General features: G+C 70.2%; 57 protein-coding genes and 1 tRNA gene (2 of these 58 only partly in view). 24 read left to right on the top strand and 34 right to left on the bottom strand.

Annotation, left to right across the window (positions count from 1 at the left end):
• On the top strand, window positions 1-8 hold the 3' portion of the coding sequence (locus tag ACFYWJ_RS09900; RefSeq protein WP_355273406.1) for a GntR family transcriptional regulator. The gene continues 352 nt to the left of window position 1, outside the view; only the last 8 of its 360 coding nucleotides appear in the window; the start codon falls outside the window, past its left edge; it ends in the stop codon at window positions 6-8.
• Between the two features lie 6 nt (window positions 9-14).
• Here ACFYWJ_RS09900 and ACFYWJ_RS09895 read toward each other — a convergent pair whose 3' ends face one another.
• Complete coding sequence (locus ACFYWJ_RS09895; RefSeq protein ID WP_355274613.1) at window positions 15-1,592, bottom strand: phospholipid carrier-dependent glycosyltransferase; 1,578 nt, start codon at window positions 1,590-1,592, stop codon at window positions 15-17.
• Between the two features lie 156 nt (window positions 1,593-1,748).
• Here ACFYWJ_RS09895 and rsmI point away from each other — a divergent pair, with 156 nt between their 5' ends.
• Entirely contained in the window at window positions 1,749-2,576 is an 828-nt protein-coding gene (gene rsmI / locus ACFYWJ_RS09890) for a 16S rRNA (cytidine(1402)-2'-O)-methyltransferase (RefSeq protein WP_355273409.1), read from the top strand.
• Between the two features lie 43 nt (window positions 2,577-2,619).
• On the opposite strand, the gene ACFYWJ_RS09885 is transcribed toward rsmI, so the two are convergent.
• From ACFYWJ_RS09885 to ACFYWJ_RS09860, 6 genes are all read right to left on the bottom strand, one after another.
• Window positions 2,620-3,747, bottom strand: coding sequence for a glycosyltransferase (locus tag ACFYWJ_RS09885; RefSeq protein WP_355273411.1), 1,128 nt, complete (start codon window positions 3,745-3,747; stop codon window positions 2,620-2,622).
• Between the two features lie 78 nt (window positions 3,748-3,825).
• On the bottom strand, window positions 3,826-4,815 hold the full coding sequence (locus ACFYWJ_RS09880) for a GAF domain-containing protein (RefSeq protein WP_355273414.1): 990 nt from the start codon (window positions 4,813-4,815) through the stop codon (window positions 3,826-3,828).
• A gap of 8 nt (window positions 4,816-4,823) precedes the next feature.
• Window positions 4,824-6,692 (bottom strand): EAL domain-containing protein, encoded by a 1,869-nt coding sequence (locus ACFYWJ_RS09875; protein WP_355273416.1) that lies wholly within the window; start codon window positions 6,690-6,692, stop codon window positions 4,824-4,826.
• 17 nt (window positions 6,693-6,709) lie between these two features.
• The gene (locus ACFYWJ_RS09870) at window positions 6,710-8,860 is read right to left on the bottom strand and encodes an Rv1355c family protein (protein WP_355273419.1); all 2,151 of its coding nucleotides are present in this window, start codon (window positions 8,858-8,860) and stop codon (window positions 6,710-6,712) included.
• 309 nt (window positions 8,861-9,169) lie between these two features.
• Entirely contained in the window at window positions 9,170-9,610 is a 441-nt protein-coding gene (locus ACFYWJ_RS09865; RefSeq protein ID WP_355273421.1) for an AraC family transcriptional regulator, read from the bottom strand.
• On the bottom strand, window positions 9,607-10,050 hold the full coding sequence (locus ACFYWJ_RS09860; RefSeq protein WP_019049207.1) for a GyrI-like domain-containing protein: 444 nt from the start codon (window positions 10,048-10,050) through the stop codon (window positions 9,607-9,609). The genes ACFYWJ_RS09865 and ACFYWJ_RS09860 overlap by 4 nt, the downstream gene beginning before the upstream one ends.
• Window positions 10,051-10,214: 164 nt before the next feature.
• Here ACFYWJ_RS09860 and ACFYWJ_RS09855 point away from each other — a divergent pair, with 164 nt between their 5' ends.
• Window positions 10,215-12,476 (top strand): hypothetical protein, encoded by a 2,262-nt coding sequence (locus tag ACFYWJ_RS09855; protein ID WP_355273424.1) that lies wholly within the window; start codon window positions 10,215-10,217, stop codon window positions 12,474-12,476.
• Between the two features lie 2 nt (window positions 12,477-12,478).
• Here the strand turns inward: ACFYWJ_RS09855 and ACFYWJ_RS09850 are convergent, their stop codons facing one another.
• Window positions 12,479-13,408, bottom strand: a complete 930-nt coding sequence (locus ACFYWJ_RS09850) for an alpha/beta hydrolase family protein (protein WP_355273427.1) — start codon at window positions 13,406-13,408, stop codon at window positions 12,479-12,481.
• 319 nt (window positions 13,409-13,727) lie between these two features.
• Here ACFYWJ_RS09850 and ACFYWJ_RS09845 point away from each other — a divergent pair, with 319 nt between their 5' ends.
• The 4 genes from ACFYWJ_RS09845 to ACFYWJ_RS09830 all read left to right on the top strand — a co-directional run bounded on the left by ACFYWJ_RS09845 (window position 13,728) and on the right by ACFYWJ_RS09830 (window position 16,915).
• Complete coding sequence (locus ACFYWJ_RS09845) at window positions 13,728-15,221, top strand: MDR family MFS transporter (RefSeq protein ID WP_355273430.1); 1,494 nt, start codon at window positions 13,728-13,730, stop codon at window positions 15,219-15,221.
• 111 nt (window positions 15,222-15,332) lie between these two features.
• On the top strand, window positions 15,333-16,322 hold the full coding sequence (locus ACFYWJ_RS09840) for an amidinotransferase (RefSeq protein ID WP_355273433.1): 990 nt from the start codon (window positions 15,333-15,335) through the stop codon (window positions 16,320-16,322).
• 75 nt (window positions 16,323-16,397) lie between these two features.
• Window positions 16,398-16,664, top strand: a complete 267-nt coding sequence (locus tag ACFYWJ_RS09835) for a type II toxin-antitoxin system Phd/YefM family antitoxin (protein ID WP_355273435.1) — start codon at window positions 16,398-16,400, stop codon at window positions 16,662-16,664.
• Complete coding sequence (locus ACFYWJ_RS09830) at window positions 16,661-16,915, top strand: Txe/YoeB family addiction module toxin (protein ID WP_355273438.1); 255 nt, start codon at window positions 16,661-16,663, stop codon at window positions 16,913-16,915. Before ACFYWJ_RS09835 ends, ACFYWJ_RS09830 begins: the two co-directional genes overlap by 4 nt.
• A gap of 70 nt (window positions 16,916-16,985) precedes the next feature.
• Here ACFYWJ_RS09830 and ACFYWJ_RS09825 read toward each other — a convergent pair whose 3' ends face one another.
• Entirely contained in the window at window positions 16,986-17,621 is a 636-nt protein-coding gene (locus tag ACFYWJ_RS09825) for a DUF4097 family beta strand repeat-containing protein (protein WP_355273440.1), read from the bottom strand.
• Between the two features lie 149 nt (window positions 17,622-17,770).
• Between ACFYWJ_RS09825 and ACFYWJ_RS09820 the strand changes: the two genes are divergently transcribed.
• Entirely contained in the window at window positions 17,771-20,911 is a 3,141-nt protein-coding gene (locus tag ACFYWJ_RS09820) for a BTAD domain-containing putative transcriptional regulator (RefSeq protein ID WP_355274615.1), read from the top strand.
• A gap of 76 nt (window positions 20,912-20,987) precedes the next feature.
• Here the strand turns inward: ACFYWJ_RS09820 and ACFYWJ_RS09815 are convergent, their stop codons facing one another.
• A complete protein-coding gene (locus ACFYWJ_RS09815) occupies window positions 20,988-21,767 on the bottom strand; it encodes an ABC transporter permease (RefSeq protein ID WP_355273443.1) in 780 nt (259 codons plus the stop codon).
• Window positions 21,764-22,708 carry an ATP-binding cassette domain-containing protein gene (locus ACFYWJ_RS09810; RefSeq protein ID WP_355273446.1) on the bottom strand — a complete coding sequence of 315 codons (945 nt, stop codon included), beginning with the start codon at window positions 22,706-22,708 and terminating at the stop codon, window positions 21,764-21,766. The genes ACFYWJ_RS09815 and ACFYWJ_RS09810 overlap by 4 nt, the downstream gene beginning before the upstream one ends.
• 141 nt (window positions 22,709-22,849) lie before the next feature.
• Between ACFYWJ_RS09810 and ACFYWJ_RS09805 the strand changes: the two genes are divergently transcribed.
• On the top strand, window positions 22,850-23,326 hold the full coding sequence (locus ACFYWJ_RS09805; RefSeq protein WP_387161308.1) for a GtrA family protein: 477 nt from the start codon (window positions 22,850-22,852) through the stop codon (window positions 23,324-23,326).
• Between the two features lie 10 nt (window positions 23,327-23,336).
• On the opposite strand, the gene ACFYWJ_RS09800 is transcribed toward ACFYWJ_RS09805, so the two are convergent.
• From ACFYWJ_RS09800 to ACFYWJ_RS09775, 6 genes are all read right to left on the bottom strand, one after another.
• A complete protein-coding gene (locus ACFYWJ_RS09800; RefSeq protein WP_355273449.1) occupies window positions 23,337-24,923 on the bottom strand; it encodes a glycosyltransferase family 39 protein in 1,587 nt (528 codons plus the stop codon).
• Window positions 24,924-25,436: 513 nt separating this feature from the next.
• Window positions 25,437-25,509, bottom strand: a tRNA-Ala gene (locus ACFYWJ_RS09795).
• A 97-nt stretch (window positions 25,510-25,606) separates the two neighbouring features.
• Window positions 25,607-26,665, bottom strand: coding sequence for a gephyrin-like molybdotransferase receptor GlpR (gene glpR / locus ACFYWJ_RS09790; RefSeq protein WP_355273452.1), 1,059 nt, complete (start codon window positions 26,663-26,665; stop codon window positions 25,607-25,609).
• A 137-nt stretch (window positions 26,666-26,802) separates the two neighbouring features.
• Window positions 26,803-27,453: a GNAT family protein gene (locus ACFYWJ_RS09785; protein WP_355273455.1), complete on the bottom strand. Its 651-nt coding sequence runs from the start codon at window positions 27,451-27,453 to the stop codon at window positions 26,803-26,805.
• A gap of 12 nt (window positions 27,454-27,465) precedes the next feature.
• On the bottom strand, window positions 27,466-28,725 hold the full coding sequence (gene glp, locus ACFYWJ_RS09780; RefSeq protein WP_355273458.1) for a gephyrin-like molybdotransferase Glp: 1,260 nt from the start codon (window positions 28,723-28,725) through the stop codon (window positions 27,466-27,468).
• Window positions 28,726-28,762: 37 nt separating this feature from the next.
• A complete protein-coding gene (locus ACFYWJ_RS09775; RefSeq protein ID WP_355273461.1) occupies window positions 28,763-29,689 on the bottom strand; it encodes a UTP--glucose-1-phosphate uridylyltransferase in 927 nt (308 codons plus the stop codon).
• 87 nt (window positions 29,690-29,776) lie between these two features.
• On the opposite strand from ACFYWJ_RS09775, the gene ACFYWJ_RS09770 reads away from it, so the two are divergent.
• The 4 genes from ACFYWJ_RS09770 (at window position 29,777) to mscL (ending at window position 32,094) form a co-directional block, all read left to right on the top strand.
• On the top strand, window positions 29,777-30,376 hold the full coding sequence (locus ACFYWJ_RS09770; protein ID WP_355274621.1) for a 5-formyltetrahydrofolate cyclo-ligase: 600 nt from the start codon (window positions 29,777-29,779) through the stop codon (window positions 30,374-30,376).
• 69 nt (window positions 30,377-30,445) lie between these two features.
• On the top strand, window positions 30,446-30,736 hold the full coding sequence (locus ACFYWJ_RS09765) for an FmdB family zinc ribbon protein (RefSeq protein WP_355273463.1): 291 nt from the start codon (window positions 30,446-30,448) through the stop codon (window positions 30,734-30,736).
• A gap of 89 nt (window positions 30,737-30,825) precedes the next feature.
• Window positions 30,826-31,497, top strand: a complete 672-nt coding sequence (locus ACFYWJ_RS09760) for an SAF domain-containing protein (protein ID WP_355273465.1) — start codon at window positions 30,826-30,828, stop codon at window positions 31,495-31,497.
• 156 nt (window positions 31,498-31,653) lie between these two features.
• Window positions 31,654-32,094 (top strand): large conductance mechanosensitive channel protein MscL, encoded by a 441-nt coding sequence (gene mscL / locus ACFYWJ_RS09755; RefSeq protein ID WP_355273467.1) that lies wholly within the window; start codon window positions 31,654-31,656, stop codon window positions 32,092-32,094.
• A gap of 70 nt (window positions 32,095-32,164) precedes the next feature.
• On the opposite strand, the gene ACFYWJ_RS09750 is transcribed toward mscL, so the two are convergent.
• The 9 genes from ACFYWJ_RS09750 to ACFYWJ_RS09710 all read right to left on the bottom strand — a co-directional run bounded on the left by ACFYWJ_RS09750 (window position 32,165) and on the right by ACFYWJ_RS09710 (window position 40,250).
• Window positions 32,165-32,809, bottom strand: a complete 645-nt coding sequence (locus ACFYWJ_RS09750; RefSeq protein WP_355273470.1) for an MspA family porin — start codon at window positions 32,807-32,809, stop codon at window positions 32,165-32,167.
• Between the two features lie 64 nt (window positions 32,810-32,873).
• On the bottom strand, window positions 32,874-33,542 hold the full coding sequence (locus ACFYWJ_RS09745) for an MspA family porin (RefSeq protein WP_355273473.1): 669 nt from the start codon (window positions 33,540-33,542) through the stop codon (window positions 32,874-32,876).
• A 273-nt stretch (window positions 33,543-33,815) separates the two neighbouring features.
• On the bottom strand, window positions 33,816-34,475 hold the full coding sequence (locus ACFYWJ_RS09740) for an MspA family porin (protein WP_355273474.1): 660 nt from the start codon (window positions 34,473-34,475) through the stop codon (window positions 33,816-33,818).
• A gap of 65 nt (window positions 34,476-34,540) precedes the next feature.
• Entirely contained in the window at window positions 34,541-35,221 is a 681-nt protein-coding gene (locus ACFYWJ_RS09735) for an MspA family porin (RefSeq protein ID WP_218721722.1), read from the bottom strand.
• Between the two features lie 520 nt (window positions 35,222-35,741).
• Window positions 35,742-35,924 (bottom strand): hypothetical protein, encoded by a 183-nt coding sequence (locus ACFYWJ_RS09730; RefSeq protein ID WP_355273476.1) that lies wholly within the window; start codon window positions 35,922-35,924, stop codon window positions 35,742-35,744.
• Window positions 35,925-35,929: 5 nt separating this feature from the next.
• The gene (locus tag ACFYWJ_RS09725) at window positions 35,930-36,472 is read right to left on the bottom strand and encodes a MogA/MoaB family molybdenum cofactor biosynthesis protein (RefSeq protein WP_355274623.1); all 543 of its coding nucleotides are present in this window, start codon (window positions 36,470-36,472) and stop codon (window positions 35,930-35,932) included.
• Window positions 36,472-37,998, bottom strand: a complete 1,527-nt coding sequence (locus ACFYWJ_RS09720; protein ID WP_355273478.1) for a trypsin-like peptidase domain-containing protein — start codon at window positions 37,996-37,998, stop codon at window positions 36,472-36,474. The genes ACFYWJ_RS09725 and ACFYWJ_RS09720 overlap by 1 nt, the downstream gene beginning before the upstream one ends.
• Before the next feature lie 95 nt (window positions 37,999-38,093).
• Window positions 38,094-39,554 (bottom strand): HAMP domain-containing sensor histidine kinase, encoded by a 1,461-nt coding sequence (locus tag ACFYWJ_RS09715; RefSeq protein WP_355273481.1) that lies wholly within the window; start codon window positions 39,552-39,554, stop codon window positions 38,094-38,096.
• A 9-nt stretch (window positions 39,555-39,563) separates the two neighbouring features.
• On the bottom strand, window positions 39,564-40,250 hold the full coding sequence (locus tag ACFYWJ_RS09710; RefSeq protein WP_355273484.1) for a response regulator transcription factor: 687 nt from the start codon (window positions 40,248-40,250) through the stop codon (window positions 39,564-39,566).
• A gap of 243 nt (window positions 40,251-40,493) precedes the next feature.
• Here ACFYWJ_RS09710 and ACFYWJ_RS09705 point away from each other — a divergent pair, with 243 nt between their 5' ends.
• From ACFYWJ_RS09705 to ACFYWJ_RS09680, 6 genes are all read left to right on the top strand, one after another.
• On the top strand, window positions 40,494-43,313 hold the full coding sequence (locus tag ACFYWJ_RS09705; protein ID WP_355273487.1) for an ATP-binding protein: 2,820 nt from the start codon (window positions 40,494-40,496) through the stop codon (window positions 43,311-43,313).
• Entirely contained in the window at window positions 43,310-43,714 is a 405-nt protein-coding gene (locus ACFYWJ_RS09700; RefSeq protein WP_019049250.1) for a roadblock/LC7 domain-containing protein, read from the top strand. Before ACFYWJ_RS09705 ends, ACFYWJ_RS09700 begins: the two co-directional genes overlap by 4 nt.
• 6 nt (window positions 43,715-43,720) lie before the next feature.
• Complete coding sequence (locus tag ACFYWJ_RS09695) at window positions 43,721-44,092, top strand: DUF742 domain-containing protein (protein ID WP_355273490.1); 372 nt, start codon at window positions 43,721-43,723, stop codon at window positions 44,090-44,092.
• Window positions 44,093-44,096: 4 nt separating this feature from the next.
• Window positions 44,097-44,696 (top strand): ATP/GTP-binding protein, encoded by a 600-nt coding sequence (locus ACFYWJ_RS09690; protein ID WP_218717093.1) that lies wholly within the window; start codon window positions 44,097-44,099, stop codon window positions 44,694-44,696.
• On the top strand, window positions 44,689-45,471 hold the full coding sequence (locus ACFYWJ_RS09685; RefSeq protein ID WP_355273492.1) for a hypothetical protein: 783 nt from the start codon (window positions 44,689-44,691) through the stop codon (window positions 45,469-45,471). Before ACFYWJ_RS09690 ends, ACFYWJ_RS09685 begins: the two co-directional genes overlap by 8 nt.
• A 495-nt stretch (window positions 45,472-45,966) precedes the next feature.
• Entirely contained in the window at window positions 45,967-46,191 is a 225-nt protein-coding gene (locus ACFYWJ_RS09680) for a hypothetical protein (protein WP_355273495.1), read from the top strand.
• A gap of 121 nt (window positions 46,192-46,312) precedes the next feature.
• Here ACFYWJ_RS09680 and rpmF read toward each other — a convergent pair whose 3' ends face one another.
• From rpmF to mrf, 3 genes are read right to left on the bottom strand one after another with little or no spacing between them, the layout of a single operon-like run.
• Window positions 46,313-46,486, bottom strand: a complete 174-nt coding sequence (rpmF, locus tag ACFYWJ_RS09675) for a 50S ribosomal protein L32 (RefSeq protein ID WP_355273498.1) — start codon at window positions 46,484-46,486, stop codon at window positions 46,313-46,315.
• Between the two features lie 3 nt (window positions 46,487-46,489).
• A complete protein-coding gene (locus ACFYWJ_RS09670; RefSeq protein WP_355273501.1) occupies window positions 46,490-46,756 on the bottom strand; it encodes a type B 50S ribosomal protein L31 in 267 nt (88 codons plus the stop codon).
• Window positions 46,753-48,054 carry a ribosome hibernation factor-recruiting GTPase MRF gene (mrf, locus tag ACFYWJ_RS09665; protein ID WP_355273504.1) on the bottom strand — a complete coding sequence of 434 codons (1,302 nt, stop codon included), beginning with the start codon at window positions 48,052-48,054 and terminating at the stop codon, window positions 46,753-46,755. The genes ACFYWJ_RS09670 and mrf overlap by 4 nt, the downstream gene beginning before the upstream one ends.
• A 103-nt stretch (window positions 48,055-48,157) precedes the next feature.
• On the opposite strand from mrf, the gene rpmB reads away from it, so the two are divergent.
• From rpmB to rpsR, 4 genes are read left to right on the top strand one after another with little or no spacing between them, the layout of a single operon-like run.
• Window positions 48,158-48,394: a 50S ribosomal protein L28 gene (rpmB, locus tag ACFYWJ_RS09660; protein WP_019049258.1), complete on the top strand. Its 237-nt coding sequence runs from the start codon at window positions 48,158-48,160 to the stop codon at window positions 48,392-48,394.
• 11 nt (window positions 48,395-48,405) lie between these two features.
• On the top strand, window positions 48,406-48,576 hold the full coding sequence (gene rpmG, locus ACFYWJ_RS09655; RefSeq protein WP_068914580.1) for a 50S ribosomal protein L33: 171 nt from the start codon (window positions 48,406-48,408) through the stop codon (window positions 48,574-48,576).
• A complete protein-coding gene (rpsN, locus tag ACFYWJ_RS09650) occupies window positions 48,576-48,881 on the top strand; it encodes a 30S ribosomal protein S14 (RefSeq protein WP_355273507.1) in 306 nt (101 codons plus the stop codon). Before rpmG ends, rpsN begins: the two co-directional genes overlap by 1 nt.
• Window positions 48,882-48,913: 32 nt before the next feature.
• Complete coding sequence (gene rpsR / locus ACFYWJ_RS09645) at window positions 48,914-49,168, top strand: 30S ribosomal protein S18 (protein ID WP_022566236.1); 255 nt, start codon at window positions 48,914-48,916, stop codon at window positions 49,166-49,168.
• Between the two features lie 84 nt (window positions 49,169-49,252).
• On the opposite strand, the gene ACFYWJ_RS09640 is transcribed toward rpsR, so the two are convergent.
• Window positions 49,253-49,822 carry a LysM peptidoglycan-binding domain-containing protein gene (locus ACFYWJ_RS09640; protein WP_355273511.1) on the bottom strand — a complete coding sequence of 190 codons (570 nt, stop codon included), beginning with the start codon at window positions 49,820-49,822 and terminating at the stop codon, window positions 49,253-49,255.
• A 215-nt stretch (window positions 49,823-50,037) separates the two neighbouring features.
• Here ACFYWJ_RS09640 and ACFYWJ_RS09635 point away from each other — a divergent pair, with 215 nt between their 5' ends.
• Window positions 50,038-50,481 carry a hypothetical protein gene (locus tag ACFYWJ_RS09635; protein ID WP_355273514.1) on the top strand — a complete coding sequence of 148 codons (444 nt, stop codon included), beginning with the start codon at window positions 50,038-50,040 and terminating at the stop codon, window positions 50,479-50,481.
• A gap of 57 nt (window positions 50,482-50,538) precedes the next feature.
• On the opposite strand, the gene purH is transcribed toward ACFYWJ_RS09635, so the two are convergent.
• The 4 genes from purH to ACFYWJ_RS09615 form a co-directional block, all read right to left on the bottom strand.
• Window positions 50,539-52,104 (bottom strand): bifunctional phosphoribosylaminoimidazolecarboxamide formyltransferase/IMP cyclohydrolase, encoded by a 1,566-nt coding sequence (purH, locus tag ACFYWJ_RS09630; RefSeq protein ID WP_355273516.1) that lies wholly within the window; start codon window positions 52,102-52,104, stop codon window positions 50,539-50,541.
• Window positions 52,101-52,757 carry a phosphoribosylglycinamide formyltransferase gene (gene purN, locus ACFYWJ_RS09625; RefSeq protein ID WP_355274625.1) on the bottom strand — a complete coding sequence of 219 codons (657 nt, stop codon included), beginning with the start codon at window positions 52,755-52,757 and terminating at the stop codon, window positions 52,101-52,103. The genes purH and purN overlap by 4 nt, the downstream gene beginning before the upstream one ends.
• A 56-nt stretch (window positions 52,758-52,813) precedes the next feature.
• Window positions 52,814-54,334 (bottom strand): DUF6350 family protein, encoded by a 1,521-nt coding sequence (locus ACFYWJ_RS09620; protein WP_355273518.1) that lies wholly within the window; start codon window positions 54,332-54,334, stop codon window positions 52,814-52,816.
• A gap of 112 nt (window positions 54,335-54,446) precedes the next feature.
• Window positions 54,447-54,822, bottom strand: the 3' end of a protein-coding gene (locus ACFYWJ_RS09615) for a DUF5336 domain-containing protein (protein WP_355273520.1). It continues 689 nt past the right edge of the window; only the last 376 of its 1,065 coding nucleotides appear in the window; the start codon falls outside the window, past its right edge; its stop codon occupies window positions 54,447-54,449.

Below are 54,822 nucleotides of genomic sequence, written 5' to 3'. Positions count from 1 at the left end.
ACAGCTGACCCCGGCTAGCGCCAGCTCGGGAGCCAGAGGTGGTCCTGCCAGCTGGCCGGACTGATCGGCTGGGCGGTGAGAATCGGCCACAGCCAGACGAAATTCGCGATCACCAGGCCCAGATAGATGCTGACGATCAGCAGGCCCAGGGCGTAGCGCTCGTTCACCGGGGCCGGGAGATACGTGCCGGTGGGACTGCGCGGTATCCCCGCCGGCCGGGCCGAACCGAGGATGTCACCGAGGATCAGCGCGACGCCCATCGCCAGGAACGGCGCGAGCACCACCGCGTAGAAGAAGTACATCTGCCGGTCCAGGGTCAGGAACCAGGGCAGCAGGCCCGCGCCGTAGCCGACGAGCACCGCCGCGTAGCGCCAGTCCTTGCGCACCACCGAGCGCCACAGCATCCAGCCGAGCGCGGGCAGCGCCAGCCACCACAGCGCGGGGGTGCCGACGGCCATTACGGCCTTGACGCACTGCGACTCGCCACAACCGGTGACGGTGCCGTCGGCGTAGTAGTAGAGCATCGGGCGCAGGCCCATCGGCCAGGTCCACGGCTTGGATTCCCACGGGTGATGGTTGCCCGCGGAATTGGTCAGGCTGGAATGGAAGTCGAGGGTCTCGCCCTGGTAGTACCAGAGCGAGCGCAGCGCGTCGGGCAGGAACGCGAACGGTCCGCCGGTGCCGACCTGATTGCCGACCGCGTACCGGTACACCCCGGACTCGCTGGCGAACCAGGCCCAGTACGAGGACAGATACACCACCAGCGGAATCACGACGAGCGCGTACAGCGCCGGACCGACATCGCGAACCAGCGTGCCGACCCACGGCCTGCGCACCCCGTACGCGCGCCGCGCGCTGACGTCGAAGGCCACGCTGAGCAGGCCGAAGAACATGATGAAGTAGATGCCCGACCACTTGGTGCCGCAGGCCAGCCCGAGCAGCACGCCCGCGCCGAACCGCCACCAGCGCACGCCGAGTCGCGGTCCCCAGTCGGTGATCCCGACCCGGCCCGCCAGATCCGCGCGGGCCAGCCGTGCGCGCACGTCGTCGCGGTCGACGATGAGACAGCCGAACGCGGCGGTCACCAGCAGCGCCATGAAGATGTCGAGCATGCCGATGCGGGAGGAGACGAAGGTCAGCCCGTCGGCGATGAGCAGGATGCCGGCGAACGCGCCGATCAGCGTCGAGCGCGACATGCGCCGCACGATCCGGATCACCAGCAGGACCAGGACGGTGCCCGCCAGCGCCGCCGTGCCGCGCCAGCCCCAGGCGTTGTAACCGAACAGCGCCTCGCTGATCGCGATGAACTGCTTGCCGACCGGCGGATGCACCACCAGGCCGTAGGCGGGGTTGTCCTCCACGCCACCGCCGGTGACCATCTGCCAGGCCTGCGGCGCGTAGTGCTTCTCGTCGAAGACGGGGGTGCGCGCGTCGGTCGGATAGTTCAGGTTCGCGAACCGGGTGATGGCCGCGATCGCGGTGAGTACCAAGGTGACCGCCCAGCCGCGGGCGGTGTCGAGCGGGCCGAAATCCGGCGTCGGTCGCAGCGGAGCCGGACCGACCAGCACGGAGGCGGGCCGTGACGGTGGCATCGCACGCGTTTCGGTCACCGGGATCACGCCCCGATCGTAGGCGGTGCGCCCAGTGAAGTCCGACCCGACACTTGTCCCCCTCCTCCGATGCGCGAACCGGCGGGGCGCGCGCGCCTGACAGAATGACCCAAACTACCGGAGAGGCTGGACGACACTGTGTTGGTCTTAGCGGCTACGCCGATGGGCGACATCGGGGACGCGTCCCAGCGACTGCGCGACGCGCTCGGCTCGGCCGATGTGGTCGCCGCGGAGGACACCCGCCGGACCAAATCGCTGGCCAAGGCGCTGGGCGTGGAGATCACCGGCCGGGTGGTCAGCTTCTACGACCACGTCGAAACCGCCCGCATCCCCGCCCTGCTCGACGACCTCGCCAGTGGCCTGACCGTGCTGCTGGTGACCGACGCGGGCATGCCGTCGGTCAGCGACCCCGGCTATCGCCTGGTCGCCGCCGCCGTCGAACGCGATCTCCCGGTCACCTGCCTGCCCGGCCCGTCCGCGGTCACCACCGCGCTCGCGCTGTCCGGGCTGCCGGTCGAGCGGTTCTGCTTCGACGGTTTCGCGCCGCGCAAGGGTGGTCAGCGCCGGGAGTGGTTGCGCACCTTGGCCGCCGAACAGCGCGCGTGCGTCTTCTTCGAGGCGCCGCACCGGCTGGCCGACTGCCTGGCCGATGCGGTCACCGTCCTCGGGCCCGACCGGCGCGCGGCCGTCTGCCGGGAACTCACCAAGACCTACGAGGAGGTCGTGCGCGGCACGCTCGGCGAGCTCGCCGCCTGGGCCGTCGAGGGCGCGCGCGGGGAGATCACCGTGGTACTCGCCGGGGCCCAGCCGGTCTCGGCCGATCCCGCCGATCTGGTGGCCGAGGTGGAGGCCCTGGTCGAGTCCGGTCTGCGGCTCAAGGACGCGTGCGCCGAGGTCTCGGCGGGGCGTGGCGCTTCCCGGAAAGACCTGTACGAGGCGGTCCTGGCCGCCCGCAGCGAGAGCTGAGCCGCCGCGCGGCTCCGCCCGGGCCGGCGAGTTCCGCACCGGCTCAGCGATCGAGGACGGCGAGCATGCCCGCGACGGCCCGCGGCCAGGTGAACTGTTCGGCGCGGGTGCGGGCCGCTTTGCGGCGGCCCGAGGTGGGCATGGCCAGGACGTCGGTGACGGCCTGGGCGAAGGCGCGCGGACGGTCGGCGGCGATGGCGCCGCATTCGGCGGTGACGATGTCGGCCAGTGCCGAGGAGCGGCTGGCGACGACCGGGGTGCCCGCGGCGAGTGCTTCCAGGGCGGCGAGGCCGAAGGTCTCGTGTGGGCCGGGGGCGAGTGAGACATCCGCGGTGGCAAGCAGTTTCGCGACCATGGACCGGTCGCTGATGAAGCCGGTGAAGTGGACCGACGGCGCGCCGCCGGGCAGCGCGGGCAGAGTGCGGGCGCGGCGTTCGAGCGATTCGCGGCGCGGTCCGTCACCGGCGACGACCAGCCGGGCGGGCAGCCCGGCGCGATGCAGCGCGCCCACCGCCTCGATGCTGCGGTCGACCCGCTTCTCCACTGACAACCGGCCGCAGTGCACCAGCAGCGGATGCCCCTCGACCCCGAGGTCGGCACGCAACCTGTGGTCGCGCCGGCGCGGACTGAACAGGTCGAGGTCGACGCCGAGCGGCACCAGTTCCACATTGGGGGCGCCGATGCGCTGGAACTCCTCGCGCGCGAAGTCGGTCGTGCACACCACCATGTCGTAGTCGTCGGCGGTGCGGCGGTTGGCCACGTCGGCGCACCGCCGCGCGGCGGGCCCCGGCAGGAACTGCCCGAGCAGCCGATCGAGCCGCTCGTGCGAGATCATCACGCTCGCCACCCCGCGCCGCCCGGCCCACCGCCCGAACCCGCGCAGCGTGAGCCGATCCGACACCTCGAGCACATCGGGCCGCAGCCCACCGAGCACATCGGCGACCCGCCGCGGATCGGCCGCCCGATACCCACCGGTGAACGGAATGGCCACCGCGGGCAGGGTGATCCGCAACGCCCCGGTCGGCAGCACTTCCTCACCGCGCCGCGCCCCCGGCACGATCAGCACCACCTCGTGCCCCGCCGCGACATACCCCTCCCCCAGGTGATGCAGGGCGGTGCGCAACCCACCCGATCGCGGGCCGTAGAAATTGGCGAGCTGCACGATGCGCACTCGCCGATCGTCCAGCCGCGCGGGTTACCCACGGAACCGGGCCGTGGAACAGCGCGTGAACAGCGGCGAAAGAAGCGGCTAACCGGATTCGGGTGGGTCGTCGGACCAGACGCGGAGGAGGCCGTGGCCGGTGGCGGCCGTGGTGATGGTGACCAGTTCGGCGTTGGCGCGGATCCAGGGGGTCTCGGCGAAGCGGACGCGGAGGGCGAGGCGGCGCGACGTGCCGGGGTGGTGGGCGACGTCGGCGCAGGCGGCGCGGAGGGCGGCGAGGTCGATCGGGTCGACGGTGGGGCGTTCCACCGCCCAGCGGTCCAGTGGGGGTGGCGGGTCGCCCGCCCACTCGTAGATGAGGCCGCTGGACAGCAGGATCAGGCCGACGCCGACGCCGCTGTGCTGGGAGACCGCGCGCAGCATCGTGATGTCGGGGTCGACCGCCGCGGCGTCGTCGAGTTCGGGGATGGCGTGCATCAGGGCGCTCACCCGGCGCGGGCCGGGGCGGGCCCTGGTGATCATCTGGAACCGGCGCGGGCACTCGTCGTCGCCGAGCATGTCGACCTGGCCCTGCCAGCGTCCGCCCGGTGCCAGCTCGGTGGCCATGGCGAAGTACTCGACCCGGCCGTCGAAGCGGACCATCCGGCCGAACGCGTCGGGCGGGGTGCGGATCACCCGCACGTGCTCGGGTTCCCTGGCAAAGACGAGTTCCTCCAGGCCGGGGCCGTGGTGGGCCAGTTCGGTCACCGAGTCCCAGTCCCAGGCCGCGACCCGGCGGCGGGGCCGCACCGGCGCGTCGACCGGGCCGGTCCAGACCTGCACGCCGTGGATACCGCCGAACGCGCACCGCACGGGCTCGGTGAGCACCAGGGTGTCACCGACGACATCGCGGGTCGATTCGCCGCGCTCCTGGCACCGCCGCACCGCCTCGCGCAGCAGCCGCGCCCTGGCCGTCCCGATCGCGCGCGGCCACCGCGACGGTGGGAGCCAGTCGCGCGGGTGCGCGTCCACCGCGACCAGCGTCGGCGCGAGATCCTCGGCGAGGGTCTCCACCAGCAGCCATCCGCCTGCCGACATCACCGCGATCAGCTCGGCGCCACGCCGCGTCCCGCGCGGGGCAGATCGAGGTCGAGGGGGATGCGCCCTTCCCGCAGTTGCGCTTCGACTTCCTCGGCGGGCATCGGCCGGGCGATGAGGAAGCCCTGCGCGCGGTAGCAGCCGAGGCCGACCAGGGTCCTGGCCGCCATCGGCGTCTCGACGCCCTCCCCGACCACGCCGAGCCCGAAGGAGCCGGCCAGGCCGATGATCGACTTCACGATCGCCAGGTCGTCGTTGCTGTCACCGAGGCGCTGCACGAAACCGCGGTCGATCTTGACCGCATCGACCGGCAGGGCCTTGAGGTGCGAGAGCGAGCTGTAGCCGGTGCCGAAGTCGTCGATGGCGATCTGCACGCCCATCCGCTTGAGCCCGCGCAGGGTGAGCCGGGTACGCACGAGATCCTGCACGACGACGTGCTCGGTGATCTCCAGGCAGACGGAGCTGCCGTCGATCCCGAACAGCCGCAGGATGTCTTCGATCCGCTCGACGAAATCGGCGCTGACCAGCTGCACCGGCGACACATTGATCCGGATCACCACATTGGCGGCCAGCCCGCGGCGGCGCCAGTCGGCGAATTGCGAACAGGCCGACCGGATGACCCAGCGCCCCAGCTCACCGGCCAGATTGGTGGCCTCGGCCACCGAGACGAACGCGCCGGGCGGCAGCAGGCCGCGGGTGGGATGCTGCCAGCGGACCAGCGCCTCCAGCGCCACGATCCGGCCGGTGCGCAGGTCGACCTCGGGCTGGTAGTGCAGCACCAGCGAGCCGTCGGACACCGCGCTGCGCAGGTTGAGTTCCACGTCGTCCTGGAGTTCGAACTGCGCGCGCATGGCGTCGGTGAACACCGCGACCCCGTTGCCGCCGCCCGACTTCGCCGACAGCAGGGCGTGATCGGCGCGGCGCAGCACGTCCGAGACCGAGGTCTCGCCCGGAAGGCCGAGCGCCACACCGACGCTCACCCCGCGGCTGACCGATTCCTGCCCGACCGACACCCGGCGGCCGATCAGCTGCTGGATCCGGGTGGCCTCGAGTTCGGCGGCCACCGCGTCCATCGGCGCGGCGGGCACGATGACGAACTCGTCGCCACCGAGCCGGGCGATCATGTCGCCGGGTTCCAGGTTCTGTTTGAGCCTGCGCGCCAGCGTGCGGATGAAGTTGTCGCCCGCGCTGTGGCCGAGGAAGTCGTTGAGTGCCTTGAGCCGGTCCAGGTCGAGGAAGAAGGTGGCGATCGGGCCGGGTTCACCCGCGCGCAGCCGCTCCTCCATGTACTCGAGCAGGGCACGGCGGTTGGCCAGGCCGGTCAGGTCGTCGTGCAGCGCGATGTAGCGCAGCTTCTCCTCGGCGACCACGCGCGCCTGCAACTGGGCGAACAGCGCGGCGATGGCCTTGAGCACGTTGAGTTCCCGCTTGGACCAGGCCCGGTCGCCCATCTTCACGAATCCGAGCACGCCGGTCGACTCGCCGCGCGAGACCAGCGGCACGCAGGCCATGGCCACCTCGGGAATGCCCGAGGACTTGCGGATCGTCTCCTGGTAGTCGGCGCTCTCGCCACCCGGCCGCACGATCAGCGGCTCGGTGGCGAACTCGAGTGCGCGGAACACCGAATCCGCGTGTTCGAACTCGACCGTGTGCAGCGGGTCGGGGTCGGGGATCTCGGGGCGCCGCGGCCATTCCGCGACCAGCACGGTCGCGCGCTTGGCGCGATCGGTGTGGCGCAGATAGCTGACGTCGACGTCGAAATGATCGACGAGGGAGGCGAGCACCCGCTCGCTCGCCGCCACCATGGTCGTGGCGTCGACACCCATCAACTCGGAGGCGACCTGCGTCACCAGTGAGTCGAGCGTTTGCCGAGGCACGTTGTCTCCGATCCGCGCTATCCGTCGTTCCTACTGCCGGGCACCGGCAACCGTCGACTGCGAACGCTCGCAGCCGCGGCGTAGCTCAGACGAAGAACCAATGCCACGTTCTCATCCTCAGGGATCCCCAGCAGGTCCTGGAAAAGCCTCTGAATGTTGGCAAGTGTATCTGTGAACTCGGAAGAAACGATGCGCAAATCCTCGCGCCGGTCGGCATAGAGGAACACGGGGGACACCGGCTGCACCGCCAGCCCCAGCAGTTGCGCCCGTAGCCACACCCTTTCCACTGCGGCACCGGCCATCGCGTAGTCGGCAAGATCAGGTGTACCCCCTGCTCGCGCGCGGAAACCGATCGCGACCAGAGCCGAGCTCGAGCGCACCCGATCGACGGTGAATTCACCCAGCGCGGTGCCCGCCGACCACTCGCGCAGCCGGTCCATCACATCGGTGCGCCTGCCGACCTGGAGCTTGGCCAGTTCGTCGGGCGCCGGGTCGAGCGTGCGCACGTCGATGCCGGTGCGGACATCCTCACCGGGCCAGCGCAATTCACCGTAGAGCTGCTGGTGCAGCTGCGGCGTGAGGTAGCGGACCCGGTCGCTGGCGCCGAGCAGCGCCGCGGCCTCGGCCAGCGCCTCGACCCCGGTGATCGCGTGCACGGTGGCGCCCTCGGCCGCGGCGGCGGTGCCCAGGGCGGGCACCACGGTGCCGGGCAGCGGCGCGACGTCACCGAGCCTGCGATTGGTGTGCCTGGCCAGCGCGAGCGGGTAATCCGCGGCCAGATCGGCGTCGGTCCCCTCGCGCAGCCGCAGCCGGGCCAGCAGGGGGCCCGCCGGATCGTCGACGCGCAGCTCCGGCTCGCCGAGCAGGCCGTGCGCGGCCGCGGCGGCGCGGGCGTTGTGCAGCGCGGCACCCACCGCGACGGCGCTGCCGCGCAGGCCGATGTCCATCGCGGTCGAACCGGCCGGGTCGAGGGCGATCTCGATCAGGTCCGCGGTACCGCGCAGCCGCCACGGCTGCACATTGCCGCCCGAGGGCGCGCGCTGGGCGCAGGCCAGGATCGCCGCGACCGGGTCGGCGGGCGCCGGTTCGTCGACGGGCGGCTCGGGGGCCTGGTCGACGCCGTCGTCGAGGTAGCCGGGTTCGGCGAGGGAGTCCAGCGCCGCCTCCAGGTCGACGCGGGTCCGGCCGGAGGACAGCTTGGCGCCGAGCCCGATCCGGCGCACCGCCGCGGTCACGATGGCCGCGCCCAGCTGCACGTCACTGCCCAATTGCGGCCAGGTGGTGATCGTTTCGCCGATCTCGGCCAGGCTGGCCGCCATCCGCGAGGACAGCTGGCCCGGGTCGAGGATGCGCAGCACGTGTGGCGCCTTCCCCTTGGTGTCGAGGTCGGCCAGCTGGGCGCCGGTGGTCGTGCCGAGCAGCCCGTGGAAGGGTTCGCGGCCCGGTTCCAGGTCGTAGCGCTCGACGTCGAAGAGCCCGCGGTCGCTGGTGTCCATCAGCAGCGGGATCCGGCGCCGGCGGGCGGCCTCGCGGACCGCGAACTTGATGTCGAGCGAATCGCATTCCTCGACGACCACCGAGAGCCCGTCGAGGAATTCGTCGGCGGTGTCGGTCAGTACGCCCGCGGACCAGATCTCCACCGGCAGGAAGGGGTCGAGTTCGGCGATCCGGCGCGCGGTGACCACAGCCTTGTTGACGCCGACGTCGAACAGCCCGCCCGGCACCCGGTTCAGGTTCGACAGCTCGATGGTGTCGAAGTCGGCCAGCCGCAGCAGCCCGCACGCGCCCTCCAGCGCCAGCGTGTACGCGACGGAGTGGCCGACGCTCTGCCCGACCACGCCGACCGTCAGCCCGGCGAGGCGCTGCTGTTCGGCCCTGGTGAGCTTGTTGCGGTTGCGGTCGGAGCGGATCACCTGGAAAGCCGCGGGGCCGAGGATCGCGACGAGCGCGTGCCGCCACGGGTAGTAGACCCACCGTTCCTCGTCGGGATCGAGCCCCGGCGGGAGTCCGGTGAGCTGAGCCAGCTCGGCGCGCAGGCCGGCGCGCAGGTCGTAGGTGCTGATGCCGGGCGCCGCGGCGAGCTGCCGCAGGGTTGCCGCATCGGTGGGGTCGGTCGGATCGAGCACGAGGGGGCGGTGGTCCGCGGCAGGCGGGTCCGGTTCGGTCATCTACGGATCCGACCCACGAACCGCGCCACCGCGTCCCGACCGGCGCGACGGTGAACGCGCCGCAACCTCTTCTCGTTGCGCGCTGCTTCGACAGCCATCGTGTTCCTAGCTCCGTGCTACGCGCCCGCGCGCGGTCGGCGTCCTACCGATGCCGACTGGTGCAGTATCCGTCATCCGCAACGTTTCCACCAGACGAGTGGCTATTTTTCCGATAACCGTCCGAGACGGTTGAAATAACCGCAGCTCAGAAGGGGTAGGAACGCGGAAGCCCCCGAGATCCAGACCGATCGGTTCGAATCCGGCTAACCATCAGCTATCGACCGTGATCGAAACGAACAATTCTACGGTGTCCGGGCCGTGCCAGACCTCGATCTCCTCGCGATAGGCCCGCGAGATCTCCGCCGACGCCGTCGCGTCGTCGACCTGGGCCCAGACATCCTCGACCGGATCGTGGTAATCGCCGTTGGGGGCGAAGCGGGCGTAGATGCCCTTGGGCACCCGCACCATCAGGTCACCGACCGGCACGTCGTCGGGCGTCGCGTACTCGCGCGCCACCAACGCGTTCCAGTTGCCGGCCGGATCGGGGACGTAGACGGTGTGCAGCGGCTCGCGCCCGCCGGGCCGGTCGCGCAGGCGGTCCTTGAGGAACTCGATCAGGTCGCTGTTGCTCACCTTGAAGCTCGGATGGACCCGCGGCACAGCGAGGCCGCCGTACAGTGCGCCACCGCGCACCACGATCGTGTAGCTCATCGCGGATCGACCGCCAGGTACAGGTCGATCTTGTACGCGTGCGGGTAGCACTCGAAATCGCCGGTGAAGGTGCGCTTGATCTGGTTGTGCTCCTCGGCGTAGGCGATCTGGGTCCACAGATCCGTCATCACCTGGGGAAAGTTACCGACCGAGGAGAAGCGCGCGTAGGTGCCGCGCGGCAGCCGCGCCGCCAGATGTCCGCGGGTGACCTGATCCAGCGACGCGCACTGGTAGCCGACGATCTGGGTGTTGTAGGTGCTCAGCTCACCGGTGTAGTCGGTGTAGGCACTGGCCAGCGGGCCGCCCAGATCCTGGTGCAGGACGGCCGACCACGCGGCTTCGAGATCCCGGTCGCGCAGCTCTCCGAGCGCGCGCTTGGGACTGCGGACCGGCAGACCGGCCACCCATGTCTCGTCCCGCTCGACGATTTCGAACTGCATTGATGACTCTCTCGAAGGGTCGGCTCGGTGGGGCCATGCTATCAACTTCGCGCTCGACAGCGCGGCCACACCGAGTTGGGCTTACCCCAACCTAACCACACCTGAGCTGGTCAAACGTCCACCACCACGCCGCGACACCCCGGCTTATTGTCGGATTCATCTGAATGCCCTATGCTCCCGCGCTCGTGTGGGTACGCGCGGCGCTCGAACCGCGAAAACAAGTGGCGCAGTGGGCGATCGTCGTCGTGATCGCGGTACTGGCCGGGTATATCGCGGTCTTGCTCGGCGACTCGCGGCACTTCTACACCGACGACACCGAGGCGCAGTACGTGCCCATGTGGCAGCTGCTCGGCGCCGAACTCAGGGCGGGCCGGTTCCCGGCGATGGTGCCGTGGGAGTGGATGGCGGGCAACTACAGCCTCGAGGAAGCCGGGCTCTACAACCCGCCGCAGCTGCTGGTCTATCTGCTCGCGCCGTCGTTCGACGATCTCGCGCTGTACGCGACCGCGGTGAAGCTGGTGTTCTCCACGATCGCGGCGCTCGGCGTGTTCCGGATCTGCCTGGCCTACGGCGCCCGCGCGCCCTGGGCCGCCGTGGCCGGGGTGGCGTTCCCGTTCAGCGGCTGGTTCCTGTTCTTCGACGAGGCCAGCTGGTTCACCTCGCACACCGGCACCGCCTGGCTCGTGCACGCGTGGGCCTCGGCCGTGCTCTACGCCAGGGGCCGCTCGGGACCGATCCCGCTGTTCGTGTTCCTGTACCTGGCGCTGACCATCCAATACGCCTTCCCCGCCGTCGAATCCGGCCTGATGATCGCCGCCGTCGCCGCCGGTGAGTTCCTGTACCGGCGCCGCTGGGCGCCGGTACTGCGGCTGCTCACCGCGTCCGGGCTCGCGGTGGCCGCCTCGATGGTCGCCAACCTGCCGATCCTGCTGTCCTCGCAGGCGACCTGGCGCGGCGACGTCTCCACCATCCACAACGACCCCTTCCTGACCGTGCCGTGGTCGGAATCGCTCAATGCCAGCCTGCCCAGCACGGTGCCCGCGTTCACCGCGTGGTGGGGCCACGTGCAGCCGCTGCCGATGGTCTACATCGCCTGGTTCGTGATCCCGGCGCTGGCGTTCATCGACTGGAAGGCCGCCGCGCGCACCGCCGCCGAGTGGAGCGGGATCGCGCTGTTCGCCGTCGCCACGCTGATGTGGACCGCCGGACCCGGCGCGATCGGCCCGCTGCGCTGGCCCGCCCGGGTGCTGCCGATGCTGGCGATCGCCCTGCTGGTGCTGGTGTGCGTGCTGCTGAGCCGCCACGGGGTGTTCGCCTCGTCCCGGCGCCGGTACGCGGCCGCGGGCGCGCTGATCGGCCTGCTGTTCATCCGGTCGTTCTCGGCCGCGCCGAAACTGCTCGAACGGCATCTGATCGCGGTGGTCTTCGTGGTCGCGCTCGGCGCGGGCGTGCTGTGGCTGGCCAGGAACCGCGGGATCGGCGCCGCCGCCGCGCTGACCATCGTCGCGACCTTCCCGATCGCCTTCGTCCAGGTGGCCACCGCCCCCGCGACGCCGCTGTCGTACGGATTCCCCGAGCGGCGCTCGGAGATGACCGCCGCGTTCCCCGACTTCGGCGGTCGCACACTGCAACTGGCCGACCGGATCATGGTCCGCGACGAGGACCGCACGCTCGCGGCGACCTACGGCTCGATCGCGCTCGGCAGCTACGCCAAGAACCTCGGCCTGCAGTACGTGAACGGCTACACCCCGGTCGGGCACGCGGCCTTCGCCGGGCTGCTGTGCATGGCCTGGGACGGCGGCACCTGCCCCGACGCGTATCGCCGGGTGTTCGCGGTCGAGCCGTCGACCGATACCCCGGTCGTCGACCTGATGCGGATGGATCGCGTCGTCCTGCAGCGGGCCCAGTACCCCGACGCGGGCGAGAAGCCCGCGCCGCCCGGCTGGAAGTTCGTCCACTACCCCGGGCACGAGCAGCAGATCTGGGTGCTGGAGCGGGTCAATCCGCTGCCCTCGCCCGGCGACCTCATCGCGCACGAGTCGGGCGTGCACGCCACCGTGATGCCGGAGGCGGGCCTGACCAACCGGGCCACCGTCTCCTCGGGCACCGGCGGGCGGATCGTGCTGGCCCGCCTGGCCTGGCCCGGCTACACCGCGAGCCTGGGTGACCGGGAGATCCCCGTGCGCGCCGTCGCGGGCACCTTCGTCGCCGTCGACATCCCGCCCGGCACGCACAACGCGCAGCTCACCGTCACCTGGCGGCCGCCGGGCCTGTCGATCAGCCTGACCAGCGCGCTGCTGGCGGTGCTCGGGATCGGGCTGCTGCAGTGGTGGTTCCGGCGCGGCGGGCGCGAGCCCGAGCTCGGCCCGGTGGTCGACGACACCACCACGCCGCAGGCGCAGCGCCCGGTCGCCGTCGAGGCCTGAGCTCAGGCACCGATGGCGGCGGCCAGGTGCGGCCACGCCTCGTGCAGGTCGGTCTGGAACTGTCCCCAGGTGTGCGCGCCGGTCGGCCGGTGGACGTAGGTGGCCGGGATGCCGAGCTGCCCGAGGCGACCCGCGAAGGCCGCCGTGCACGCCCCCGCGATCGTCTCCAGCGGCGGCATGGGGAGCCCGCGGTCGGCGGCGCCGGGCAGGCCGGTGGCGGCCGACAGGAAAATCGTCTTGCCCGCCAGCGCGCCTGCGTTTGCGAAGACATCGTGCTCGCGCCAGACCGCGCCGCCCGGCACGCCCCACATGTTGCCGGGATTGCCGCCGCCGCGCGCCGCCTGCGCGCTGACCATCGTGATACCGAGCGGGTCGGCCGCCCAGGGGCAGCCGCTCAGCGCGGCCACCGCGGCGAAGCGGGAGCCGCCGCGGATGGTCAGGTCCAGCGCCGACGACGCGCTCATCGACACGCCCGCGATGGCATTGCGCCCGCTGGCGCCGAGCGCGCCGTCGATCACGCCGGGTAGCTCCTCGGTCAGGTAGGTCTCCCAGCGGGCCCGGCCGACGCCGGGATCGTCGGCGATCCAGTCGGTGTAGAGCGTGAACGCGCCGCCGACCGGCATCACCACGTTGATGTGCTTGTCGGCGAAGAAATCCCGCACATCGGTGTTGTCCCACCAGGAGATCCCGTCGGCGCCGCCGCCCGCGCCGGTCAGCAGGTACAGCGTCGGCGCACCCGCCCCCGCCGCCGCGAGCACCCTGTTCTGGATCACCCGGCCCATCGCGGGCGAGTACACATCGAGCTGAGCGGCCCGCCCACCCAGCGGCGCCTCCCCCGCCACGTACGCCCCCGGATCGGCCTTCGCCTGTACACCCCCCAGCGAAGCGACGATCGCGCACACCACAGCTAGCCACAGTCTCGATGCAGTCACTCTTCCGGTATACCCCTCGGAATCACGGCGCACACGTGGTCACACCCGCCCCATCTGTCACAGGTTCCAGACAGTGACGAGGGTCACGCAGGAGCTGATCGATGGTCCAGATCCGGCCCCCAGCTGCGGTTTCGCGCGCCACCATAGAGCCCTGAACGGCGAAAACAAGGTGATTTGTGTCGGAGGTGAACGGAATACTGGCCCGCGCCCGATGAGTTGGACCGACGGAATCCGTCTTCACTCACGTGGTGCCGGGACACAGCCGACCCGGCATCGGGCCACCGCACGCCCAGCCGATCCCGCTCCTGGAGGTACCCCGATGCCCGCCGAACTAACCCCGCCGACGACGAAAGGCGGGACGCCGACCGTCATCCGGGTGCTGGTGCTCGCGACCTTCGTGGTGATCCTCAACGAGACCATCATGATCAACGCCATCCCGCGGCTGATGAGCGATCTGCACGTCACCGAGGTGGCCGCGCAGTGGGTCTCCACCGCCTTCATGCTGACGATGGCCGCGATCATCCCCACCACCGGCTGGTTCCTGCAGCGGGTCACCACCCGCCAGGCCTACGCGATCGCGATGGGCGTCTTCATCGCGGGCACCGTGCTCTCGGCGCTCGCGCCCACCTTCGCGGTCCTGCTGGTCGGCCGGATCATCCAGGCCGGCGGCACCGCGGTGATGATGCCGCTGCTGATGACCACCCTGATGACCGTGGTGGCCGAGCAGGATCGCGGCCGGGTGATGGGCAACGTCACCCTCGCCATCTCGGTCGCGCCCGCCATGGGCCCGGTCATCTCCGGCCTGATCCTGCAGATCGACGTCCCCGCGATCGACTCGTGGCGGCTGCTGTTCGTGGTGATGCTGCCGATCGCCGGTGTGGTCACCTGGCTGGGTCTACGGCAGCTCGAGAACGTCGGCGAACCGCAGCCCGGTGTGCTCGACATCCCCAGCGTGCTGCTGGCCGCGCTCGGCTTCGGCGGTCTGGTGTTCGGCCTGAGCAAGTTCCACAGCGGCAACTACGCCACCCCGGCGCTGATCGTCGCCGGCGGCGCGCTGCTGATCGCCACGTTCGCCTGGCGGCAGATCCGGTTGCAGCGCACCGGCACCCCGCTGCTGGACCTGCGGGTGCTGCTGTCGGGCACCTACGCCAAGGCGCTGGTGCTGATGGCCATCGCGTTCCTGGCGATGATGGGCTCGATGATCCTGCTGCCGCTGTACCTGCAGAACCTGCGGCACCTGAGCCCGCTGGAGACCGGCCTGCTGGTGATGCCGGGTGGTCTGGCCATGGGTCTGCTCGGCCCGACGGTCGGCCGCCTGTTCGACAAGTTCGGCGGGCGCCTGCTGGTGATCCCCGGCTCGATCGGCATCGCCGTCTCGCTGGCCGGCTTCACCCAGATCTCGCTGACCATGCCGTACTGGCAGCTGCTCGCCCTGCACATCCTGCTGATGATCTCGCTGGCCGCCGCCTTCACCCCGGTGTTCACGCTGGGTCTGGGCGCGCTGCCGATGCACCTGTACTCGCACGGCAGCTCCATGCTGGGCACCCTGCAGCAGGTGGCCGCGGCCTTCGGTACCGCGCTGGTAGTGACGATCATGTCGGCCCGCAGCACCTCGCTCATCGCCGAGGGCACCGACCCGATCACCGCGAGCCTGGACGGCATGCGCCTGGCCTTCGCGGTCTCGGCGGGCCTGGCGCTGATCGTGATCGCCATGGCGGTCCTGCTGCCGAACCGCTCGGCGGGTGACCCGCACGGCGCCCACACGCCCGAGGTCGCCGACGAGCCGGAGACGCCGCAGCTGGTCAAGAACTGAGTCATCGCTGGTAGGAAGCCCCCGGTCGCCACGCGCGGCCGGGGGCTTTCTTCGGTCGGCCCGGCGTTGCGTGCCACGATCCGGCGCCGCGGGCGGGTTAGGTTCGCTCTCATGGTCGCCGACGCATCGCGGGTCCGCGTGGACAGTGAGTTCGCTCCGCTGCGCACGGTGGTGGTGTCCCGCAGCGAGTTCCGGGCACCGGCCGACGCCGCGGTCTTCGGGCACGCGCTGCCGGTGGAACCCGGTGCGGTGGAGATCCTGGACGCGGTGTGGGGTAAGGACTTCGGCGAGGTCTACCCGGACAGGCAGCGGGCCTGGGAGGCCGAGCGCGCCGAGCTGACCGCGGTGCTGCGCAGATACGGCGTCGAAGTGCTGCGCCCGCGCCTGTTCACCGACGCCGAGAAGGCGGCGACCGGACCGGCCGGCTACGCCAACTTCTTCGTCCGCGACCCGTGGTTCACCGTCGGCGACCACGTCATCGAGGGTGTGCTGCGGTTCCCGCACCGCAGGGCGGAGGTGCTCCCGAGCCGGGAGCTGCTGCTTGACCGGGTGCTGCCGTCCACCGCGCGCTATGTCTCGCTGCCGCAGCCGGAGATCGTCGCGCCGGGGCAGGCCGGGCCTGGGCCGTTCCTCGAGGGCGGCGATGTGCTGGTCCTCGGCGATCAGGTCTTCGTCGGCTGCTCGGGGATGGCCACCAACGAACTGGGCTACCGCTGGCTCGCGAAGTACCTGGAGCCCTTCGGTTTCACCGTCACCCTGGTCCGGCTGCCCGCGCACGTCCTGCACCTGGACTGCGCGCTCGGCCTGGTCCGGCAGGGCCTGCTGATCGCCTGCCCCGGCCGGCTGCCCGACGGCCTGCCCGCCCCGCTGCGCGGCTGGGACATGATCGAGGTCGACGAGGACGAGGCCGCCGCCATGGCCACCAACGGCCTGCCCATCGACGCCGACACCTACATCACCGACCCGGAGTTCGCCCGGGTCGGTGACGCGCTGAAGGAGCGCGGCGTCATCGTCGAGTACATCGATTTCTCCGTCTCGCGCCTGTTCGGCGGCGCCTTCCGCTGCTCCACCCAGCCCCTGCTGCGCGCGTTTCCTCGGTGACCGGCGCACTCGACACAGTCGACACTCGTACCACAATCCAGTACCATTAATTGGATCGCGGGAGAGGAACGACCGATGACCAGCATGTCTGCCAGCGAGGCGCGCGCCAGCCTGTATCCACTGATCGAACAGGTCAATGACGACGCTGTCGCTATCCATATCACCAGCCGCAAAGGCAACGCCGTACTGATCTCCGAAGACGAGTACAACTCGCTTCGTGAAACGCTGTACCTGATGCGCTCCCCGGCCAACGCCGCAAGGCTCGCCCAGGGAATCGCTCAACTCGAAGCTGGTGACGTGGTGGGGGTCGACATGGAGCGCCTCGCGAAAGAGCTCGGGTGAAGGTCACTTTCGCGAAACTCGGGTTCGAAGACCTCGGCCACTGGATTGCCACGGATCGGAAGATGGCGATGCGGATCATGCGCCTCATCGATGACATCGACCGCGACCCGTTTTCCGGACTCGGCAAGCCTCAGCCGCTGAAGGGCGACAAGTCCGGGTACTGGTCCCGCCGCATCAACGACGAACACCGCTTGGTCTATGCCGTCGCCGGCGACAGTATCCTCATCGCCCAGGCTCGCTACCACTACTGACCGGCGGGCCCGTCGCCTCCCGAACCGCCTGTGCACATTCGGCGGCGAGGGCGGTGACCAGTCCCGGTCCTCAGACGGCGGCGGTGTGCCGGATGACGATGTTGCCCAGCGCGTTCCGCGCGGACACCGTGACGGTGTCGCCCGACGGCGCGACCGGCGCCAGCAGGTTCCGCACGCTGCCGACCGTTGCCGCGGTCTCCAGCCGCACCGCGCTGCCGGGAGCCACACCCACCTCGAGTTCGCCCACCGAGGTCTCCAGCCGGAACTCGCCGCGGGTGGCTTCGCCGATGCGGATGTCGCCCTTGGCGGTCTTCGCGGTGACCGAGCCCAGCGGACGCTCGACGACGATGTCACCGAGGGACACCGTCAGGTCGCACTCGCCGAGTTCGCCCGCGCCGAGCAGGCGGCCCACCCCGGCGGTGCCGGTGAACCGGGAGCCGGTGGGGACCTCGATGGTCACCTCGATCGAGGGGTTGCCGCCGAAGGGGGTGTAGGTGCGCCAGTTCTTCGGCGTCGTCACCGTGAGCACGCCGTCGGCGCACTCGACCCGGGTCTGCTCGGCGGCGCGCACGTCGGCCTTCTTGGCCGCGTCGGCGGGCCGGATCGCGACGACGACGTCGCCGCGATCGGCGGCGACGACGGTGACGCTCGCGGACAGGACGTCGACGGTGACGGCGATCGGCTGCGGGGTCTGGAAGGTGTACATGCGAATCTCCTGGAGATCGGGGGCTCCCGGTGGGGGCCGCGTCGTTGATGGGACTACTGTCGCGAGCTCGCCTGACACCGACCTGACACCGACCTGACGCCCCCGCTGACGCGTATCCGGACCGGCGACCAGTTGACGTGCGAGGCACAATGGGCCGGGTGCAGATCGGGATATTGGGACCGCTGGAGATCCGGACGAAGGACGGTGGATCGATAGCGGTACCGGGCGCTCGGCTGCGGGCGCTGCTCGTCGCGCTGGCCCTGGAACCCGGTCGCGCGGTGTCGAAAGAGCGCCTGGTCGACTGGATCTGGGGCGAGCAGCCGCCCGCCGACGCGGCGAACGCCCTGCAAGCGCTGGTCTCCCGCCTGCGCCGGGTGCTGCCCGACGGCGCCATCGACGTGCAGGCCGGCGGCTACCGGCTGACGGTGACGCCCGACGCCGTCGACGCGATCCGGTTCGAGCAGCTCGTCGACCGCGCGCGCGGCGGCGACGACGCGCACCGGGCCCGGCTACTGAGCGAGGCCACCGGCCTCTGGCGCGGCGACCCGATGCGCGACCTGGGCGACAGCGCGGCCGTCGACGCGGTGATCACCCGCTTCGACGGGCTGTACCTGGCCGCCATGGAGGACCGCTACGAGGCGCAGATCCAGCTGGGCGATGGGGCCGACCTGGTCGCCGAGCTGACCGAACTCGTGGCCAGGCATCCGGTGCGGGAGCGACTGGTCGCCGCGCTGATGCGCGCCCTCGGCACGGCGGGCCGGGCGCCCGAGGCGCTGATCGTGTACCAGCGCGCCAGGGCGGCCCTGGCCGACGAACTGGGCGTCGACCCGTCACCGGAGCTGTCGGCGCTGCACGTCGCGCTGCTGCGCGGCGAGGTCGGCGCGCGGCCGCAGGAACGCACGACCAATCTGCGCGCGGAACTGACCACCTTCGTCGGCAAGGACGCCGATATCGCCGTGGTCCGCGAACTCATCGCCGACCATCGGCTCACCACCCTCACCGGCCCTGGCGGCTCGGGCAAGACCCGGCTGGCCGTGGAGACCGCGCGGACGATGCTCGGCGACCTGCCCGACGGCGCCTGGCTGGTGGAACTGGCCGCCGCCGACGGCAACGGCGACCTGGCGCAATCGGCCCTGGCCGCGCTCGGCCTCCGCGACGCGCTGCTCGGCAGCTCGCCGAACGCCGAACCGATGGACCGGCTCGTCGCCGCGATCCGCGACCGCGAGACCCTGCTGATCCTGGACAACTGCGAGCACGTGATCGAAGCGGCCGCGACCTTCGCCCATCGGATCCTCGGCGAGTGCACCCGGCTGCGCATCCTCGCGACGAGCCGGGAACCGCTCGGCATCACCGGCGAGGCGCTATGGCAGGTGCGGCCGCTGAATCTGCCCGCCGCGGTGGCCGATCCGCGCGAGATCGAGTCCTCCCCCGCCGTCGCCCTGCTGCGCGACCGGGCGAGCGCGGTGCGCACCGACCTCGGCACCGATCCGGACACCTGGGCCACCATGGCGCGGGTCTGCCGGGCGCTCGACGGCATCCCGCTGGCGATCGAGCTGGCCGCGGCCCGCCTGCGCACCATGTCCCTCGACCAGCTCGCCCACCGCCTCGACGACCGGTTCCGCCTGCTGACCGGCGGCAGCCGGACCGCGATCGCGCAGCACCGGACCCTGCGCGCGGTGGTCGACTGGAGCTGGGAACTGCTCAGCGACGCCGAACGCCGGGTGCTGTCCCGGCTCGCGGTGTTCGCCGGTGGCGCGAGTCTGGAAGCGGCCGAACAGGTCTGCGCAGGCGACACCGTCGAGCAGTGGGAGGTGCTCGACCTGCTCACCGCGCTGACCGAGAAGTCGCTGCTGGTCGTCACCGAGGACCCGGCCCCGCGCTACCGCATGCTGGAGACGATCAAGCAGTACGCCGCCGACCGGCTGATCGAGGCCGGCGACGCGGAGCAGGCCCGGCGAGCGCACCTGGACTACTTCACCGGGCTGGCCGCCATCGCCGAGCCGCACCTGCGCCGCGCCGAGCAGCTGACCTGGCTGGCCGTCCTCGAGGCCGAGCACGACAACCTCGCCCTGGCCATGCGCGGCGCGCTCGCGAGCGCGGACGCCGCGGCGGCGATGCGGCTGGCCGGGGCCGCGGGCTGGTACTGGTGGCTGGGCGGGCACAAGGGCGAGGGCACCGAACTGGTCATCGCGGCCGCCGAACTGCCCGGCGAGGTCGACGACGAGACCAGGGCGCTGGTGTACGGGCTGGTCGTGCATTTCGTCACCTCGGGCCGCAACGACGAACAGCAGGTCGCGGAATGGATCCGCAAGGCGCACCGATTCGGCCGCGATGCGACCGGCAGCCATCCGGCGCTGCGGTTCACCGCCGCGCTGGAGCGCATGCTGGGCGGCCCGGACGAATACCTGCCCGCCTTCGAATCGGTGCTCGGCGACGACGATCCGTGGGCGCGCGCACTCGCCCGGCTCCAGCTGGGCAAACTGCGCACCGTGCTCGGGCACAGCGGACCGGAGCCGGACGAGTATCTCGCGCAGGCGCTCACCGAATTCCGCGCGCTCGGCGAACGCTGGGGCATGTCGTTCGCCCTCACCGAGCTGGCCAACCGGACCGCGATGCGCGGCGAATTCGCCGACGCTGTCGCCCTTCTCGACGAGGCCGTCGCGGTGGTGACCGAGGTCGGCGCGATCGAGGACGTGGTCGCGATGCGCGCGCGCCAAGCGCAGCTGCACTGGCTGCTCGGCGATCCGGACGCCGGCGCGGGCGCGCTCGCCGAGGCGCAACGCTGCGCCGATCTCAACGGCTGGCCCACCGCGCTGGCCGAAGTCGCCCTGGCGCGTGCGGAACTGGCCCGCTGGAGTGGCGACCCCGCCTTGGCGCACGGGCAGATCATCCACGCGCGGACTCTCCTCGGCACCGACGCCGAACAACCGAATGTCGGTGCGATGCTGGAGATCTCGCTCGGCTACCTCGCCGACGACCTCACCGAGGCCGCGAATCACTGCGACGCCGCGTTCCGTTCGGCGACGGCGGCGGGCCACGCGCCCCTGCTGGCCTACGTCCTCGTCGGAATCGCCGACCTGGCGGTACGCACCGACCAGTACGAACAGGCCACGCGGCTGCTCGCGGCCGGCACCGCGGCGCGCGGACTGCCCGATCACTCCCATCCCGACGTGGCCAGGATCGAGCGGATCGCCCGAGATCGCCTCGGCGACAAGGCCTTCACCGAGGCGGCGCGCGAGGGCGCGGAAGCCGACCGACCGGCCCTGGTCGCGCTCACCCTCGCCCGGTGACCACAGCCGACATCGCCCCGGTGACCACATGGTCACCGAGGCGATGGGGAGCTGAGCCGGGCCGCGCCGAGAACGATCACGCCCGCTTGGTGAAGGTCGCCCGCGACCACAGGTAGCCGACGACCGCGAAGCCCGCGCACCAGGCCAGCGCCGCCCAGGTGTGGCCCGCCGAGGGATGGCCGGTCAGGAAGCCGCGCACCGACTCGATGATCGGCGTGAACGGCTGGTACTGGGCGAACTGCCGGACGCCCTGGCCCATCTTGTCGGCGGGCACGATCGCGCTGCTCACGAAGGGCAGCATGATCAGCGGCACCACCGACATGCCCGCGGCCTCCGGGGTTTTGGCGGCCATGCCGAGGGCGACGGTGAGCCAGGCCGCGGCGAAGGCGGTGGCCAGCAGCACCCCGAGCGCGCCGAGCCACTGCGCCGCGGTCGCCGGCGACCGGAAGCCCAGCGCGAACCCGACACCGAGCACGGAGGCGATGGCGACCACATTGGTCAGCATGCTCGCCGCGACGTGCCCGGTCAGTACGGCGCCCCGGGAGACGTCCATGACCTTGAACCGGTTGATGACACCGGTTGTCATATCGGAGCTCACCGACACCGCGGTGCCGGACAGGCCGTAGCTGATGGCCAGCATGAGCATGCCGGGCACGGCGTAGTCGATGTAGTTCTCGCCGACATCGAAGGCGTCACCGAAGACGTAGACGAAGATCAGCATCATCACCACCGGCATCAGCGCCGCGTTGAAGATGGTGACGGGCGAGCGGGTGATGTGGGTGAAGTTGCGGCGCAACATGACCGACGAGTCGAACAGCGCGGCGGACAGGGTGCTGGGTGCGGTGGTGGTGCTCATCGGGCTTCGGCCTCCGTGGTGGGGTGCCCGGTCAGGGCGAGAAAGACGTCGTCGAGGTCAGGGGTGTGCAGGGAGACCTGATCGGCCTCCAGGGCGTGGGCGGCGAGCCGGTCCAGCAGGGCCCGCAGGGATTTCGAGTCACCGTCGCCAGGGACGTTCAGGGTCAGCGCGTCCGCGTCGGGGGTGGCGCCGGGCAGAATCCGCGCCGCCGTGGCCAATTCCGTGGCGTCGGCGAAGCGCAGCCGGACGTGGCTGCCGGGGATGCGGCGCTTGAGCTCCTCGGCGGTGCCCTCGGCCACGATGCGGCCCTGGTCCAGCACGGCGATCCGGTCGGCCAGCTGATCGGCTTCCTCGAGGTACTGGGTGGTGAGGAAGATCGTCACGCCGTCGGCGGTCAGCTCGCGCACGATCTCCCACATGGTGCGCCTGCTGCGCGGGTCGAGTCCGGTGGTCGGCTCGTCGAGGAAGACGATCTCGGGCTTGGTCACCAGGGTCATCGCCAGGTCCAGCTTCCGGCGCATGCCACCGGAGTAGCTCGCGGCCGGCTTGGCCGCCGATTCGACCAGGTCGAAGCGTTCCAGCAGCCCGGCGATCACCCGCTTGCCCGCCGGACCGCGCAGGCGGTGCAGGTCGGCCATCAGCTTCAGGTTCTCCGCGCCGGTCAGCAGGTCGTCCACGGCCGCGAACTGGCCGGTGACGCCGATCGCCTTGCGGACGGCCTTGGTCTCGGTCGCGAGGTCGTGGCCTGCCACCCTGGCGGTGCCGCCGTCGGCGGTCAGCAGGGTGGTCAGCACGTTGACCGTGGTGGTCTTGCCCGCGCCGTTGGGGCCGAGCAGGGCGAAGATCGTGCCCGCGTCGACCCGGAGGTCGATGCCGTCGAGGACGGTCTTGTCCCCGTATGCCTTGCGCAGCCCGGAGGCCGCGATCGCTGTGTTGTTCATGCCGATTACCGTCGCCGGTGCCCCTGATACCGGGCTGACACCGCCCTGACATCCCCGCTGACGCCATCGGAAGCGGCCGTGCCAGTGGCATGTCAGTCCGGCGTCAGGTCGGCGTCAGCGCAGGCGGCGACGGTAGTTCTCGTGAACAGCACCGCCTTCGCCGCCCCGCCTCTGCGTCCCGCCCTCGTCGTGCTGCCGCGCGTGGACCTGTCCGGCCGCGTGCGGCGGTTCCTGCGCGCCGATCACCCGCTCGCGCAGCTGATCCGCTTCGCGCTGGTCGGCGGTGCCAGCAATATCGCCTACGTCGCGCTGTTCGTGGCCTGCGCCGGGCTCGGCCCGCTGGCCGCCAATGTCACGGGGTCGCTGGTGAGCACGGTGATCGCGAACGAGCTACACCGTCAGCTCACCTTCCGGGCGGCGGGCCGGGTCGGCTGGTTCACCGCGCAGTGGGAGGGCGGCGGCCTGGCCCTGATCGGCCTGCTGACCAGCACCGCCGCCCTGGCCGGGCTGGACGCGCTGGCGCCCGGCCTCGGCCGGTTCGCCCAGGCGGGCGCCGTACTCGCCGTCATGGCGACGGCGGGTGGCCTGCGCTTCCTGGCCCTGCGCGGCCTGTTCTGAGCCGGGTGGCTCAGCGCGTCGGGCGGGTGGTGGCCCTGGGGTCGCGCCAGAGCCCGAGATCGAAGTACAGGGTGGTCATGTCGTCCCACATGACCGACCACGGCTGCTTCGGTCCCGTGCAGCGCCAGACCGCGACCATGCGGTCGATGCCGGGGATGCCCATCGGATCGTCGAGCTGCGTGACCCGCTCCACCTCGGTGAACCGGGCGCGCAGGTCGGCCTCGGCGGTGTCGAGCCCGAGGTAGATCACCGAGGTCGCCGAGTCCGGCGGCGGCCCGAAGAAGCCGAAACCCCGACTCGGGCTGTAGGTGGCGGGCAGACCGTGTTGCCCGCCGAACTGCTCGACGGCGCCCGCCTGCCAGTACCCCTGCACGACGACGGCGGAGTTCGCCTTTTCCTCGGGCGTCAGCGTCTGGTAACCGGTACCGACCGCGGCCACCATTTCCGACCAATTGGTGGTGCCCCAGAATGCCGATCGGAAGCCGAGATCGATGGCGTCCTCGGCCTGCATGCGCCAACTCGCCGGCAACGGGGTGACGGTGATCATGGCAATGAATGTCAGCACCGAGATTCCGGCGATCGGAATCAATGCCAGGTTCATCCATCGTTTACGGTCGAACTGCCAGAGGCCGACGGCGCCGAGGGCGAACATCGCGGGAAAGAATCCCGTCGGGTAATACGGCCGGCCGTGTGTGACGACCACGAATGTGGTCATGATCACCAAGGCGACCGCGATGAATCGATACGGGCGCAGCGATTCCTGTTTGTACACCGCCCAAAAGCCGAACGCGAGCAACAACGCGCCGAGCGCGCCCGCCAGGCCGACCCACTGCGGAAAGAAACCGGGCGGACCGTAGCCGGTCGCGTCCTGCTCCGCGCCGATGATCGAGCCCATGGCCAGCTGCGGCCAATTGTGCTGGGACTGCCAGATCAGGATCGGGATCAGCGAGGCGGCGAGAATGCCGGTCGCCACCCACAGCGCGGGGCGGCGCAGGATCTCCCGCGGACCACACAGCACCACGGCCAGCCCGAGACATGCCCAGACCAGCGGAATCATCCACTTCACCTGCATGTCCAGCGCGGCGACCATCCCCGCGATAACGAGCAGCCGGTCCTGACGGGTGCGCACCCAGCGGATGAACAGCCAGGTGATCACGGCGGTGAAGGTGGCGTCGAAGGAGAAGGTGCTCAGGATGACCTGGGTCGCCACCAGGTACGACGTCGCGTAGGTGCCCGCGGCGAGCAGCTGCGCGCGGTGACTGCCGCGCAGCTCGTAGGCGATCAGCGCCGACACGACGACCGCGCCGACGCCCATCACCACCGCGGGAAAGCGCAGCGCCGTCGTCGATCCCGGCGCGAGCACGTCCGCGATCCAGGCGAACAGCGGCACCACCACGCCCTGGTCGGCGTAGGTGTAGTCGAGCCGCCTGCCCGCCGACAGGAAGTAGAGCTCGTCACCGAAGAACTCGTAGCGTCCCGCCGTCACAGTCAGCGCTATCGCGGTGATCGTCGCGATCAGCGCGACACCGCGAAAAGCGAACGACGGGTCGGTATTCGGAATTTCCGGCTCGGCGCGAACCGCGACGACCGCTGTCATGAATTACCCCTGGTACTCCCACAGACGCATTCGGCGCCCCCTCCCGACTGGTGGCGCCACATCTGTTCGCTGATGAACCGATTCCTCCCCGGCAGCGAACTTGATGAGCGCGAGCGCTCGCGGTCCTGCTCGGATTATCCAGTTTCGGAGAACGTTAATGCCTGCTACCAGGGTCCGCAAATACACAGCACAGCCATAGCGGATGGCTGTAAATGAGCAGAGCGAGGCTACCGCGAAATTGTGACCTGGGTAATAAATTCCAGGTGAACAAATATGTAACGCGAGTCATTCGAATCGACAGAACGCACAACGAGTCATTCGAATACGCGTCGGTAGCTATTCAGCGGCCGACAAAAACGAAGTACCCCACGAACATCGGTGCAAACCATATTTTTATGGGCATGTTCGCGCGGGACCCGCCGCGTAGGATCCGGGCACCGCGAGCCCGGCCGAGAGACGTCGATGACGCCGGAAAAGCAGAAGGGCCCGGTCTGCCGACCGGGCCCTTCGTTGTGGAGCTAAGGGGAATCGAACCCCTGACCTTCTCGATGCGAACGAGACGCGCTACCAACTGCGCTATAGCCCCGTGCGGCTCTGGCGAACCGCGCTGTGACACTGTATCAGGCGTTGCGCCCAGATACCGAATCGGTACTCTGACCTGCTGTTCTGCGTGGTTCGACCAGTTATTCGCCGACGGCGCGCCCGAGGTCTTCGACCCGGGTGCGGAGGGCGCGTGCGGTGGCCGGATCGAAGGTTTCCAGGTGCTCGAACATCGGGTCCTCGTCGTCGGTGTCGAGCAGGGTGGAACGGCGGCGCAGGGCCCGCGCGGTGTCGCGGTCCATGGTGCGCCGGGTCGTCGCCGCCTCGGGGGTGGCGGCGTCCTCGTGGCGCTTGCCCCGGGTGAGGCGGGCCGCGCGCCTGCGGCGGATCTCCTCCTCCACGTGGACCTGCTTGCGCAGGTAGGCCAGATAGCCCACCAGCACGGCCGTGGACAGCCCGCACGCCCACCAGAACATCGAGTTCAGCAGCAGGCCGAACGCGGCGAACAGGATGGTCGCGATGATCAGCCCGAGCACGGCGCGCTGCCGGAAGCTGTAGCGGGCGGCGCGGGCGATGGCGTCGGCCTCGGGGTCGTAACCGCCGCGGCCGCGCCGGTTCGGGACGAAGTCCTCGTCGTCGTCGGCCGGCTCGGCGGTGTCCTCGGCGATGTCATCGAGCCGGGCGGGCGGCGCGGGTGGGATACGCGCGGCGACCGGCGGGTCGGCGGCGGCATCGTCGTCGTCCGCGGCGGCCTCGTCCTCCGGATCCGATTCCGCCGCAGCGTCATCGATCGCGGGAGGTGCGGAATCGGCTGCCTCGGTGGCGGCTCCGGGCTCGTCGCCGGTCGCGGCGTCGCCGGGCTCGGCCTCGGCGTCGGCCGCGGCCTCGAGTTCCGGTGTGGGGGTGAGCAACTCGTCGTCAGCTTCGGTGACGGGCTCGTCGGCCGGTGTCGTCATCCGATCCTCCGAATCAGTACGGTGGGGGCGCTTGGTCAGCACACGGGGGCGGTAGTCGGGGTCGGTCTCGTGACCGCCCGCAGCCCCGATGCGAATCCGTCGTTCGGCCCCGCCACGGTGCAGCACACGCGTGGCGAGTGCGGCATCGGTGGTGCGGCGGATCCGGGGATGCCGGTCCGCCAGGATCGGGAACAGGACGAAGACCCACAGCACCACAAGTCCGATCCACAGGATCGAATTCGGCATCGCGGTCATCACCTCCCGTCCCCGCCTGCGCGTTTATCCATAGTTGGACGCACTACCGACGTCCGTAGGTTAATTCGGACACGCCTGCCCTCGCGGCAGGCGCGCCGTGCACACCTGCCACATGAGTAACAGAAATTTCACGGCAGCGCCGCTCGACCCTCTCTGACCAGGCGATCGACGACGGTGCCCATAACTTCTTCGACCGTCAAGCCCACCAGCAGATGATCCCGCCATTCGCCGTCCACATCGAGATAGCGGCGCAGCAAACCCTCTTCGCGGAACCCGACATTGCGCAGGACCGCCTGGCTGGGCAGGTTCTCCGGCCGCACCGTGGCCTCCACCCGGTGCAGGCCGACCGGCCCGAAGCAGTGGTCCAGCCCTAGCGCGAGCGCGGCCGTGGCGACACCCTGGCCGCCGAGATCCTTGGCCACCCAGTAGCCGATCCAGGCCGAGCGCAGCGCGCCGCGCACGATATTGCCGATCGTCAGCTGTCCGCTGAACTGCCCGTTGACCTCGATGACCAGCGGGATCATCGCGCCCCGCCTGGCCTCGGCCTTGAGGCTCGTCCACAGCGACGGCCAGTTGGACGCGTGATTGCGCGCCTCCCAGCTGCCGCGCCCGGTCGGCTCCCAGCGCTCGAGATGGTCGCGATCGCGCAACCGGATCCGGCTCCACGCCGCGGCGTCACGGAAACGCACCGGGCGCAATGTCACCTGGCCACCCGCGACGATCACCGGACCGAGCCGGGCGGGCCATCCGGGATGCTGACCTGCCCGGAATACGTTCATCGAGTCCACTGATCAGCCGCGCTGCGCCAGGAAAGCCACCCGCACTTCGTCACCGGTGCGGAAATCGGTGTCGTCGGGCTCCACCACGATGAGGCTGTTGGCCTCGGCCAGCGTCGCCAGCAGATGCGACGACCCGCCGTTGCCGTTGCCCAGCGGCTGCACCAGATAGTCACCGGTGGCCTCGTCACGCAGCAGCTGCGCGCGCAGATAGCCCTTGCGACCGGGCATCGAGGTGATCGGAGTGATGGTGCGGGCGTTGACGATCCGGCGCATCGGCTGCCTGCGGCCCAGCGCGATCCGGATCAGCGGACGCACCATCACCTCGAAGACCACCAGCGCGCTCACCGGATTCGACGGCAGCAGGAAGGTCGGCACCTCGTCGCGACCGAGCCTGCCGAAACCCTGCACCGAGCCCGGATGCATGGCCACCCGGTCCACCTCGAGCTCACCGAGCCCGTCCAGCGCCTCGCGCACCTGCTCGGACGCCCAGCCGCCGACCGCGCCGGCGATCACCACGACCTCCGAGCGCACCAGCTGACCCTCGACCACATCGCGCAGCCTGCGCGGATCGGCGCTGACGATGCCGACCCGGTTGACGTCGGCGCCCGCGTCGCGCGCGGCCGCGGCCAGCGCGTAGGAGTTCACGTCGTAGACCTGACCGGGGCCGGGCGTGCGATCGATATCGATCAGCTCGCCGCCGATGGAGATCACCGACAGGCGCGGACGCGGATGCACCAGCACCTTGTCCTGCCCGACCGCGGCCAGCAGGCCCACCTGGGCGGCGCCGATGATGGTGCCCGCGCGCACGGCCACGTCGCCGGGCTGCACGTCGTCGCCGATGCGGCGGACGTAGTCGCCCGAGCGGACCGGCTCGAAGACCTTGATCCTGGCCCGGCCGCCGTCGGTGAAGTCCAGCGGCAGCACCGCGTCGGCCAGCGTCGGCAGCGGAGCGCCGGTGTCGACACGCACGGTCTGGCGCGGCTGCAGCCGGATGGGCTGGCGCGAACCGGCGACCACCTCGCCGACCACCGGCAGGGTGAGGTCGATCAGTTCGCCCTCTTCGTCGCGCACGTCGGTGCCGGCGGCGGAGACGTCGACGCTGCGCACCGCGTATCCGTCGATGGCGGCCTGATCGAAGCCGGGCAGCGGCCGTTCGGTGACGACGTCCTCCGCGCACAGCAGACCCTGGGCCTCGGATATCGCGACCCGGACCGGCCTGGGTGCGACCGCGGCCGCGGTGACCTTGATCAGCTGATCCTCAACCGAGCGCATCGAGCTCCTGTGTCTATGTGTCCATCGCTTGCCGCGCTTACGCGTTCGGGGAGTTGGGATCCCACTCCGGGCTGAGCCGGAACTTCAGCCACTCACGCAATTGCGGGCCGTATTCCTCCCGCTCGAGGGCGAAATCGACGGCAGCTCGAAGATAGCCGCCCGGGTTACCCAAATCGTGGCGCGACCCACGGTGGACGACCACATGGACCGGGTGTCCCTCCGCGATCAGCAGGGCGATCGCGTCGGTGATCTGCAGTTCCCCGCCCGCGCCCGGCTCGATCCGGCGCAGTGCGTCGAAGATCACCCGGTCGAGCAGGTAGCGGCCGGCCGCGGCCAGGGTCGAGGGCGCGTCGGCCAGCTCGGGCTTCTCGACCATGCCCTTGACCCGCAGCACGTCGGCCTCGGCGCCCTCGGTCAGCTCCTCGACGTCGAAGACGCCGTACGCGCTGACCTGCGACTTCGGCACGTCGATGGCGCACAGCACCGAGCCGCCGCGCTCCCGGCGCACCCGGCTCATGGTCTCGAGCACGCCGCACGGCAGCACCAGGTCGTCGGGCAGCAGCACGGCGATGGCGTCCTCGTCGTCGTCGAGCGCCGCCTCGGCCTGGGCCACCGCGTGGCCGAGACCCAGCGGCTCCTCCTGCACGACCGAGGTCACGTCGAGCAGGCCGGGCGCCTTGCGGACCTTCTCCAGCAGCGCGAACTTGCCGCGCTCGGCCAGGGTGCTCTCCAGCACCAGATCCTCGACGAAATGGGCGACGACGCCGTCCTTGCCCGGCGAGGTCACGATCACCAGCCGCTCGGCGCCGGAATCGGCGGCCTCGGCGGCGACGAGCTCGATGCCGGGGGTGTCGACCACCGGCAGCAATTCCTTGGGCACCGTCTTGGTGGCAGGCAGAAACCGCGTTCCGAGTCCGGCCGCGGGTACCACCGCAGTGCGGAAACCGGAAGTCTTGTCTGTCATGCGCATACCCTATCCATTCAGCGTGCCGTCCGATCGCCCGTCGCGACGATCCGGCGTCGGCAAGAGCTTAGGGTGGTCGCTGTGGAGATGCCCGGTGAGCGCACCAAATATGCGTGGCGCAGCCACATCCTCGCCGAACGCGCGCAGGTCGGGGCCGCCGAGCACGCGCGCGAGGCCGCGGCGCTCGCCGCCGCGATCGGCCCGCTGGCCGGGGCCGATGACGTCGTCTGCGCGTATGTCCCGATCCGCGGCGAGCCCGGCGATCTGCGCATGCTCGACGCGCTGCGTGTGCGCGACGCCACGGTGTTGCTGCCGGTGACCGGGGAGCGGGGGCCCCTGAGCTGGGCGCGCTACGAGGGCCCCGATTCGCTGCGCAAGGCCCGCTTCGGCCTGCTCGAACCGACCACGGCGACGCTGCCGCCGGCCACCGTGGCTACCGCGGCGACGATCCTGGTGCCCGCGCTCGCGGTGGACCGCCGTGGCGTCCGGCTGGGGCGCGGGGCCGGGTACTACGACCGCACGCTGGGCGCCGCCGGGATCAGCACTCGCCTGATCGCCGTCGTCCGGGATAATGAACTCGTCGACCGGCTGCCGGAGGAACCGCACGACCGGCGAATGGGGTGGGCACTGACGCCCGGCGGTGGCCTGCGTGAACTCGGCGGTGACCGGCCCGTTCGGCCGGAATGAAACGGCGATTTCCGACGTTGGCAGTGTCGGCGGTAGAGTGCTAGATCGACGAGACTTGCGGAGGATCCTGTGCCAACTTATTCATACGCGTGCACCGAGTGTGACAACCGCTTCGACATCGTTCAGTCCTTCTCCGACGACACACTGACGGAGTGCCCGCAGTGTTCCGGGAAGCTGCGGAAGCTGTTCAACTCGGTGGGCATCGTGTTCAAGGGCAGCGGTTTCTACCGCACCGACAGCCGGGGCGGCGCGTCCACCGCGAGCGAGCCCGCGAAGTCCTCCTCCTCGGACAGCGGCAGCAACGGCAGCAGCTCCACCTCGACGTCGACCACGAGCTCGACGCCCGCCGCCGCGAGCTGATCCCCGCCGGTTTGTCCACAGCCCCCGAGTTGTCCACAACCAGGACTTTCACCGGCTGATCCCCGCTGCCACGCTCCTAGGCTTCGGGCATGACTCGCAGTCTTGCCGATCTGGGACGTGGCAGTTCCTGGCGCTTCGCCCTCGGTAACCGCCCGGCCTGGGCCGACACACTGCTCGCCCGCCGTATCGCGGCCGCCGTGCTCGCACTGGTCGCGCTGGCGCTGTTCGTCCGTGGCGATCCAGGCACCACCCGCGACGACGTCGTCGTCGCCGCCCGCGAGCTGGCCCCCGGCAGGCTGCTCACCGCCGACGACCTGCGCGTCGATCGGCACGAATCCCGTTCGCTGCCTTCGGGTTCCGTCACCGACCCCGCCGTCCTGCTCGGCGCGACGCTCACCGGCGCGATGCGCGCCGGGGAAGCCTTCACCGATCTGCGCGTGGTCGGCCCCCGGCTGGCGGCGGCCGCCGCGGGCAGTCCCGAGGCCCGGATCGTGCCGATCCGGCTGGCCGATCCCGCGGTGGCCGAGGTGTTGCGCGCGGGTGACCGGGTCGATGTCGTCGGGGTCGAGGACGCGGGCGGCCCCGGCGCGAGCAAGCCGGCGCGCACCCTCGCCACCGACGCCGCCGTCGTTCTGGTCACCGCGACCGGTGAGCGGCGCTCCGGGGCGGAACGGGTGGTCCTGGTCGCGCTGGACGCCGAATACGCCACGGCCGTCGCGGGCGCCTCGTTGCGCACGGCGCTGACAGTGGTCTTCCATTGACGGCGCGGCGGTGGCGCCGGACGCACCCGGACGCAGTTCGCGAGAAATTTGCCGCAACTCTCGTTAGCATCACACAGGAACCAGCACGACCGTTCGCAGCATTCGACACGGAGCGCAGCGCCTGGGGCCGGCTCCTGCACGAAGGAGACATCGGCAATGCTCAAAGGTTTCAAGGATTTCCTGCTCCGCGGCAACGTAGTCGACCTGGCGGTCGCCGTCGTGATCGGCACGGCCTTCGTCGCGATCGTCACCGCGTTCACCGACGGAATCATCAATCCCTTGCTGGCGGTCTTCGGCGGCAGCAACGAGCTGGGTCTCGGTTTCCAGCTCGTCGCCGGCAAACCGGCCACTTTCGTCGAAGTGGGACCGATCATCACGGCGGGCATCAACTTCCTGCTCATCGCGGCGATCCTGTACTTCGTCCTGGTGCTGCCGTCCACCCTGGCCAAGAAGCGGATGGGCATCGAGGACGACCTCACCGACAACGAGGTGCTGGTCCAGATCCGCGACCTGCTCGCCGAGCAGGGCAACACCTCCAACGGCAAGCACGGCATCCTGCCGGAGCCGTCGCGGGGCAACGGCGACCACACCCGCTGAGTTCGAAAATCGGGGCTGGTCCAGGGAACTCGCGTTCCGGGACCAGCCCCGATCGCTGCGTACCGAACCGTCAGCCGAGGCTGAAGGGCTGGCCCCAGAGCGTGACCCAGCTGATCACATTGTCGGTCTCCACCTCGACGCTCACGAACGAGCGCGCCTGGGCGTAGCCACCACAGCCGGACAGGCCGATGGTTTCGTCGGCCCAGGTCACCGAGCCGCTGCCGTTCTTGAAGGCATTGCGGGTCTTGTGGGACTCGTCGCCGTAGTCGTCGGGCATCTCCAGGTCGAGAACGTAGAACGACTTGGACTGGCCGGGGCCGAGCGAGAGCGCTCCGCCACCGAGGCCCACCGCGCCCTCGGAGTCGAACCCGCCTTCGGCCCGCGGGCCGCCGCCCTCGATATTGACCTGGCAGCCGACGGTGTAGCCGGGGAAGATCTTGCCGCCGCCACCGCCGGACACCGACACCTGTGCGCTGCCCGACACCCAGGCATTCCGGTGCGCCGGCGTCGATCCCATCGAGGGATTGATGTTCGCGGACTCCCCGACCATGCTGATGTCGACGACGGTGCCGTCGGACAGGGTCTTGCTGATATGCCCGCCCGGCAGTGGAACGAAGGTGTCGGCGTGTGCCGCACCGGTGGAGAACAAGCCCAATGCCACGGTCGCCGCGGCGGTGATACCGGCCGCGCGCGCCATGCTTCCAACATTGATCATCACTGTTGACCCCTCGAGGGTGAATTCGTGTGAGCTAGCGAGAATTTCGTCGACTCGGCCGCGATCAGCCGATGCTGAAGGGCATGCCGTACAGGGTGGTCTTCGAGTAGTGGTCACCGATGATCTCGACCACCGTGTACGACCGGGCCTGGGCATAGCCCGCGCACCCCTGGACCTGGATCTCGGCGTCCTGGTATTCCACCGAGTAGACGCCCGGCTTCAGAATGTCCTTGGAACTGATCTGGGCGAAGGCCACCTCACCGGGACCGAGATCCAGGCCGATGGAGCCCTCACCGATCGGGCCGTTGGTGTCCAGACCGACACCGACCTGGCCCCCGATCGCGTCGTCGCCGATGCTCACCTGGCAGCCGACGATGTAGCCCGTACTCAGTTGCGACGCACCGTGGGTCGACGAATTGTTGGAACCGGGACGGTTGGACGGGCCGTTCCACGGACCCACCTCGCCCTCCGGGGTGACCTGCACATCGGCGCGCGCGTTGCCCGAAACCCAGACGACGCGACCCGCACCGTTGGCGGCCAGCGACGGCGACACGATCGCGCTCTCGCCGGTGCGGCTGACGGTGACGCCGGGACCGTTCTTCTGACCGTCCGGCAACGGAACGAAGGTATCCGCGTTGGCAGCACCGGCCGACAACAGGCCGATCGTCACGGCCACTGCGGCACCGGCGCCGAAGGCGCCGCGACGCACGCGGTTGGTGCGGTTCTCGCTCATACTTCCCCTCGAGGTGTACGCAAAATCGACCTCGACCGTCGAGGTCGATATCTGTGCTGCGCCCGGACCCAGCCCAGACGGGTCCGCGGACCGCGTCGCTGGCAACAGGGCGGACTCGCCCAGCCGGGAGGTGTATCGAGAAGCTGAAAAGCAAATTTCGCCACAAACATAATGAGGCGACCGGCCAATGTCCAGCGCCACAAACTTATCGGCACAACAAAACGGGCCGGTCGCAATTGCGACCGGCCCGTTGAGCGTTCGGGATCGAACAGATCAGCCCAGGCTGAACGGCTGGCCCCACAGGGTCACCCAGCTGATGACGTTGTCGGTCTCGACCTCGACGCTCACGAAGGCACGAGCCTGCGCGTAGCCGCCGCAGCCGGACAGACCGATGGTCGAATCCGACCAGGTCACCGAGCCGGCGCCGTTCTTGAACTTGTTCGACTTGCCGTGCGACTCCGAGCCGTAGTCGTCGGCCTTCTCGATGTCGAGAATGTAGAACGACTTCGACTGGCCGGGGCCGAGCGAGAGCTCGCCGCCGGTGCCGACGCCACCGGAAGCGTTGCCCTCCCAGTCGCTTTCGACCGTCGCGTCACCGGAGACACCGCCGCCGGCGATGTTGACCTGGCAACCCACGGTGTAACCCGGGAAGATCTTGCCCGAGCCGCCGTCGGAGACGGTGACCTGCGCGCTACCGGAGACCCACGCGTTGCGGTGCACCGGGGTGGAGCCCATCGACGGGCTGATGTTGGCCGACTCGCCCACCAGGCTGATCTCGACGACGGTGCCGTCGGACAGGGTCTTGGTGATGTGGCCACCCGGCAGGGGAACGAAGGTGTCGGCGTTGGCCGCGCCCGTCGAGAACAGGCCGACGGCCACGGTGGCCGCGGCGCTGACGCCCGCCATCCGCGCCATGAACTTACGGTTGATCATAGGAATTGTCCCTCGAGATTGAGTTCGCCGCAGCGAGAAGAAGATTCGGGCCGGTTCGAAAGACGTCAGCCGATGCTGAACGGCATGCCGTACAGGGTGGTCTTCGAGTAGTTGTCACCGATGATCTCGACCACGGTGTACGCCCGGGCCTGCGCGTAGCCGGCGCAGCCCTGGATCTCGATCTCCGCGTCCTGGTAATCGATCGCGTAGGTGCCGGCCTTCTGGATGTCCTTCGAGCTGATCTGCACGAACTTGACCTCGCCCGGGCCCAGGTTGACGCCGATCGAGCCGCCGGCGCTCACGCCACCGGTGCTCAGACCGCCGGAGACGCCGGCGCCGATCGCGTCGTCGGCGATGCTCACCTGGCAACCGACGATGTAGCCGGTGTTCAGCTGGGAGGTGCCGTGGGTGGAGGAGTTGTTGGAACCGGGGCGGCCGGACGGGCCGTTCCAGGGGCCGACCTCGCCCTCGGGGGTGTCGGCGACCTCGGCCAGCGCGGTGCCGGAGACCCAGACGACGCGACCCGCGCCGTTGGCGGCCAGCGACGGCGAGATCAAAGCGTGCTCACCCGTGCGGGTGATGGTCACGCCGGCAGGGCTCACCTTCTGGCCGTCCGGCAACGGCACGAAGGTGTCGGCGTTGGCGGCACCGGTCGACAGCAGGCCGAAAGCCACGGCGGCCGCGGCAGCGCCGACGCCCGCGGCACGGGCGCCGCGGCGCACACCGGTGGTGCGGTTCTCGCTCATACTTCCCCTCATCAGTGTCTAACAGCCGGTCTCGACTTTCGAGACCGGACGGGTGGACCTCACAGGCCCAGCTCAGTGTGTCGCCCCTTTGTTGCCGTTACGTAACCAACTGTTATTTCGACGATACGGACGGGGCCGGTGTGGCGAACCCGAGCCAGGGTTCCACCGGGTGGTTCAACACACAGAAGCGGGGTACTGCGGGGGCCAATAGTTGATGGCTCGATGGCGAACATTAAACGCTGTGCAGCCGTTCCGGCAACGAAAGAGTTCGTAAATTTCAATGTGACCCCAAGCACAGGTGCGCACATCGCCACATGCTTTGACGTGCATAAATGCATCGGAGATCAGCGGCGTCAACGGGACTGAACCGGAAGTGGTTACTGGCGAGTTTCGAACACTTATACGACAAAGGACCACGCTTTCGCGTGGTCCCGAGGAATTGTCACCCGTTCGCAATCACACCCGAAACGGCATTTCGGTGAGTGCCTATTACGTAGCGGCTACGTAGATAACGGTAAGGTCACCCGTGGTGCGGTGGCACCTGCGAACGTAACCATTCGTCGTTATCCGAGCGCCCCCCGCGCTCGTCGCCGGTGGTTTCGGGCAGCACGTCGCCGAAAATACGGGCCAGGCGCGCGGCCTCGGCGGCCTTGCGCCGGACGGCCTCCTGGTCCCCCGGCGACGTGCTGTCCGACGACGTCATCGCCGTCACTCGTCCAATCCGGAGAGCTCATCGATCACCCGGCTCGCGAGCGGGCCCAGCGTGGCCATGCCGTCGCGGATGGCGGAGCGGGTGCCCGGCAGGTTCACCACCAGGGTGCTGCCGGAGATGCCCGCGACGCCGCGCGACAGACCCGCGTCCAGCGAGCCGGCCACCCGGCCCGAGGCCCGCAGCGCCTCGGTGATGCCGGGCAGTTCCCGGTCGAGCACCTGCACGGTGGCCTCGGGAGTGATGTCGCGGGGCGACATGCCGGTGCCGCCGACCGAGATCACCAGATCGACGCCGCCGATCACCGCGGTGTTGAGCGCGTTGCGGATCTCGACCTCCTCGGCCTGCACCGTCACCGAGGCGTCGACGAGGAAGCCCGCCTCGCTGAGCAGTTCGGTGACGAGCGGGCCGAACGAATCCACGCCGCCATGCGCCGTCCGATCGTCGACGACAACAACCAGTGCACGCCCTGCCACGGGAGCATCGATGTCCATGCTCATCACCGTAGCGCCTACACACGACAGCGCCGCGCTCGAACGCATCATCGGCCGCCCTCCGCCGCGGCGCCGGTGAGGGTGACCTCGACCGTCTTGGCATTGCCGCCCTGCTCGTCGGTGTAGGTGAGCTTCACCTTGTCGCCCGGCTGATGCGAGCGGACCGCCGCGATCAGCGCGTCGCCGGAGTCGATCGGCCGGTCGTCGAGCCGGGTGACGACCGCGCCGGCGGGCACGCCCGCCTTCGCCGCGGGCCCGTCCGGGGTGACCTCGAGTACCCGGGCCGCGGTGTCCTGCGGCCGCAGCTTGATGCCGATCTGGGCGTAGGTGGCGTGGCCGGTCTTGATCAGTTCGTCGGCGACCCGGCGGGCCTGATCCACCGGGATGGCGAAGCCGAGGCCGATCGATCCGCTCTGCGCGCCGCCCGCGGCCTCGCCGCCGAGGCTGGCGATGGCGGTGTTGATGCCGATCAGCTTGCCCTGGCCGTCGACCAGCGCGCCGCCGGAGTTGCCGGGGTTGATCGCCGCGTCGGTCTGGATCGCGTCGATCACCGGGTTGACCTGGCTGGGGGTGCCCTCACCGCTGGTCGAGACCGGGCGGTTGAGCGCGGAGACGATGCCGGTGGTGACGGTGCCCGCCAGGCCGAGCGGCGAGCCGATCGCGATCACCGGCTGCCCCACCGCGAGCCCGTCGGAGGTGCCGAGTTCGATCGGGGTGAGCCCGCTCTTGCCGCTGACCTTGATGACGGCCAGGTCCGAGACCGGATCGGCGCCGATCATGGTGGCCGGCGCGGTGCTGCCGTCGCTGAACACCACTTCCATCTTCGCCGAGGCGCCCGCGCCGGCGGCGACGTGATTGTTGGTGAGGATCAGGCCGTCGGTGGACAGCACGACCCCGGAGCCCTCGCCGGAGGCGCGCGCACCGGCCACCTTGATCATCACGACGCTGGGCAGCACCCGCTGGGCAACCGCCTGGGTCGACCCGGCCGGGGCGTTGGCGACGTTGTTGACCGCGGGCTTGGGCGCGTCGAGCGCGTTGGTCACCGGGACGGACTCGGAACCGGTCGCCAGCACGCCGACGACACCACCGATACCGCCGCTGACCAGCGCCAGCGCCGTGGCTCCCGCCACCAGACCGAGCCGCAGCGGCTTCCGCGGCGGCGCGACGACCCCGCCGGGCTGTCCCCCGAAGGCGGGCGGAACCTGCTGACCGCGCGACACGCCGTAAGCGGACACGCCGGGCAGTGGCGCCGTGCCATAGGAATCCGCGGTGCCGTAGTGCTGCGGCGAGCCGTACGGCTGCTCGGCGCTGTGGGAGGACGCGGCGCCGTACGGCTGCTCAGGGGCGTGGGGTGGCACCGGGCCCGCGGGCTGGCCGCCCGGCTGTGCCCCGGGGAACGGGCCCGGCTGACCGGGGTGCGGCACCCCACCGAAGGGTTGGGCGGCACCGGCGGCGGGCAACTGGCCCGAGGCCGGACCCGGACCGGGGAACGGCGCCCCGGCGGGATGATCCGCGCTGCCCGGTCCGGAGTCGGCGGGCTGGTCAGCAGGTCGCTGCTGGGGATCGTCGGTCATGGTGTCTGTCTCCTCACGCTTGCCTACCAGCTTCGTGACGGGTACTGAGAGGCGGCTGAGATCGTCCCGTCAGTTCGCCGAGACTCCGCGGCCGATCAGATCGAGCCGGGCTCGGAGTCGTCCGGAACCGCCGGTGCCTCACCGGGCAACACGATCCGGACCAGGGCGCCGCCACGGTCGGAGGTGTCGATCGCGATCGTGCCACCGTGCTTGGTCACCACCTGCTTGACGATCGCGAGCCCGAGCCCGGAACCCGGCATCGACCGCGAGGCCGTGGTCCGGTAGAAGCGCTCGAACACCAGCTCCCGTTCATCGCTGGGGATGCCGGGACCGGCATCGGCGACCACCAGCTCGAGCAGGCCGGGCCCGGCCGGGCGCATGGTGATCCTGACCTCGGCGTCGCCGGGACTCCACTTGGCGGCGTTGTCGAGCACGTTGAGCACCGCGCGTTCCAGGCCCGCCTCGTGCCCGTAGACGAACCACGGGCGCAGTTCGGCGGTGAAGGTGATGCCGGTGCGCCTGCGCCGCGCACGCTCGAGCGCGCGCTCGGCCACCTCGCCGAGATCCACCCGCTCGTAGACGGTTTCGGGCGCGTCCTCGCGGGCCAGGTCGACCAGGTCGCCGACCAGCGTCGACAGCTCCTCGATCTGGGCGACCACGTCGGCGCGCAGCTCGGCCATGTCCTCGTCGGGCAGCTGCGGCGCGCCCGGCCTGCCCGAGGCGATGAGCAGCTCCATATTGGTGCGCAGCGAGGTCAGCGGGGTGCGCAGTTCGTGGCCCGCGTCGGCGACGAGCCTGCGCTGGCGGTCGCGGGATTCGGCCAGCGCCCGCAGCATCGTGTTGAAACTCTCGGTGAGCCTGGCCAGTTCGTCGTCACCGGTGACCGGGATCGGGGTGAGGTCGTCGGTGCGGGCGACCCGCTCGGTCGCGGCGGTCAGCCGGGCGATCGGGCGCAGGCCGGTACGGCCCACCGCGGTGCCCGCCGCGGCCGCGAGCACGACGCCACAGGCGCCGACCACGAACAGCAGCCAGGCCAGCCGATCGAGCACCTCACGGGTGCGGTAGAGCTTCTGCGAGATGATCAGCGTCGCGCCGCTGTGCGTGCGCGCGGCGAGCACCCGCTGGTCACCGACGGTGCGCAGCGACGAGTTGATCTTGCCGTCGGCGACGGCGAGCTCCTGCGCGCCGACCGGCGGAATCGTCTGCTGCGGCGGCATGTACGGCTTGTGGTCGGCGTAGATCAGCGCGACGCCGACATCGTTGGAGAACAACCCGGCCAGCACGATCGACTGGAAGCCGAGCGTCTCGAAGTTGTTGTTGATCATCGTCGCCGCCCTGGCCTCGAGCTGGGCGTCGACGTCGGCGTACAGCGCGCGGGCCACCATCGCGTAGGCGGCGATGGAGGTGACCGCGACGGCGATGAGCACCACCGACGCGGCAAGCAGGGTCACCCGCCAGCGCAGCGACACCGAGCGCGTCAGCGGCATCGGTGGGCGCATCTCCCCCGCGTCCGGCGGGCGCCGCAGCACGGCGACGGCGGGTTCCTTGGATGCCATCGCGGCCGCCTACGGAGGGGTCTCGCGCAGCACGTACCCGACGCCGCGCACCGTGTGGATCAAGCGTTCCTCGCCGTCGGCCTCGGTCTTGCGCCGCAAATAGCCGATGTAGACCTCCAGCGCATTTCCCGAGGTGGGAAAGTCGTAGCCCCAGACCTCTTCGAGGATGCGGCCGCGGGTGAGCACGCGACGCGGATTGGCCATCAACATCTCGAGCAACGAGAACTCGGTTCGGGTGAGGCTGATGGCGCGATCGCCGCGCGAGACCTCCCGGGTCACCGGATCCAGCGACAGATCAGCGAACACCATCGCTTCCGACGCCTCGCCCGGGTCGGGTGCGCGCCTGCGCAGCAACGCGCGCAAACGCGCCAGCAATTCCTCCAACGCGAAAGGCTTCGGCAAATAATCGTCGGCGCCCGCGTCGAGGCCCGCGACTCGTTCGGAGACCGAATCCCGGGCGGTCAATACCAGAATCGGCAGATCATCGCCGGTGCTGCGCAGGCGGCGGCACACTTCGAGGCCGTCCAGCCTGGGCATCATCACATCGAGAACCAGGGCATCGGGCCTGGCCGCGGTGACTTTCTCCAACGCGTCCATGCCATCCACCGCCAGGTCGACGGTGTAGCCGTTGAAGCTCAGCGACCGGCGCAGTGATTCCCGCACCGCGCGATCGTCGTCGACTACCAGAATGCGCATGTGCCCAGTTTGCCGTGAACGACTGAGAACGTACTGAGAGGGGCACGCTCCGCGTGGCGGTCGCGATGTGCCAGCGTATATTCGGCGAATTGCAGACCGTGTGGTCCGGATTGCCGATGCCCACCCAGCCGGGTATCTTTCCTGCGGTAAAAGAAGACCTCCAGTTGGTTCTGCGCTCGCATCGCTCCGCGACCTCCCCGCGCGGGCCGGGGTCTCACGTGGAAGCAGAGGCAACGCACGCGGATGGAACCTGCATCGCGCTCCTGGCAATTCAGCCTGTCGAACTGGTCGGTTACGCGCAAGGTCGGTGTGGTGCTGGTGCTGCCGGTGATGCTGGCGACCACGTTCGCCGTGCTCCGGATCAACAACGAGCTGCAAATGATGACGCAGCTCAGCGCCGCCACCGAGCAAGCCACCGTCATCCGGCCCGTCGTCAAATTCGCCACCGCCACCGAGCAACTCGCGGTCGCGGCGACGGCCAACTGGGGCGCGATCGCCGACCCGCAGACGGACGCGGCCCTCACCACCTACGACCAGGCGCTGGCCGAGGTACAGAGCGCCATGCGCTCGGCCCGGCTCTCGCCGACGATCCAGACCGAGCTCACCGCGGCCACCGCGACCGGCGCCACCCTGCGCAACACCGTGCGCGGCGGCTCCCCGGCGATGGTCGGTGAGCAGTCCGACGAGATCGCCGAGCGGATCGCGAACGCGCTCGCGCAGACGCCGAACGTCGAGGACTTCGTCGTCCAGCGCTACTTCCTGCAGCTGACCGCGCTGCATCAGGCGCGCCGGATCCTCACCCACCAGCGGCTGCTGGTCGTCTCCCCCGACGCGGGCCGCAGCCAGAGCGCGCGGGCGCGGATGCTGGTCGAGCTCGGCTCCGAGATGACCACGATCATGACCTACGCCATGATCATGCCGGAGAAGGCGGGCAGCCGGGCCGCGATGATGGACGCCGTCCAGACCAGGATGAGCGTGCTCAGCCAGAACGCGGGCGACCCGACCAGCAACGCCGCGGTGCTCAACACCCTCCAGGTCAGCGCCGACACCTACGCGTCGAGCCTGAACCAGCTGCTCGACAGCATCGACCACACCCTCGAGACCAACACCGCCAACGCGCAGACCGGCGCGCTGCGCGAGACCACCCTGGTGCTCGGCATGCTGCTGGCCGGTCTGGCGCTGGCCCTCGCGGTGGCCCGCACGCTGGTCGTCCCGGTGCGCAGGCTGCGGCGCGACGCGCTCGAGGTCGCGCACGTGAAGCTGCCCGACGAGCTCGCGGTCGTCCGCAGCGGCGGCGCGACGCCTGAGATCGCCCCGGTCGGCGTGCATTCCACCGACGAGATCGGCCAGCTGGCCCGCGCCGTCGACGAGATCCACGAGCAGGCCCTGAACCTGGCCGCCGACCAGGCCCGCCTGCGCCTGCAGATCGGCAACATGTTCGAGACGCTGTCGCGGCGCAGCCAGTCGCTGGTCGAGCAGCAGCTCGCGCTCATCGAGGAGCTCGAGCACGACGAGGACAACCCCTCGCGCCTGCAGACGCTGTTCCGGCTCGACCACCTCGCCACCCGCATGCGCCGCAACGGCGACAACCTGCTGGTGCTCGCCGGCACCGTGTTGCGCCGCGGTCACCTGCCGCCGGTGCCGCTGTCGGACATGCTCTGGAGCGCGGTCTCGCAGGTGGAGGACTACCAGCGGGTCGAGATCGGCAATGTGCCCGACGGTGTCGTCGCCGGTGAGTCCGCGGTCGACATCGAGCACCTGCTCGCCGAGCTCATCGACAACGCCCTGCGCTACTCGCCGCCGAGCACCTCGGTGGCGGTCATCGTCGGCCGCGCGGTCGACGGCGGCTACCTGATCGAGATCACCGACCGCGGTCTCGGCATGTCCGCCGACGACCTGCAGACCACCAACGACCGGCTCGCCTCCGGTGGTGAGGTCACCATCGAGACCGCCCGCCGGATGGGTCTTTTCGTCGTCGGCCGACTGGCCAAGCGGCACACCATCACCGTCAGCCTGCGGCGTACCTCCACCCAGGCGCCGCAGCCGGGCATCACCGCGAGCGTGCACCTGCCCAGCGCGCTCGTCTCGCCGCCGCCCACGGTGTCGGGTCCGCCGACCGGCCCCAACCCGATCGTGTCGACCGGCTCGCACGCGCTGGTGCCCTCGGCCATCGGCCCGCACGCCCTGACCCCCGCCGACATCACCGGTCCCAATCCGGTCATGTCGCCGACCGGCCCGAACCCGCTCGTTGTACCGGTGCCCGCGGGCCCGAACCCACTGGTGCCGACGGGCCCGAACCCACTGGTGCCGACCGGCCCGAATCCCCTCGTGCCGACCGGCTTCGGTCCCGCCGAGCACATCGAGCCGCCGAGTGCGCCGCTGACCGGAGCCGGCCTGCCGCAGCGGCGGCCCAACGGCCAGGAGCCGCCCGCACCCGTCGAGCCCGAGCCGGAGCCCGAGGAACCGACCGGGCTGTGGGCCGAGCACGAGCACGACACCGACGACCTGCCGGTCCCGGCGACCGCCCCGGTCGACGAGCCCCCGGCCAGGACGATCGGCCTGCCGCAACGCGTTCCCGCCTCCGCGCTCAGCGAGCTCACCGAGACACGGCAGGTGCCGCGCTTACCCGAGCCCGAACGGGCACCCGAGCCGACGCCCGCGCCGGTCGCCGCGGCGGATCCGATGCCGACCGCGAGCACCCGGCTGCAACCGGTGCCCGGCGAGGCCCCGACCCCCATCTATCAGCGGATGGTCTCGGAATGGCTCGTCGAACCAGCTTCCGCCACTGCCGAATCCGGCGGCAACGGCGCATCATGGAGTTCCCCCGGAGACGCGGGCTGGTCGGCAGCGGCCAGCGCGGGCAATCCACCGACATCGTCGCGCACCGTCGGTGGCCTACCGATCCGTAAACCGGGCGCCCAGCTGGTCCCCGGCGGTCTCACCCCGGCCGAGGAGGCGGGTGCTCGCGATCCCGAGGAGATCCGCAACAACTTGACCAGACATCTCAGCGGCGTCCGCAGTGGCCGTGCCGAGATCCAGTACAACGACGGAGGCCTCGAATGAGCAACGCGCACCCCACGGACGAGAATCTGAATTGGCTGGTCGCCCGCTTCACCCGGGACGTGCCCGGCGTCTCGCACGCGGTGCTGGTCTCGGCGGACGGTCTGCTGCAGGCGACCAGCCCGCACCTGCCCTCGGACCGGGCCGAGCAGCTGGCCGCGGTGACCGCGGGGCTGGCGAGTCTATCGATGGGCGCGGCGCATCTGTTCGACGGCGGCAAGGTCATGCAGTCGATCGTCGAGATGCAGCGGGGATACCTGCTGGTGATGAGCGTCGGAAACGGCTCGCACCTCGCGGTTCTGGCCAACAAGAGCCACGACATCGGCCGCATCGGCTACGAGATGGCGCTGCTCGTCGACCGAGTGGGCTCGGCGGTCACCGCCACCGCCCGCTCCGCCGGCTGAGGTGAGATGTCGAGTCCGTACGGATCAGAAAACCGGCCGACAACCAGGGTCAGGCCCTACGCTCTGACCTCGGGCCGGACCGAGCCCGCGATCTCGCTGCCGTTGGAGGCAGTGGTGGAGACGGTCTCCTACACCGCGCACATGGAATGGCCCGTAGGGGACTTGCGCACCGAAATCGTGCGACTGGGTACACATCGGCTCTCGGTCGCGGAAATAGCTGCATACCTCGGACGCCCACTGGGTATGGTCCGGGTGATGATCGGCGATCTCGTAGTCGGCGGGATTCTTCGAGTGCATTCGACGCTGACCGAGCAGGCGAGCTATGACGAACGCCGATCACTGATGGAGAGGACTTTGCGTGGACTCCGTGGCCTCTGAGGGCATGCGCCCCCCGAACCCCGATCAACGGGTCGCGTCGACCAAGATCGTCGTGGCAGGCGGATTCGGCGCAGGCAAGACGACTTTCGTCGGTGCGGTGTCGGAGATCGTTCCGCTGCGCACCGAGGCGATGGTCACCCATTTCTCCGACGGCATCGACGATCTCGCCGAGACGCCGGAGAAGGAGACGACCACCGTCGCCATGGACTTCGGCCGCATCGTGCTGCCGGGCAACCTGGTGCTGTACCTGTTCGGCACGCCCGGCCAGAAGCGGTTCTGGTTCATGTGGGACGACCTGATCCGCGGCGCCATCGGCGCGGTGGTGCTGATCGATACCCGCAGGCTGGAGGACAGCTTCGCCGCGGTCGACTTCTTCGAGGCGCGCGGGCTGCCGTTCCTGATCGCGGTGAACCGCTTCCCGAACGCGCCCCGCTTCCCGATCGCCGAACTGCGCGAGGCGCTCTCGGTGCGCGAGGGCATCCCGATCGTCGACATCGACGCGCGCAACGCGGTCGAGGTCAGGCAGGCGCTGGCGGCGGTCACCGAGTACGCCATCGCGCAGCTCGAGCCGCAGCAGTTCGAGGAGGCCGGCCGGCGTGGCTGACCTGCTCGCCGCGACCGGCGCCGAGACGTTCGGTCGCGGTACCGGCATCGCCTGGCTCGCGTTCGGCCTGTCGGTCCTCGGCGCGCTGGTGGCGTTCGCCTGTGTGCGGCACGCGAAGTACTCCCAGCGGTTCCGGCTGCTCTGGCTGACGATGGCGGCGGTCTCGCTCGGCGGGGTCGGCCTGTGGCTGGCGAATTCGGTGGCGCTGCTCGGCATCCGGGTGCAGGAGACCACGCTGCGGTACAACGCGGCGCTCGGCGCCGCGGCGGCCGCCACCGCGGTCGTCGGCGTGCTGGCCGGTCTGCTGATCGGCGGCCGTACCCCGCAGCTGCCGCGGCTGATCATCGGCGGGCTGACGATGGGTCTCAGCGTCGGCCTGTCGACCTACCTGACGCTGGACGCGCTGGCGGTGCAGGGCACCGTGGACGAGTCGCTGGGGCTGATCGGTGTCTCCGTGCTGGCGTCGATGGCGCTGTGCACCGCGACGCTGTGGGCGTTCCAGGTCGTGCGGGTGGTCCTCGTGCGGGTGGCGGCCTCGGCACTGTTCGCGGTCGGCGTCGCCGCCGTGTACTACACCGCGCTCGCCGCACTGGAGTTCACGATCGATCCGGGCAGCCGGACGCCGGGCGGGCTCACCCCGTTCGACCTGGTGTTCCCGATGTTCGTGCTCGGCGCTCTCGGCCTGACGGTGCCGATCACCGCGGTGCTGATCGCGCCGGACCGGCGGGACGCGGCCGAACGCCAGCGCGAGGCGCGCACCGTCGCCGTCCGGTGACCAGCTAACGTCCGGTTTGTCGGAAAATTTGTGAACGAGCGCCCCGCTCGCGGAATCCATCGCGACGGACCGCATTCGGCCCGAAAACCGCCCCTGAAGTGGCGATGAGCGGGTTCTCCTTAACCGGAGAACCCGCCCTCCCGCACGAGAGTACATACCCGCCAAGGACTCCGCATCAGTCACTCGGGAATTTTCTTGTGCCACAAAACAAACCAAGAGTTGGTTATGCGCCTTCCAGCAATCGCCCGGCAAGCCGTCCGCCCTGCTCACGCCAAGTGGCATCTGTCACATCGGTAACCGGCCGATTGCCCGGCACCCACCGATCCGGCGCTGAGCAGGCACGACAACCGCACCGAAAGCCCCCTGGACAGCGTGCGCGGAAGAACCGGCCGCTGACGGCGCGTTCGGCCCCCACCAGGCCCGTCAGCGGGTTATCGTCGGCCGGGGCGCATTCGTCTCGCCCAGCACATCCAAGGTTCGTTCGAAGGAGTTCGCATGGCCGTCAACGTGGTGCTCGACAAAGTTCTCGACAAGGAATACGAGAACAAGACGCTGAAGGAAATCCTCGCCGCGCCGCCGTCGGCCCTGGCCGGCCTGACCGAGGCGCACGACAAGCAGCTGCTCGAGGCCCTGAAGATCAAGACCATCGCCGACCTCGGCAGCAACAAGTTCTTCCAGCTCGCCGCGGCCCTGGCCGAACTGGCCGAGCGCGAGGGCTGATCCCTCGCACCAGCGACGACAACGGCCTGCCGGACGTATCCGGCAGGCCGTTGCTGTTGTCCGATCCCCGATCCGGGTTGTCCCCTCCGAACCAGCTCTCGAACTCCGCGTACGGGCGAACCTAGATCCGCGACGGGTCGATCAGACCCTTCCGCACTGCCCCAACGATACGACGCGGCACCTGGTATTCCACACCGGCGACGGTGACCGGGACCAGCTGCGGAACGGCGGCTTTCCACTGCGAACGCCTGCTGCGGGTGTTCGACCGCGACATCCTGCGCTTCGGCACTGCCATGACTCAGCCCTCCTTGCCTGCGCGCGAACGCTTTCCGTACTTGCGCTCGAACTTCTCCACCCGGCCCTGGGTGTCGAGATTGCGATGGGTGCCGGTCCAGAACGGATGCGAATCCGAGGTGACGTCGACGACCAGCAACGGATACGTCGCGCCGTCGGTCCATTCGACGGTGCGATCGCTGGTCGAGGTCGACCGGGTCAGGAACCGCTTGCCGGTGCTCGAATCCTCGAAGACCACCGGGTGGTAGTCGGGGTGGATGCCCGCTTTCATGACGTTTCTCCTCTCTCGGTGCGCTCGCCCGCCGTGGCCGGGGCCTCGGACGGATCGGCGCAGGGGTCTTCGTGCCAGTCGCCGAAGGGGTCGTCCCACAACGCGACTCGTTCCGGTGCCCGGTCGACCAGCAGCAGCTCGTCGTCCTCGACCAGCGCCCAGTGCAGCGCGTGCCGGATCTCGGCGGGATCGGCGTCGTGGGCCAGGATCACCAGCGACACATCGCGATCGCCGAACCGCTCGTCCCAGCGCAGCGCGGCCATCGCCCGGCGGTCCGGATCGGCCTCGGCCTGCTCCTCGGCGCTCATCGCGGCCAGCCAGCGACCGGCGCCGCCGACCCGCAGGCCACCGCCCGCCGATTCCAGCCAGACCACCTGGTCGGGCTGGGTGGCCAGCCAGATCCGGCCGCGCGCGGTGACCACACCGTCGAACAGCACGTCCAGCGCGTCGTGCAGCCGGCCGGGATGGAACGGCCTGCGCGCGGCGAATTCGATGAGCGAGACACCGCAGTCGGTGGTCAGCGGCGGCTGACCGCGCAGCAGCGGCGCGTGGGCGTCGAAGATCCGGCCGCGGCGCGCGTCGGCCGGGACGCGGGTCAGCAGCGCGCCGACCTCGACCGCGTCGAAGGCGGGCAGCTGGTCGAGCCAGGCGACCGGCGCGGTGGGCGTCATCCGGCCCAGGACGGCGCCGAGCCGTTCGCGGTCGAGCGCGTCGACACCGGTGGCCAGCACCACCAGCGCGTCGGCGAACTCGACCTGGCCGACGGCCACCTGCGCGACCGTCCGCTCGTCGTCGGCCGCGGCGAGCCCGCGGTCGGCCAGCACCTCGTCGCCGGTGGCGTCGGCCAGCCACTGCTGCCCGTCCAGGCAGGTCAGCGTGGCCTCGATCCGTACGTTCCGGCTCGCGGGCCCGTCGACCCGGTCCGCCACTCCGGTCACCTCGACCGTGTCGATCGCGTGGCACAGCGCCTCGGCCTCGATGGCCGGGTCGAGCGCGAGCACGATGCGGCGCACGTGCTCGCGGGCGGCGAGCGTGCACAGCATCGGCAGCAGATCCGCGCGCAGCGTGCAGGACACGCAGCCGTGCGCGAGCTCCAGCACGGTGGTCGTGACGGTGCCCGCGGTGCGCACCGTGCGCCGCACGACGCCTTCGCGCAGCTCGGCGAGGTCGTGGTGCACCACCACGGTGCCCGCGTCGGCGCTCAGTGTCGCCGCGATGTGCTCGACGCCGGTCATGGCAGGTCCGGAGAAGCCGGCCAGCAGCACGACGGGCGTTCTCCGGTCGGACTGGTCCAGCACCCGAAACCCCTTTCGATAACGATTTTCATTTACGTTACCCCAACGGTACAGTGCGGAATAACTGTTGTCGAAAATGGTTGTCATCACCATGGATGGAGGTCGCATGTCGGCCCACTGCCAGGTCACCGGTCGCAAGCCCGGCTTCGGAAAAGCCGTCTCGCACTCACACCGGCGCACCAACCGGCGCTGGAACCCCAACATCCAGCGCAAGACCTACTACCTGCCCAGCGAGGGCCGCCGCATCACGCTGACGGTCTCCGCCAAGGGCATCAAGACCATCGACCGGGACGGGATCGAGGCCGTGGTGGCCCGCATCCGCGCCCGCGGCGACAAGATCTAGGAGCAGCGCCCATGGCCTCGAAATCGACCGATATCCGGCCCATCGTCAAACTCAAGTCCACCGCGGGGACCGGCTTCACCTACGTCACCCGCAAGAATCGCCGCAACGACCCCGACCGGCTGGTCCTGCGCAAATACGACCCCGTCGTGCGCAAGCACGTCGACTTCCGCGAGGAGCGCTGATGGCGAAGAAGTCCAAGATCGCCCGCAACGAGCAGCGCCGCGCGATCGTGGCACGCTACGCCGCCCGCCGCGCCGAGCTCAAGGAGCTCATCCGCAAGCCGTCCACCGGGGACGCCGAGCGGGCCGCCGCGCAGGCGGAACTGCGCAACCAGCCCCGCGACGCCAGTCCGGTACGATTGCGCAATCGGGATGCAGCCGATGGCCGGCCACGCGGCCATCTCCGGAAGTTCGGCCTCTCCCGTGTTCGTGTGCGCGAGATGGCCCACCGGGGCGAGCTCCCTGGGGTCCACAAATCGAGCTGGTAGACACCCACTGATCTCGTGAGAAGGAACATCGCATGGCAGTGAAGCGAGCACCGTCCAAGAAGGCACGCGCCGAGCAGGGCCGTAAGCCGAAGAAGAACCCGTTGATCGCCGCGGGCATCGAAGTCGTCGACTACAAAGACGTCAACCTGCTGCGCACCTTCATCTCCGACCGCGGCAAGATCCGCAGCCGCCGGGTGACCGGCCTGACCCCGCAGCAGCAGCGTCAGGTCGCCGTCGCGGTGAAGAACGCGCGCGAGATGGCGCTGCTGCCCTTCACCAGCCGGTAGACACCGCAGAACCAAAAGTGGCCCCGAAGCTGTTGCCTCGGGGCCACTTTCGTTGTGCAGGCGATGAACGCTGCGGCTACGTCATCACGGGATGGTGAGGACCTGGCCCGCGTTGATCAGATCCGGGTTGTCGATACCGCTGGCCGACGCGATCTCGTGGTAGCGATTGCCGTCGCCGTAGAAACGCTCGGAGATGGCCCACAGGGTGTCGCCCGGCTCGACCGTGTAGGTCTGCGCCGCGGGCGGCGGGGGGACCTCTTCGGCGATCGGGGCGGCGGCGACCGGCTCCGGCTCGGCAGCCGGGGCGGGCAGCGGGTTGTCGGTGTTGGTGGCGGTGGCCCACGCGACCGAGTCGTCGGTGCCGTAGAGCACGACGTTGCGGTCGGGCTGCACCACCAGGCGCTCGACGTTCTTGCCGCTGGTGTCGGTCGCCCAGACGCGCGAGCCGTCACCCTTGTAGATGACGAAGTCGCCATCGTGCTGCAGGGCCGCGCGCTGCACGTCCTGCCCATGAGTCTGTGCGGCCCACACGACGTTACCGTCGGGCTCGGTCAGCACAAGGTTGCCGTCCGGCTGCAGGGCCAGGGTGTACGCACCGCCGGTCAGGGACTGTCCCAGTCCCAGTTCTTCGCCTACGCGCAGCGTGTCGCCCACGTTTGTCCTTTCGAAGATCCAGTTGCAGAGCATCCAACATCAGTGATGCTCGCCGCTTGCCACGGCGTCGCATCGGAAGCGAATGTAGTCCCCACCGAGCCGAAACGGGTGAGTTACGCGCAGGGTTCGCGGAAAGTTCACTGTGGGGAGTATCGCGTTTAGAATGCCCCACTCGGCCGGGCGAGCGCGTACGCCACGCCGACTAGGCTCACGGTATGCGAACGACGTCGCGTTTCACCGCCGCCGCGGCCGCCCTGGCCGTGCTGCTGGGCCCGATCACCGCCTGCTCGAGCTCCGATGACGCTGCACCCCAATCGAATTCGACGACAACGAGCGCCCGGCCGGAAGACGGCAACGCGAGCCTCGGCCATCGATTCACGCCCGATCCCACCATCGTCAACCCCCATCCCCTGCCCTTCACCTCGTGGACCCGCCTGAGCGACAACACGATCGGCGTGAATTTCCAGACCGGCAACCCGGAGTGCTACGGCGTCGACGTCACCGTCACCGAGTCGGCCACCGCCGTCGCGGTCGCCCTGCGCGGGGGCACCCGCGCCGACGCGGTCGGCAAGATGTGCACCATGAACGCCGTCTTCGGCACCGTCGAGATCACCCTGAAGTCACCGCTGGGCAGCCGCCAGGTGGTCGACGCCGGATAACGAGAACGGGTGCCGCACCGAGGATTCGGTGCGGCACCCGTTCGGGTTCGCCGTGACTCAGTGCGCGAAGTGACGCGCTCCGGTCAGGTACAGCGTGACGCCGGCTTCCTTGCAGAGCTCGACGGTGTCCTTGTCGCGGATCGAGCCACCGGGGTGCACGATCGCGCGCACGCCCGCGGCCACCAGGATCTGCGGGCCGTCGGAGAACGGGAAGAACGCGTCGGACGCGGCGACCGAGCCCTTGGCCCGCTCACCGGCCCGCTCGACGGCCAGCTTGCAGGAGTCGACCCGGTTGACCTGACCCATGCCGACGCCGACGGCGGCACCGTCGTCGGCCAGCAGGATCGCGTTCGACTTCACGGCACGGCAAGCGCGCCAAGCGAATTCGAGGTCGGCCAGGGTGGTGGCGTCGGCCGGGTCGCCCGCGGCGAGGGTCCAGTTGGCCGGATCGTCGCCGGTGGCGTCGAGGACGTCGCGGTCCTGCAGCAGCGCACCGCCGCTGATCGGGCGCAGCTCCACACCCTTGCGCTGCGGCGGCTCGGCCACCAGCACGCGCACGTTCTTCTTGCGCTGCAGCACCTCGACCGCGCCGGGCGCGTAGCCGGGGGCCACGATGACCTCGGTGAAGATCTCGGCGACCTGCTCGGCCATCTCCACGCTGACCTCGCGGTTGGCCGCGATCACGCCGCCGTAGGCGCTGACCGGGTCGGTGGCGTGGGCCTTGCGGTGCGCCTCGGCGATATCGGCGCCGACGGCGATGCCGCACGGGTTGGCGTGCTTGATCACCGCGACGGCGGGCTCGTCGAAGTCGTAGGCGGCGCGCCAGGCGGCGTCACCGTCGGTGTAGTTGTTGTACGACATCTCCTTGCCGTGCAGCTGCTCGGCCTGCGCGATGCCGACCGTGCCGTCGTTGCTGGTGTACAGCGCGGCGGCCTGGTGCGGGTTCTCGCCGTAGCGCAGCACCGCGGCGCGCTCCCACGAACCGGCGACCCAGCCGGGGAACTGCTCGGTCTCGGGCTGCACGGCGGGCACGGCGACCGAGCCCATCCAGCTCGCGACGGCCACGTCGTAGCTCGCGGTGTGCTGGAAGGCCTTGGCGGCCAGGCCGGTCCGCTCGGCGAGGGTGAAGCCGCCGGACTTCACCGCGGCGAGCACGTCGTCGTAGTCGTTGACGTCGACGACCACACCGACCGAGGGGTGGTTCTTCGCGGCGGCGCGCACCATCGACGGACCGCCGATATCGATCTGCTCGACGCACTCGTCGATGCTCGCGCCGCTGGCCACCGTCTGGGTGAACGGGTAGAGGTTCACCACCACCAGCTGGAAGGCCTCCACGCCCAGCTCGGCGAGCTGGGCGACGTGCTCCGCGCGGCGGGTGTCGGCCAGGATGCCCGCGTGCACCCGGGGGTGCAGGGTCTTGACCCGGCCGTCGAGGGTCTCCGGGAAACCGGTCAGGTCCTCGACCTTGGTGACCGGAATGCCCGCCTCGGCGATCTTGCCCGCGGTCGAACCGGTCGACACCAGCTCCACGCCGGCGGCGTGCAGTCCGGTGGCCAGCTCGATGAGCCCGGTCTTGTCGTAGACGCTCACCAGCGCCCTGCGGATCGCCTTACGTTCACTCACCGGCGTGCTCGCTCATCTGGAATTTCTGCCTTTCGTCCGTCGGAGACAATGCCTCGGGTGGCGACAGCGGCGATGACCTCCGCCAGCAACCGTCGCTCGACAACCTTGATGCGCTCGTGCAGGGCGGCCTCGTCGTCGCCGGGCAGCACGTCGACCGCCTCCTGCGCGAGGATCGGGCCGGTGTCGACACCACCGTCGACCAGGTGCACGGTGCAGCCGGTGACCTTGGCGCCGTAGGCGAGCGCGTCCCGCACCCCGTGCGCGCCCGGGAACGAGGGCAGCAGCGCGGGATGGGTGTTGATGAACCGGCCGCCGAACCGCTCGAGGAACGCGGGACCGACGATCTTCATGAAGCCGGCGGAGACAACCAGGTCGGGCCGGAAGGCGTCGACGGCCTCGGTCAGCGCGCGATCCCAGGCGGCCCGATCGTCGAAGTCCCGCACCGCGACCCGGAAGTGCTCGATCCCGGCGGTCTCGGCGTGTTCGGTCGCCTGGCACACCCGGTCGACGCCGACCGCGACGATCTTCGCGGGATAGCCGGGCTCGCGCGCGGCGGCCAGCAGCGCGTTGAGCAGCGAGCCGGTGCCCGAGGCGAGGACGACGACGGTAGCCGGTGTCCCTGCGGGCTTCCACTGGGCAAACGAGGACGTCAGCGCTCTACTCCTGCGTGTGTCGGGTGGCGGCGATCGGCGATACCGCCGGGTCGAGCTTAACGACCGGTGCTCTTGTCACCTTCCGGCAGGTCCGACTCGACGACCTCCGCGTCGACGATGTCGTCGGTCGGCGGGGCCGTCGAGCCCGGCGCGGCGATACTCACCTCGACGTCGTCGTCGAAGTCGGTGACCAGTTCGGCGTCGACCTCGACGGCGGAATCGTCGTCGTCGTAGTCGGGTTCGTCCTCGTCGTCGTCGTAGTAGTAGTCGTCTTCGTCGTCGTACTCGTCGTCGAAGTCGTCGTGGTCGGCGTAGGTGTCGTCGTCGTACTCGTCGTAGTCGTCGGCCGGGGCGGCGGGGGCGAGGAAGCGCCGGGCGAAGAACATGCCGACGAAACCGCCGAAGCCGAACCAGGTGACCATCAGCACGACCAGCATCAGCAGGTCGACCCCGGCGCGGCCGACGGCGCCGAGCTGTCCGCCGCCGAGGATCGCGAGCACCAGGAAGATCAGGGTGGACAGCGCGGCGGAGGTGAGCGTCGCCCACGGCGCGCCCGGCCGGTCGTCGCTGGTGCGGCCCAGCTCGATACCGCCGAGCACCCCCACCGCGATCGGGATCAGCAGCAGCACCGGCCACCAGGCCGCCGATGGCCCCTCCGGCAGCGGGATCAGCGCGGGCAGGGCGGGCACCGGTCCGGCGGTGACCCCGAACAGCCCGACCGACCCCGCGCCGAACTGCACGGGCGCGCCGCACAGCATGCCGGCTGCGGCGATCACCACGTTCGGCAGATAGAGCAGCGACAGCAGCGTCATGCCGAGCACGTCGGTGACGTTGTGCGCCTGGTCGTACGCGCCGTCGAGCCGGGACAGGTGCAGGAAGAACGACACCGCCGTGGCCAGCGCGGCACAGCCCAGCATCCGCAGCACGGTGCGCCGGGCGGCGCGGGCGCCGAGCACGGCCCACGCCGGGATCTCGACCGGCAGCAGCGCACACACCGAGGGCCAGGCGCGGGTGGCGATCCCGCCCGCCGCCGCGCCGAGGTAGAGCACGAGCACCCAGCCGAACGCGGTCACCGGGCCGGGCGGTTCGAGCGGGGTGACGCCCGCGGCGTCACCGGTGACGGCCAGGCAGACGGCGGTCATCAGCAGCGGGCCGGCGAGCACGGCGCCGGCGAGCCAGCCGAGGTCGACCGGGGTGGGACGGCGGGGCACCGCGCGGGCGCATTCGCGGGCGGCCATCAGGACCAGGATCATGGTCGGGACGAGCGGCAGCACACCCAGCGTCGTCCGGCCGACGGTCAGCGGAACCTGATGGGCGGCGAGCCAGGTCGCCGCGACCGCACCGGGCGCGCTGGTCAGATCGGTATCGGTGGTCAGCATGACCACCAGGACCAGCAGGACCGTCGCCGCCAGCCCACAGATCGTCGGCCGGGCGGCGACCAGCAGCAGTGTGCGCGCCCGCTCGGGCGACAGCGACCACCAGGGCGGTTCGTGACCGTGCCCGGACGGCGGTGCGGTGGCCTCCCCGTCACCGCGTGACCCGGAGGTCCGGCGCACGAGGGCGTTACGGGAGCTCATGACAATTCAGCGTGGCAGCTTCCCCGGCGGGCGCGGGTCAGGCGCGCCGCGAGCCCACAGGCGCACCTGTGGGCTCGCGATCGAACCTGTGCCACGCGCGGCGGCCGTCGGTTTACTTGTTGTCGTCGGTCGGGCGGAACGCCGTCGTCGCGTCGGACGCCGGGTCGGCGTTCTGCTCGCCACCGAACGGCTGGCCCTGCTGCGGCGCGGCCGCACCGGGCTGCGCGCCACCGTAGGTCGGCGCGCCGAAGGGCTGACCCTGGCCGGGCTGCTGCCCGCCGAAGTGCTGGGTCGCGCTCTCGTCCGGCCGCGGCTGCGCCTGCGGCGCGGCACCGTAGGGCGACTGCTGCTGCGGCGCACCGTACTGCTGGCCGTACGGCGACTGCGGCGGCTGCTGGCCGTAGGACGGCTGCTGGCCCGGCTGACCGTAGGACGGCTGCGGCGCCTGCGGCACCGACGGCTGGCTCTGCTGGCCGTACGGCGACTGG

This window comes from Nocardia sp. NPDC003269 (genome assembly GCF_042888005.1).
Lineage (GTDB): Bacteria > Actinomycetota > Actinomycetes > Mycobacteriales > Mycobacteriaceae > Nocardia.
This window is presented reverse-complemented; position numbering and strand designations above follow the sequence as displayed.

Coding starts and splice junctions, on each gene's coding strand:
- ACFYWJ_RS09860 (WP_019049207.1), bottom strand. CDS start 10,050: ATGCAGTTCGAAATCGTCGAGCGGGACGAGACATGGGTGGCCGGTCTG.
- ACFYWJ_RS09835 (WP_355273435.1), top strand. CDS start 16,398: ATGACCAGCATGTCTGCCAGCGAGGCGCGCGCCAGCCTGTATCCACTG.
- ACFYWJ_RS09695 (WP_355273490.1), top strand. CDS start 43,721: ATGTCGAGTCCGTACGGATCAGAAAACCGGCCGACAACCAGGGTCAGG.
- ACFYWJ_RS09870 (WP_355273419.1), bottom strand. CDS start 8,860: ATGACCGAACCGGACCCGCCTGCCGCGGACCACCGCCCCCTCGTGCTC.
- ACFYWJ_RS09620 (WP_355273518.1), bottom strand. CDS start 54,334: ATGAGCTCCCGTAACGCCCTCGTGCGCCGGACCTCCGGGTCACGCGGT.
- ACFYWJ_RS09740 (WP_355273474.1), bottom strand. CDS start 34,475: ATGATCAACCGTAAGTTCATGGCGCGGATGGCGGGCGTCAGCGCCGCG.
- ACFYWJ_RS09770 (WP_355274621.1), top strand. CDS start 29,777: ATGCCCGGTGAGCGCACCAAATATGCGTGGCGCAGCCACATCCTCGCC.
- ACFYWJ_RS09815 (WP_355273443.1), bottom strand. CDS start 21,767: ATGAGCACCACCACCGCACCCAGCACCCTGTCCGCCGCGCTGTTCGAC.
- ACFYWJ_RS09825 (WP_355273440.1), bottom strand. CDS start 17,621: ATGTACACCTTCCAGACCCCGCAGCCGATCGCCGTCACCGTCGACGTC.
- ACFYWJ_RS09880 (WP_355273414.1), bottom strand. CDS start 4,815: ATGTCGGCAGGCGGATGGCTGCTGGTGGAGACCCTCGCCGAGGATCTC.
- glpR (WP_355273452.1), bottom strand. CDS start 26,665: ATGCCGAATTCGATCCTGTGGATCGGACTTGTGGTGCTGTGGGTCTTC.
- ACFYWJ_RS09725 (WP_355274623.1), bottom strand. CDS start 36,472: ATGCGTTCGAGCGCGGCGCTGTCGTGTGTAGGCGCTACGGTGATGAGC.
- ACFYWJ_RS09785 (WP_355273455.1), bottom strand. CDS start 27,453: ATGAACGTATTCCGGGCAGGTCAGCATCCCGGATGGCCCGCCCGGCTC.
- rpsN (WP_355273507.1), top strand. CDS start 48,576: ATGGCGAAGAAGTCCAAGATCGCCCGCAACGAGCAGCGCCGCGCGATC.
- ACFYWJ_RS09720 (WP_355273478.1), bottom strand. CDS start 37,998: ATGACCGACGATCCCCAGCAGCGACCTGCTGACCAGCCCGCCGACTCC.
- rpsR (WP_022566236.1), top strand. CDS start 48,914: ATGGCAGTGAAGCGAGCACCGTCCAAGAAGGCACGCGCCGAGCAGGGC.
- rpmB (WP_019049258.1), top strand. CDS start 48,158: ATGTCGGCCCACTGCCAGGTCACCGGTCGCAAGCCCGGCTTCGGAAAA.
- ACFYWJ_RS09865 (WP_355273421.1), bottom strand. CDS start 9,610: ATGAGCTACACGATCGTGGTGCGCGGTGGCGCACTGTACGGCGGCCTC.
- ACFYWJ_RS09705 (WP_355273487.1), top strand. CDS start 40,494: ATGGAACCTGCATCGCGCTCCTGGCAATTCAGCCTGTCGAACTGGTCG.
- ACFYWJ_RS09855 (WP_355273424.1), top strand. CDS start 10,215: ATGCCCTATGCTCCCGCGCTCGTGTGGGTACGCGCGGCGCTCGAACCG.
- ACFYWJ_RS09715 (WP_355273481.1), bottom strand. CDS start 39,554: ATGGCATCCAAGGAACCCGCCGTCGCCGTGCTGCGGCGCCCGCCGGAC.
- ACFYWJ_RS09690 (WP_218717093.1), top strand. CDS start 44,097: ATGCGCCCCCCGAACCCCGATCAACGGGTCGCGTCGACCAAGATCGTC.
- ACFYWJ_RS09895 (WP_355274613.1), bottom strand. CDS start 1,592: ATGCCACCGTCACGGCCCGCCTCCGTGCTGGTCGGTCCGGCTCCGCTG.
- ACFYWJ_RS09820 (WP_355274615.1), top strand. CDS start 17,771: ATGGGCCGGGTGCAGATCGGGATATTGGGACCGCTGGAGATCCGGACG.
- ACFYWJ_RS09760 (WP_355273465.1), top strand. CDS start 30,826: ATGACTCGCAGTCTTGCCGATCTGGGACGTGGCAGTTCCTGGCGCTTC.
- mscL (WP_355273467.1), top strand. CDS start 31,654: ATGCTCAAAGGTTTCAAGGATTTCCTGCTCCGCGGCAACGTAGTCGAC.
- ACFYWJ_RS09680 (WP_355273495.1), top strand. CDS start 45,967: ATGGCCGTCAACGTGGTGCTCGACAAAGTTCTCGACAAGGAATACGAG.
- ACFYWJ_RS09810 (WP_355273446.1), bottom strand. CDS start 22,708: ATGAACAACACAGCGATCGCGGCCTCCGGGCTGCGCAAGGCATACGGG.
- rpmF (WP_355273498.1), bottom strand. CDS start 46,486: ATGGCAGTGCCGAAGCGCAGGATGTCGCGGTCGAACACCCGCAGCAGG.
- ACFYWJ_RS09730 (WP_355273476.1), bottom strand. CDS start 35,924: ATGACGTCGTCGGACAGCACGTCGCCGGGGGACCAGGAGGCCGTCCGG.
- ACFYWJ_RS09775 (WP_355273461.1), bottom strand. CDS start 29,689: ATGACAGACAAGACTTCCGGTTTCCGCACTGCGGTGGTACCCGCGGCC.
- ACFYWJ_RS09635 (WP_355273514.1), top strand. CDS start 50,038: ATGCGAACGACGTCGCGTTTCACCGCCGCCGCGGCCGCCCTGGCCGTG.
- ACFYWJ_RS09710 (WP_355273484.1), bottom strand. CDS start 40,250: ATGCGCATTCTGGTAGTCGACGACGATCGCGCGGTGCGGGAATCACTG.
- ACFYWJ_RS09800 (WP_355273449.1), bottom strand. CDS start 24,923: ATGACAGCGGTCGTCGCGGTTCGCGCCGAGCCGGAAATTCCGAATACC.
- ACFYWJ_RS09845 (WP_355273430.1), top strand. CDS start 13,728: ATGCCCGCCGAACTAACCCCGCCGACGACGAAAGGCGGGACGCCGACC.
- ACFYWJ_RS09750 (WP_355273470.1), bottom strand. CDS start 32,809: ATGATCAATGTTGGAAGCATGGCGCGCGCGGCCGGTATCACCGCCGCG.
- ACFYWJ_RS09670 (WP_355273501.1), bottom strand. CDS start 46,756: ATGAAAGCGGGCATCCACCCCGACTACCACCCGGTGGTCTTCGAGGAT.
- rpmG (WP_068914580.1), top strand. CDS start 48,406: ATGGCCTCGAAATCGACCGATATCCGGCCCATCGTCAAACTCAAGTCC.
- ACFYWJ_RS09735 (WP_218721722.1), bottom strand. CDS start 35,221: ATGAGCGAGAACCGCACCACCGGTGTGCGCCGCGGCGCCCGTGCCGCG.
- glp (WP_355273458.1), bottom strand. CDS start 28,725: ATGCGCTCGGTTGAGGATCAGCTGATCAAGGTCACCGCGGCCGCGGTC.
- ACFYWJ_RS09745 (WP_355273473.1), bottom strand. CDS start 33,542: ATGAGCGAGAACCGCACCAACCGCGTGCGTCGCGGCGCCTTCGGCGCC.
- ACFYWJ_RS09700 (WP_019049250.1), top strand. CDS start 43,310: ATGAGCAACGCGCACCCCACGGACGAGAATCTGAATTGGCTGGTCGCC.
- ACFYWJ_RS09840 (WP_355273433.1), top strand. CDS start 15,333: ATGGTCGCCGACGCATCGCGGGTCCGCGTGGACAGTGAGTTCGCTCCG.